Source organism: Pseudomonadota bacterium, assembly GCA_016719885.1.
Taxonomy (GTDB): Bacteria; Pseudomonadota; Gammaproteobacteria.
In genome coordinates this window covers 280,517-323,763 of the sequence record JADJYF010000010.1, presented here as the reverse complement: position 1 = coordinate 323,763, position 43,247 = coordinate 280,517, and the positions used below count along the sequence as shown (strand labels likewise).

General features: G+C 63.0%; 35 protein-coding genes, 1 tRNA gene, 1 other RNA gene and 6 pseudogenes (1 of these 43 cut by a window edge). 30 read left to right on the top strand and 13 right to left on the bottom strand.

The window, feature by feature from the left end:
- The 3 genes from IPM80_12435 to IPM80_12425 form a co-directional block, all read right to left on the bottom strand.
- On the bottom strand, positions 1-512 hold a 512-nt coding region (locus IPM80_12435), incomplete at its 3' end, for a DUF3987 domain-containing protein (GenBank protein MBK8959210.1).
- On the bottom strand, positions 491-2,104 hold the full coding sequence (locus IPM80_12430) for a DUF3987 domain-containing protein (protein MBK8959209.1): 1,614 nt from the start codon (positions 2,102-2,104) through the stop codon (positions 491-493). The genes IPM80_12430 and IPM80_12435, both read right to left, overlap by 22 nt.
- A 7-nt stretch (positions 2,105-2,111) precedes the next feature.
- Positions 2,112-2,339 (bottom strand): AlpA family transcriptional regulator, encoded by a 228-nt coding sequence (locus IPM80_12425; GenBank protein MBK8959208.1) that lies wholly within the window; start codon positions 2,337-2,339, stop codon positions 2,112-2,114.
- 937 nt (positions 2,340-3,276) lie between these two features.
- Between IPM80_12425 and IPM80_12420 the strand changes: the two are divergent.
- Positions 3,277-4,135: pseudogene (locus tag IPM80_12420) on the top strand (integrase domain-containing protein).
- Positions 4,136-4,292: 157 nt separating this feature from the next.
- On the opposite strand, the pseudogene IPM80_12415 reads toward IPM80_12420, so the two are convergent.
- A pseudogene (locus IPM80_12415) lies at positions 4,293-5,357 on the bottom strand (DUF932 domain-containing protein).
- A 215-nt stretch (positions 5,358-5,572) separates the two neighbouring features.
- On the opposite strand from IPM80_12415, the gene IPM80_12410 reads away from it, so the two are divergent.
- The gene (locus IPM80_12410) at positions 5,573-6,835 is read left to right on the top strand and encodes an IS256 family transposase (protein MBK8959207.1); all 1,263 of its coding nucleotides are present in this window, start codon (positions 5,573-5,575) and stop codon (positions 6,833-6,835) included.
- Positions 6,836-7,027: 192 nt separating this feature from the next.
- On the opposite strand, the gene IPM80_12405 is transcribed toward IPM80_12410, so the two are convergent.
- Complete coding sequence (locus IPM80_12405) at positions 7,028-7,234, bottom strand: hypothetical protein (protein MBK8959206.1); 207 nt, start codon at positions 7,232-7,234, stop codon at positions 7,028-7,030.
- Positions 7,235-7,258: 24 nt separating this feature from the next.
- A complete protein-coding gene (locus IPM80_12400) occupies positions 7,259-7,432 on the bottom strand; it encodes a hypothetical protein (protein ID MBK8959205.1) in 174 nt (57 codons plus the stop codon).
- Positions 7,433-8,006: 574 nt separating this feature from the next.
- On the opposite strand from IPM80_12400, the gene IPM80_12395 reads away from it, so the two are divergent.
- The 5 genes and pseudogenes from IPM80_12395 (at position 8,007) to IPM80_12375 (ending at position 16,905) form a co-directional block, all read left to right on the top strand.
- A complete protein-coding gene (locus IPM80_12395) occupies positions 8,007-9,860 on the top strand; it encodes a TolC family protein (protein MBK8959204.1) in 1,854 nt (617 codons plus the stop codon).
- Positions 9,857-10,333 (top strand): efflux RND transporter periplasmic adaptor subunit, encoded by a 477-nt coding sequence (locus IPM80_12390; GenBank protein MBK8959203.1) that lies wholly within the window; start codon positions 9,857-9,859, stop codon positions 10,331-10,333. The genes IPM80_12395 and IPM80_12390 overlap by 4 nt, the downstream gene beginning before the upstream one ends.
- Positions 10,261-10,743, top strand: a complete 483-nt coding sequence (locus IPM80_12385; GenBank protein ID MBK8959202.1) for an efflux RND transporter periplasmic adaptor subunit — start codon at positions 10,261-10,263, stop codon at positions 10,741-10,743. The genes IPM80_12390 and IPM80_12385 overlap by 73 nt, the downstream gene beginning before the upstream one ends.
- 90 nt (positions 10,744-10,833) lie before the next feature.
- Positions 10,834-13,995, top strand: a pseudogene (locus tag IPM80_12380) (CusA/CzcA family heavy metal efflux RND transporter).
- 782 nt (positions 13,996-14,777) lie between these two features.
- A pseudogene (locus IPM80_12375) lies at positions 14,778-16,905 on the top strand (heavy metal translocating P-type ATPase).
- A gap of 39 nt (positions 16,906-16,944) precedes the next feature.
- Here the strand turns inward: IPM80_12375 and IPM80_12370 are convergent.
- The 3 genes from IPM80_12370 to IPM80_12360 form a co-directional block, all read right to left on the bottom strand.
- Positions 16,945-17,982: a hypothetical protein gene (locus tag IPM80_12370; protein ID MBK8959201.1), complete on the bottom strand. Its 1,038-nt coding sequence runs from the start codon at positions 17,980-17,982 to the stop codon at positions 16,945-16,947.
- Positions 17,983-18,150: 168 nt separating this feature from the next.
- Complete coding sequence (locus IPM80_12365; protein ID MBK8959200.1) at positions 18,151-19,383, bottom strand: tyrosine-type recombinase/integrase; 1,233 nt, start codon at positions 19,381-19,383, stop codon at positions 18,151-18,153.
- A 164-nt stretch (positions 19,384-19,547) separates the two neighbouring features.
- Positions 19,548-19,634 (bottom strand) — tRNA-Leu (locus IPM80_12360).
- 83 nt (positions 19,635-19,717) lie between these two features.
- Here IPM80_12360 and queA point away from each other — a divergent pair.
- From queA to IPM80_12265, 19 genes and pseudogenes are all read left to right on the top strand, one after another.
- The gene (gene queA / locus IPM80_12355; protein ID MBK8959199.1) at positions 19,718-20,764 is read left to right on the top strand and encodes a tRNA preQ1(34) S-adenosylmethionine ribosyltransferase-isomerase QueA; all 1,047 of its coding nucleotides are present in this window, start codon (positions 19,718-19,720) and stop codon (positions 20,762-20,764) included.
- Positions 20,764-21,876 carry a tRNA guanosine(34) transglycosylase Tgt gene (gene tgt, locus IPM80_12350; GenBank protein MBK8959198.1) on the top strand — a complete coding sequence of 371 codons (1,113 nt, stop codon included), beginning with the start codon at positions 20,764-20,766 and terminating at the stop codon, positions 21,874-21,876. Before queA ends, tgt begins: the two co-directional genes overlap by 1 nt.
- A gap of 52 nt (positions 21,877-21,928) precedes the next feature.
- Positions 21,929-22,258: a preprotein translocase subunit YajC gene (yajC, locus tag IPM80_12345; protein MBK8959197.1), complete on the top strand. Its 330-nt coding sequence runs from the start codon at positions 21,929-21,931 to the stop codon at positions 22,256-22,258.
- A gap of 74 nt (positions 22,259-22,332) precedes the next feature.
- Complete coding sequence (gene secD, locus IPM80_12340) at positions 22,333-24,150, top strand: protein translocase subunit SecD (GenBank protein ID MBK8959196.1); 1,818 nt, start codon at positions 22,333-22,335, stop codon at positions 24,148-24,150.
- Positions 24,151-24,174: 24 nt separating this feature from the next.
- Positions 24,175-25,098, top strand: a complete 924-nt coding sequence (gene secF, locus IPM80_12335; protein ID MBK8959195.1) for a protein translocase subunit SecF — start codon at positions 24,175-24,177, stop codon at positions 25,096-25,098.
- 34 nt (positions 25,099-25,132) lie between these two features.
- Entirely contained in the window at positions 25,133-26,260 is a 1,128-nt protein-coding gene (locus IPM80_12330; GenBank protein ID MBK8959194.1) for a 4-phosphoerythronate dehydrogenase, read from the top strand.
- A 39-nt stretch (positions 26,261-26,299) separates the two neighbouring features.
- Positions 26,300-27,249 (top strand): annotated as a pseudogene (gene purT / locus IPM80_12325) (formate-dependent phosphoribosylglycinamide formyltransferase).
- A 36-nt stretch (positions 27,250-27,285) separates the two neighbouring features.
- Positions 27,286-27,672, top strand: coding sequence for a lactoylglutathione lyase (gene gloA / locus IPM80_12320; GenBank protein MBK8959193.1), 387 nt, complete (start codon positions 27,286-27,288; stop codon positions 27,670-27,672).
- 185 nt (positions 27,673-27,857) lie between these two features.
- Positions 27,858-28,481, top strand: a complete 624-nt coding sequence (locus tag IPM80_12315) for an ABC transporter substrate-binding protein (protein MBK8959192.1) — start codon at positions 27,858-27,860, stop codon at positions 28,479-28,481.
- A 37-nt stretch (positions 28,482-28,518) separates the two neighbouring features.
- Complete coding sequence (locus IPM80_12310) at positions 28,519-28,770, top strand: BolA family transcriptional regulator (GenBank protein ID MBK8959191.1); 252 nt, start codon at positions 28,519-28,521, stop codon at positions 28,768-28,770.
- Positions 28,771-28,787: 17 nt separating this feature from the next.
- Positions 28,788-30,047, top strand: a complete 1,260-nt coding sequence (gene murA / locus IPM80_12305; protein ID MBK8959190.1) for a UDP-N-acetylglucosamine 1-carboxyvinyltransferase — start codon at positions 28,788-28,790, stop codon at positions 30,045-30,047.
- A 54-nt stretch (positions 30,048-30,101) separates the two neighbouring features.
- On the top strand, positions 30,102-30,758 hold the full coding sequence (locus IPM80_12300) for an ATP phosphoribosyltransferase (protein MBK8959189.1): 657 nt from the start codon (positions 30,102-30,104) through the stop codon (positions 30,756-30,758).
- A complete protein-coding gene (gene hisD, locus IPM80_12295; protein MBK8959188.1) occupies positions 30,751-32,058 on the top strand; it encodes a histidinol dehydrogenase in 1,308 nt (435 codons plus the stop codon). Before IPM80_12300 ends, hisD begins: the two co-directional genes overlap by 8 nt.
- Positions 32,055-33,144, top strand: a pseudogene (locus tag IPM80_12290) (histidinol-phosphate transaminase). The gene hisD and the pseudogene IPM80_12290 overlap by 4 nt, the downstream one beginning before the upstream one ends.
- 256 nt (positions 33,145-33,400) lie before the next feature.
- Positions 33,401-33,997 carry a ubiquinol-cytochrome c reductase iron-sulfur subunit gene (gene petA, locus IPM80_12285; GenBank protein ID MBK8959187.1) on the top strand — a complete coding sequence of 199 codons (597 nt, stop codon included), beginning with the start codon at positions 33,401-33,403 and terminating at the stop codon, positions 33,995-33,997.
- On the top strand, positions 33,994-35,247 hold the full coding sequence (locus tag IPM80_12280) for a cytochrome bc complex cytochrome b subunit (GenBank protein ID MBK8959186.1): 1,254 nt from the start codon (positions 33,994-33,996) through the stop codon (positions 35,245-35,247). Before petA ends, IPM80_12280 begins: the two co-directional genes overlap by 4 nt.
- Entirely contained in the window at positions 35,247-35,996 is a 750-nt protein-coding gene (locus IPM80_12275; GenBank protein MBK8959185.1) for a cytochrome c1, read from the top strand. Before IPM80_12280 ends, IPM80_12275 begins: the two co-directional genes overlap by 1 nt.
- 1 nt (position 35,997) lies before the next feature.
- A complete protein-coding gene (locus IPM80_12270) occupies positions 35,998-36,621 on the top strand; it encodes a glutathione S-transferase N-terminal domain-containing protein (GenBank protein ID MBK8959184.1) in 624 nt (207 codons plus the stop codon).
- Positions 36,622-36,661: 40 nt separating this feature from the next.
- Entirely contained in the window at positions 36,662-37,066 is a 405-nt protein-coding gene (locus IPM80_12265) for a ClpXP protease specificity-enhancing factor (protein ID MBK8959183.1), read from the top strand.
- Between the two features lie 49 nt (positions 37,067-37,115).
- Here the strand turns inward: IPM80_12265 and IPM80_12260 are convergent, their stop codons facing one another.
- Genes IPM80_12260 through IPM80_12245 form a run of 4 tightly spaced genes read right to left on the bottom strand, consistent with a single transcriptional unit; the run spans position 37,116 to position 40,639 of the window.
- Positions 37,116-37,712, bottom strand: coding sequence for a BON domain-containing protein (locus tag IPM80_12260; GenBank protein MBK8959182.1), 597 nt, complete (start codon positions 37,710-37,712; stop codon positions 37,116-37,118).
- Complete coding sequence (locus IPM80_12255) at positions 37,713-38,420, bottom strand: phosphoheptose isomerase (GenBank protein MBK8959181.1); 708 nt, start codon at positions 38,418-38,420, stop codon at positions 37,713-37,715.
- Positions 38,365-38,751: a YraN family protein gene (locus IPM80_12250; GenBank protein ID MBK8959180.1), complete on the bottom strand. Its 387-nt coding sequence runs from the start codon at positions 38,749-38,751 to the stop codon at positions 38,365-38,367. Before IPM80_12250 ends, IPM80_12255 begins: the two co-directional genes overlap by 56 nt.
- A complete protein-coding gene (locus tag IPM80_12245; protein ID MBK8959179.1) occupies positions 38,738-40,639 on the bottom strand; it encodes a penicillin-binding protein activator in 1,902 nt (633 codons plus the stop codon). Before IPM80_12245 ends, IPM80_12250 begins: the two co-directional genes overlap by 14 nt.
- On the opposite strand from IPM80_12245, the gene rsmI reads away from it, so the two are divergent.
- The 4 genes from rsmI to rsmH all read left to right on the top strand — a co-directional run.
- Positions 40,617-41,522, top strand: coding sequence for a 16S rRNA (cytidine(1402)-2'-O)-methyltransferase (gene rsmI / locus IPM80_12240; protein MBK8959178.1), 906 nt, complete (start codon positions 40,617-40,619; stop codon positions 41,520-41,522). The genes IPM80_12245 and rsmI overlap by 23 nt on opposite strands.
- A gap of 41 nt (positions 41,523-41,563) precedes the next feature.
- Positions 41,564-41,960, top strand: an RNA gene (gene rnpB, locus IPM80_12235) — RNase P RNA component class A.
- A 271-nt stretch (positions 41,961-42,231) separates the two neighbouring features.
- Positions 42,232-42,747, top strand: coding sequence for a division/cell wall cluster transcriptional repressor MraZ (gene mraZ / locus IPM80_12230; GenBank protein MBK8959177.1), 516 nt, complete (start codon positions 42,232-42,234; stop codon positions 42,745-42,747).
- Between the two features lie 54 nt (positions 42,748-42,801).
- A protein-coding gene (gene rsmH, locus IPM80_12225) for a 16S rRNA (cytosine(1402)-N(4))-methyltransferase RsmH (GenBank protein ID MBK8959176.1) crosses the window boundary here: on the top strand, positions 42,802-43,247 show its 5' portion. The gene runs 406 nt beyond the window's last position; the window shows 446 of its 852 coding nt (coding positions 1-446); it begins with the start codon at positions 42,802-42,804; its stop codon lies beyond the right edge, outside the window.

The following is a 43,247-nucleotide window of genomic DNA, read 5'->3' as shown; positions in this document are numbered from 1 at the left end:
ACGCCATGTTCCATGACGTGGAACAGTGCCGCCAAGCGCACCAGATTCTCGGACGCCTTGGCAGCCACATCGCGTACCGCATGAAGCTCGCCGTCTCGCCCCAGCTGATGCTCGATGGTGTTGAAGATCTGGATCCACGCCTGGCGAGCGGCTTGTGACAAGTCGAGCACGACAGGGGTGAGGCCGCCGTGGGCGTCGGTAGCGAGCGGGGTATCAAGCAGCGTGCAAATGCGCTCTGCGAACCGCATGACCGCTGGCATGGACTCTGGGGCCGGTCGATACGTTCGAGACCCTTGAGTACTCAGCGGCCAAGCGATTAGAAAACGCGCGATGAAACCCGTTCCGCGTGGCAGCGTCCCGGCACGCTCCAGGAAACTGCGGAAGGCTTCGGGTTGGGCCATGAGGCCAAAGGTCAGTCGTCGACCGCGCAATACAAACGAAGGGCGAGTGCGTCGATCGATGGCCATCTCTCCGCCGTCCCAAAGCACATTCAACAAGGCCAGATTGCGCATGAGGTTGTCTTGTCCATGCCGTGGGCGCCGAATACGGCGCCGGCCTCGGCCGAGAGCACACCCGCACTGGGCCATCCGGTTGCCAGGGCATGGGCGAGCGCCTCCGGAGTCGCGTCGGCATAGAGCAGGCGTGGAACGGCTAGCGGCGACGGCGCTTCCTGCAGTAGCGCTTCCAAAGACGATTCTTCCTTGGTGGAATCCAGTGACCGTCGTCGTTTGAGTTTGATGGCGTCGAGGAGCCCGGACTTCTTGGCTTCGAAGGTCGCGAGCGTCGCTTCGGACTTTTTGATGTCGTGCGCGAGGTCCTGTCGTCGCTCACTCTCCCAGCGACGCAGGGCGGCGCCGAAGATGGCATCGGAGGTCGTCTTACGCTCGCCCGAGTCAGCGAGCGCGAGCAGATAGAGCGACACCGGACCGACGAGGTGATGATCGCGTCGAACATTGACCAAGCTCTGAACCGCGACCGAAAGTGTCGAGAGGGCCGAGGAGGCCACCAGTGCCATCGGCGCCTGGACGAAGGATTGGGCCTGTCTGACTGCGTCGCCCAAAACACCAGGCAAGGCGTGGTCGGGATAAGGCGTGGCGTCGATGGGTGCTCCGAGTGGTTCAGGCTCTGTCCAGTCGGTCTCTCCTTCCGCAAGCACATCGACTGTGAGTAACGATTCGTTCGCGGGGACCAAGGCAGTATCGAGCGCCGTTCTTACGGCATCCGGGCCCTCCTTGCGGTGGAGATCGTTGAAGTCGGTTTCGCCGGACAAGCGCCCGGCGCCAAAGGACGGAATAGCTACCGCTGCCCCACTTTCCCGGGCGGCGTTCGTGGCGAGTGCGAGCCCAGGGTTGCCGGGCGTCTCAAAATCATCGTCGGCACACACGATGAGGGAAGCCTCGGGATAGGTCTGCCGGATGGTTCTTGCCACTGCCGCAAGATTGCCGGCATTAAACGCCGCGGCGGCCGGGTAACCGGTCGCCTCGTGAATAGTCGCGGCCGTGGCGTAGCCCTCAGCGACGCACACGACCGCCTGGCCCTCGCTGATGGTACCGAACAGGTAACACATGCCGGCGACCCGTCCCCCTCTCAAAAAGCGCTTACTGCCGTCACCCGCTATGAATTGCAGGCTATGCAGTGTTCCGTCAACCGCGCGCAGCGGCACGACCAGCGCGCCCTTGTATTCGCGCAGGTCGTGGCCCGAGACCTTCTTCTGCGCCAGGTACGGATGGGAGGGAGTCGCCGCACGAGCGGCGTACCAGATCCGGGCCGCGCGTCGTCGCGCGTCGGCCTGAGTCTGGGCCGCCTCCTCGGCGCGTTTGATACGCGTGGCCGCATCCCGTCGCGCCAAGTCATCTCGCTCGGCGCGTGTCAGTGGCCGCCCGATGTTTAGTCGCCACGGTTGCCAACCGTGGCCGTCGCGCCAGTTCTCGAACCCGCCGGCAGGGAAGCCATCGAGATGGAGCACGTAGGACGCGTCGTCTTTGCCATGCTTGCCGGCGACATCGCAGCGATGAAATTCTCCGTCAGCAATGATCGTTTCAGGTGGAATGACGTTCCGCGCCTCGAGCGCCGCGCGGAACTGCTCAAAGATTTCTGCGCTCATCTGTCGCTTACCGGGCCGGCCGGCCAGCACGGCTACGCGAGATCTTCACGCGCTCCGCGATCCAGTCGCTGACATCGGATTCAAGCCAGCCTACCGACCGTGGGCCCAGTGCAATGGACTGCGGGAACTCGCCGTCCTTGATGTATTGGTACAGGGTACTGCGAGATAGGCCGGTGCGTTGTTGGACCTGTGGGCGGCGCAGGATGGTCGGCTCTCTGTGGTTGTTCTGCTGCATGTTCGGCATCTCCTGGATTGAATCTGGTGTCGCAAAGACCGGCGCTGTCATCGCGAGCCACGCAACGGTCTTCTGTGGAGATACGGAATCGAGGCGAAAAGTGTCGGACTTCGTGGCGCTAGCGCGGCGCAATCTGATCTCGATAGGATCTGAGTGGACTCGAAATCAAAGAGCTGCAAGCACTACAATTTGCAGCCAACAGAGAAAGCGCGCGCCGGCCTTGCCTCCGAGCGCGTTCTTGCGGCAGAATTTTCGATACGAATTTCACGCTGGCTGAGTCAGCCCGATTGATGCCCGTTAACGCATCGCCCAGCTCGTTTACGCGAGCGCTCAAACCGGCCTCATCTCCTGCAAGCCGGCGGCCGCAAGGTTGGAGATCTTCGTCAGCCTCTTCTCGCAATCGTCAAGCGCGCGTCTGCGCCAGTCTGTTCTTCAGCGCTCTGCGCCAATCGTCAGCAGCCATTCGCTGCGCCAACAGCGTCGTCACTACGCGGCGCCAGCCAGTAGTGACGACGCGCACTCTGCCCCAGCGCATCCGCGCATTTCGGGATCTGTCGCAGGTGACAACCCCACGTGACGGCCTCCCCGGCACGTCGTTATCTCAGACCACGCAATGCGGTCTGACCTCTCCCGCTCTGTGCGGCTCCTCAGCAATCGCGTCAACCGGCGCACCCCAGAGCCTCGGGTCAATGGCTCACCTCGATGGAGAGACTTCCACAGGAAGCGCCATCGACGCCAATGCCGCGTGCCGCGGCGGCAACCAGAAAACTCGGCACGAAACGGAGTGGTGTCCTGTGTCCCTCGTAGTTCCCGCGGCGCGCTCAGGCGTTCGGGACGACAGAAACACTTACCAGAAATTAGATACACCAAAGACAACGACGCAGACAACGCCGAGGGGCAACAGACGGAAACCGGACAAGGAGGCCGCCAGACGCGAGTGCGAGACCTTAACTACGAACTGAAGCAGATCTGTCGGCGCAATCGCGACGGCAGTTATGCGACACAGTGATCGCGAGCGCTGCTGCTCGCCCTGGTCGCCACCCAGCTCCATGAGTTGGGCTACCGGCATCTGGCAGCAGCAAGCCTCAAGCCCAAGCATGTGGATGCGCTGGTCGAGCGCTGGAAGGCAGAGGGCCTCACGATTGGCACTATCAAGAATCGCATGGCAGAGCTCCGATGGTGGGCCGAGAAGATCGGCAAACAGCATGTGCTCGCCCGCGACAACGATCATTACGGGATCGGAAGACGCCAATACGTCACCAACGTCAGCAAGGCCCGCGAACTGGTCGCGACCGAACTCGCCAAAGTCACCGATACTACACTCAGATGTCCCTGCGCCTGCAAGCGGCATTTGTCTGCGGCGCGCGGAGTCCATCAAGATCTGTCCGGTGTGGGCCGATCGCGGTAACAACCTCGCACTAAAGGACACTGGACGAAAGGTGGGCGCTCGCGAGATCCCAATTCGTAACGACGAACAACGCCAGGTTATCGATGCAGCCAAGGCACTCGCCGGCAGGGGCAGTTTGATCCCCGGCGGGGCACCTACATCGAGCAACTCGGCGCTTCGAGCATCAATGCGCGACCGCTGGAATAATCGCGCCCACGGTCACCGCCACCAGTACGCACAAACCCGATACCGCGAATTCACCGGCTGGTCGGCCCCGGCAGCCGGTGGGCCGCGCTCCAAAGAATTGACGCCGGCGCAGCGCGGGTCCGATCATCCAGGCGCGTCTGATCATCAGCGCAGAGCTGGGCCATGTTCGCGAGCAATCACTGCGCTTTACCTCGGACGATAGTCCGCCACCGATCATCCGCCGCGACCAAGTCGTCAGCACTGCTGACAGTCAAAAAAATGCCCGGGCAACCGTGAGGTTGTACCGGGGGAAGGAGGCAGTCAGTTATCAGGGGCAGTGGTCTTCAAGGCCAACCTTTCGACGCGCTGTCTAACGACTTTCAGGCGGCTTGCGCCAATTCCTTCCAGTCCTTGGCGGGTGAATCGATCAGCCGGCCATCCAACGCCTCGAACTCGGTTGCACGGTCATAGTCCTCGACCTCCTGCGAGTAGTACGTCACCGCGTTAACGAGACCGTAGGCGGAGATCTCCTTCGACGAGAGGTGTCGCAACACGCCGGACCGCTCGGTTTCATTGGGCGTGTATTGGCGGTTGGCCAGCACTTCGACCGTCTTCACCGGATTGCCAGTCAACGGAATCTCTCGGGTCTTCTGGAACTTTGAGGGCGACCTGCCTGAACGTCGCCTCGGAGATCGCCTTCCACCACATCTCGGACCTTCAGGAAGAACGCTCGGTCGTCGGCTGCCAGGGTGTCATCCCGGTAGACGTTGACCGATTCATCTTCCGACTGCAGCGCTCGCCCGACATGGGTTTTGCGCAAGGAACGGTCTGGCGCGATGAGCCCATTGCGACATACCAACCGGAAGATGAGCGGCTGCACCGACAAGGTGCCGCAGCCCACCTCCGAGTTGGAAATGACCACACCTGCCTGCACGATGTCGCCGGGGGCGACTTCGTACTCAACGCGGGGCGTCACGACTTTCAGATACATCTTCGTCTCGGTCAGCTCGACCGATTCAAAGCGTGCACCTTCGAGGCGATGCAGGATGGGCAATACATTCTCGGCCGGATCGAAGTTATCGAGCCGCGGATATCTGTCGGACAACACGGCACGCACGGTGCCATCCAAAGTGCGGATCATCCGGCGGTCGCCGTCGGTCCGCAGCCAGGTATTGACGTTGCTGTCCAGCAAGGCCGGTTGCTCAGAGCGCATGCGCTCGAAGTAGGCGAACGGGATCTTGAGCTTATCGGCGAGCTGGTGCCGCGCGAGGCTATTGACGCCGTATTCGACTTCGCCCGGTCGGGCTTCCACTAACATCTTGAGGTCGCCGCCCACATCGGCACGGCATTGCAGCAGAGAGGAAGGCGGCGACGAGATCCTGCTTGCGACCAAGCTGGCGCTCGAGTTCTTCGGCCAGGTTTACGAGTGAACGTCCGCTTTTCATATTGATTACTCCAATGGATAAGCGGAGACGGCATGCCCGAACACGGGGATGCACATCCTTCCTAGGGTTACAGAAGTAAGAGCGAGAAACGCGGCCCAGATTGATGACGCAGATTGCTCTGCGCCGACGCTGGCAATGCATGTCGGCGCCGGCCGAAAAGGGTCTGTCAGATTTTTTGTGTGCGAGGCATATCATGACAATCGTAAGGAGTCAGTATGCCAAGCAAACGCAAAAAGACAGAGGTTTCCGGCAGCGGTCGTGAGTTCGTCATTCCACCGGAGCAGTTAGACCAGATCGTCAAGGGACCGATGACCCAGAGCGAGGTGGAGACGGCGTGCCGGGCGCTCAAGAAGGCAGTCATCGAACGCGCCATGGGTGCCGAGATGAGCCAGCACCTGGGCTACGAGCCAGGCGAAGCGAGACCCCCCGGCCAATCCAACCATCGCAACGGCACGAGCGGGAAGACCGTTCTGACCGACGAAGGTGCGGTGCGTATCGAAGTGCCGCGCGACCGCGAAGGCAGCTTCGAACCGCAGATTGTGCCCAAACACGAACGTCGTTTCACCGGCTTCGACCAGAAGATCGTGGCGATGTACGCGCGCGGCATGACGGTGCGCGAGATCCAGGGCTACCTGGTGGAGATGTACGGCACCGAGGTCTCGCCGGAGTTCATCAGCAAAGTCACCGACGAGGTGATGGCGGAGGTGACGGCCTGGCAGAGCCGACCACTGGAGCCCCTGTATCCAGTCATCTTCTTCGATGCCTTACGGGCGAATATCCGCGACGATGCCGTGGTGCGCAACAAGGCCGTTTACCTCGCTTTAGGCGTGCTGCCGGACGGCACCCGCGATGTTCTGGGGATCTGGAATGAGCAGACCGAGGGTGCCAAGTTCTGGTTGAAGGTGTTCAACGATCTGAAAACGCGCGGCGTCAACGACGTTCTGATTGCGGTCGTCGATGGCCTCAAAGGCCTGGCTGAGGCCATCGAAGTGGCCTACCCGCAGACCACCGTTCAGACCTGCATCGTCCATTTGATCCGCAACAGCCTCGATTACGCGAGTTGGAAAGATCGTAAGGCGGTGGCGGCAGCCTTGCGGCCGGTCTATACCGCGACCAGCGCTGAGGCCGCCGCCGAAGAGCTTGAAGCATTTTCGGCAGGGCCGTGGGGCACGAAGTACCCGACCATCGCCCGATCGTGGCGGCGGGCCTGGGAGCACGTCATCCCGTTCTTCGCGTTTCCGCCGGAGGTGCGGCGCGTGATCTACACGACCAACGCCATCGAAAGTCTGCATATGCAGCTACGGAAGATCATCAAAACGTGTGGTCACTTTCCGAGCGACGAGGCGGCGACCAAGCTGTTGTGGCTGGCGCTACGAAACATCCTGAAGGACAAAGTAAGATCGGCCAAGGAATGGCGAGCGGCGATGAATCAGTTCGCCATCATGTACGGCGACCGGTTCACCGGCACACAAATGTGAAACCCGCCTCGCACACAGAATTTCTGACACCCCCGCCGAAAAGTGAGCCAGTTACTACCACGAGTTCCGAAATATCAGCGCTGATCCCAACGCTCACCTAGCCCGACTTGTCTTGCAGATCATAGACACCATGCGGACTCATCGGACCCAACTCGCCCATGAAGTCGTCGACGTCTACTTTCTCCGGTTTGCCTATCGGTCGATATTCGCGACCACCGTATTTTTAGGCCCAACCAGCTCTTTCTTCTTCGTATCCACTGAGATGGCTGGATTGTCACCTTTGAACTGCTTCTTGATCTGCGCGTTGATGTGATCAAACTGCGCATCCCGATCGGCGTGCTGCGCCCCTTCCAGCGTCTTGCGGTTCGCTTGAAGGCGGTAATCCAGATACTTCAGCAGCCGACCCTCCGTCCGATAGCTGACCTAGTGACCGTTACGCACCAACTCCTCCGCAAGCACACGAAGACACTCGCATGTCCAGCGCAACGCCGACTCCGCATCGCCTTGCGTGCTCGGCTCGACCAGGGACTCCAACGCGCCTAACAGCGCCGGATCTTCTTCTATCTTCCTTCGCCGCCAGCCACCGGGCTGGCGCACGCGACACTTATCTTCTAATGAACCCTAACCAGCGGGTCGTCCACGCTCATCATCGGCACAAGTCCTAATGCCGCAGTGGGGTTGAAGTTTAGACGTGCTTGGCCGATACTGCTCCCATGCTACAGCGCGCACTTATCGTGATGCTTATCCTCATGCTCCCTTTGCAGGGCACCCTGGCGATGCTGGGCGAGATGACGAATCACGACTCCGGCGCTGGAATCGACGGCACTTCCATTTCCACGCATGGACATATCGACACAGTGCACGGTAGTGATGCCGGCGCAAACGACATTGATGAATTCCATTGTTGTCATCTGACCGTCTCTTGGCACCGGCGCCGCAGCCGGTTTTGTCTGGCAACAGCAGCGTGTGTCTCTTCTCTTCGGCGCACGATGACGTGCGCGACTTTCTGGCTCCCGAAACCATCGAACGACCTGACTGGCACGTTACGCATCACGCGTAACGTGTAGATCGCAGGACCGGCCGTCCACGGCCGGAACCACAATCGTCGCTGACGGTTGTGACTGCCTCAATCTTCACGGCGGATCCCCCTCAACCAACAGGGAACCACCTGATGATCAGGTCATCCATATTGTGTTTGCTGACACTTATTGCGTCCTTGCCGGGACGCGCCGCCGATACGGTACCGGCGCCGGAAAGCACCTCCGAGCGCAAAGTTGCGTTGACGTTCGAGGCCGCGCTCACGCTCGCCGACGGCGTCAATCCAGAATTGGCGGTGGCTAGCCGTCAGATCGAGATTGCCGCCGGTACCGAGTTGCAGGCGCAAGCGCGACCAAACCCCGATTTGAGTTTTACTGGCGATTGGCTGGGCCAGCCTCAGCGAGAATCGACACTTGCGCTGTCTCAGGAAATCGAACTGGGCGGCAAGCGCAAGGCGCGCATGAGCTACGCCGCACTTGGCCGTGAGGTGGCAACCGTCGCTGCCGCTGCGGAACGTGCCAATGTGCGAGCGACCGTCAGACAGACCTTTTTCAGCGCGCTCGCCGCGCAGGAACAGACTCGCCTGGGCGCGGCCTCCGTAGCGCTAGCGACACGTGCGGCAAATGCCGCGGGCCGGCAGATCAAGGCCGGACGCCTGGCACCGGTAGCACTCAGTCGCGCACAAATAGCGGTGTCGAATGCGGAGCTCGATCTTATCGAGGCCGAGACACAGCTCGCCACGGCGCGCAAACGCCTTTATGCATTGTGGGGCGAAACCGACGACTTGGCGCCGCTTGCGGGTGTGCTCGAGTCCCTTCCGACCCTGCCTGAGCAGGCGGAGCTTTTTCAGGCTGTCGAGCAGGCGCCGCAAATGCTGCAGGCGCGTCGCGATATCGAACGTGGCGAGGCCGGCATCGGCGTTGAGCGCAGCCGCCGCATCGGTAACCTGACCATCGGCGGTGGCGCACGGCGCCTCGCCGAAGATGGTAGCAATGCAGCTGTTGTCACGCTTTCGATGCCGTTGCCGATCTTCGATCGTAACCAAGGCAATCTCGCTGCAGCGATTGCTACGCGCGACCAGGCGGTGGACCGTGAACGTGCATTGCGCACGCGCTTGCAGCGCGATATTGGCGAAGCCTATGCCCAATATCGAGGACGTCGACTTGCAGTCGCCGCCATCCACGACAACATTCTTCCGGCCGCTCAGCTTGCACTGGATGCGACTAGCAAAGCATTCGAATTAGGGCGCTTCGGCATCATCGACGTTCTCGACGCACAGAAAATACTGTTCACCGCCCGCACGCAGTATGCCCGGGCGCTCGCCGATGCCCATAGTGCCTATGCCGACATCGAACGCGCGTGGGCGGCATCACTGCCATCGCAGTCGAAAAACATGATGGAGAGAGCAATGAACTCTAAGCAGACGATCGCGGTAGTGGCACTCATCGTGGGCACCTTGGCAGCGGGCTGGGTTGTCCTCAGTGCGCCGGATTCGCCAGCCACGGATGAGCAGGGACACGGGGCTTCGGAGCTTGGATCTGAAGAACCAGAGCAAGCCGAAGACAGTGTCGCCCCCCGCCATGGGGGGCGCGTGTTCACAACCGGCTCCTTCACAGTCGAACTGGCGATTGCCGAGGACGGCATACCACCCGAGTTCCGCGCATACCTGTACGATGAGGGCAAGCCGCTGTCGCCAACCGGCGTCGAATTGGTAGTTGAATTGAGGCGGCTCGGTCGTGATCCGCAGCGCATCACCTTCGATGTCGTCGGTGACTACTTGCGTGGCAACGCAGAAATCGTCGAACCGCACTCCTTCGACGTCACCATCAATGTCTTGCACACGATGGCAAACGCTACACGTACACCTACGCCCAGGCCGAAGGACGCGTCAGCATATCGACAGATCTGCTCGAACGCAGTGGCATTCGACTCGCCAAAGCAGGTCCGGGGAGTATCGCCATCACCAGTGAGTTGCTCGGGGAAGTGACTCTGAACGAGGAGCGATTGGCGCACGTTGTGCCACCCATCGCGGGGATCGCGCGAACCGTCGTTGCACGTACCGGCGACCGCGTCGCCGCCGCCGGCCAGCTACTGGCGATTCTCTCAAGCCAGACGCTGGCGCAGCAACGCAGTGCTTTACTGAGTGCCCGTAAACGTCGCGATCTGGCTCGCACCGTTGTGGCGCGCGAGCAGCAACTGTGGGACGCGCAGATCTCTGCAGAGCAGGATCTGATCCAGGCACGCAACGGCGTACAGGAGGCTGATATCGAAGTTGCGGGACTCGAACAGCAATTGTCGGCGTTGGGTATATCGAGCGCTGACACCGGAGATCTGGCGAGCTTCGAACTGCGTGCGCCATTTAGTGGGACGATCATCGAGAGAGGCATATCTCGCAGGGCGAAGCCGTCGGCGGGGATGCCACAGCCTTCGTCATCGCCGACCTCTCGACCGTGTGGATAGCGGCGACCGTCTCGTCCCGCGATTTGGCGAGCGTGCGCGCCGGACTGATAGCGAGCGTACGGGCTGGCGACAAGGGCGAACCAGTTACCGGTACCGTCGAGTACGTCAGTCCCATCATCAGCGAAGATAACCGCACCGCTGCCGCCCGCATCGTCCTCGACAACGAGGATGGTCGCTGGCGACCCGGGCTGCCCGTCCAGATAACCATCGTCAGCGAGCGTCTCAATGTGCCGTTGGCCGTGGAACGCGAAGCTCTGCAGACATTCCGCGATTGGACAGTAGTTTTCGGCCGCTATGGCGATGCTTTCGAAGCGCGCCCGGTAACGCTCGGTCGTGGCGATGCAACGACAGTGGAGATCCTGGACGGGCTACTCCTGGCGAGAGCTACGCGGCGACCAACGGCTTTCTGATCAAGGCCGACATCGAAAAATCCGAGCCAGCCATGACCACTGAAGTGTCGTTCGAATATCGTCACGCGCTTGGTGGAGGAGCATTCCTACATGTTTGAAAGTCTATTACGCTTTTCGATCGACCAACGCTGGCTGGTCATGCTGGCCTGCCTCGGCATGGCAGCGTTGGGTGTGCTGAGCTACCAGAATCTCCCGATAGATGCGGTACCGGACATCACCAACGTGCAGGTCCAGATCAATACCGAGGCCACTGGCTATTCACCGCTCGAATCTGAACAAAGGGTGACGTTCCCGATCGAAACCGTCATGGCCGGGCTGCCACGGCTCAAAGAGACACGCTCACTGTCGCGCTACGGGTTGTCGCAGGTGACCGTGATCTTCGAGGATGGCACGGATATCTACTTCGCCCGTCAACTCGTCAACGAACGGATTCGCGAGGCACAGGCACGGCTGCCAGACGGACTCCAGCCCAATCTCGGGCCGATAGCGACAGGTCTTGGCGAGATCTACATGTGGACCGTCGAATCTGAACCCGACGCGCGCAAGGCAGATGGCACCGCCTATACACCGATGGACCTGCGCGAAATCCAGGACTGGATAATCAAACCGCAACTGCGCAACGTTCCTGGTGTCACTGAAATCAACACCATCGGTGGCTACGTCAAGGAATATGAGATCGCACCGGCAGCGGAGAAGCTCGTCGCTTACGGGCTGTCGATGAATGACCTGATCGAAGCCCTCGAGCGCAATAACGCCAATGTCGGCGCCGGTTATATCGAGAAGCGCGGTGAACAATACCTGATCCGCGCACCCGGTCAGGTCGCAACGATTGCCGACCTTGAGAGCATTGTCTTGTCGGAGAGCGATGGCATTCCGGTATACGTGCGCGACGTTGCCACCGTCGGCCTCGGCAAAGGCCTGCGTACCGGCGCCGCGACTGAGAATGGTGCTGAAGTCGTGCTCGGCACGGTGTTCATGCTGATCGGCGAGAACAGCCGCACGGTCTCGCGGGCAGTCGATGCGCGCTTGAAGGAAGTCAATCAGAGCTTGCCGCAGGGAGTGCGTGCCAAGACGGTCTACGATCGCACCATTCTCGTCGATAAAGCCATTGCCACAGTGCGCAAGAACCTTATCGAAGGCGCCCTGCTGGTCATCGTGGTTCTGTTCATTTTTCTCGGCAACATTCGCGCAGCATTGATCACCGCAGCCGTGATCCCGCTCGCCATGCTGTTCACGTTCGCCGGCATGGTTTCAAACAAGGTCAGCGCGAATCTGATGAGTCTTGGTGCACTCGACTTCGGCATCATCATCGACGGCGCGGTCGTCATCGTCGAGAACTGTATCCGGCGCCTCGCCCACGCGCGTACTCTCTCGGCGCGACCCTTGACCCAGACCGAGCGTCTAGCGGAAGTCTTCGCGGCTGCACGCGAAGCTCGTCGGCCGCTGATCTTCCGGGCAATTGATCATCATGGTCGTTTACTTGCCTATATTTGCGCTCAGCGGCGTCGAAGGAAAAATGTTCCACCCGATGGCATTTACCGTCGTCGCTGCGCTGCTTGGTGCAATGATCCTTTCGGTCACTTTCGTACCTGCGGCGGTCGCGCTGTTTGTGCGCGGCGACGTCGTCGAGAAGGATAACATCGTGATGCGCCCGCTATCGCGACCTATCGACCGCTACTCGCGTACTCATTACGCAATAAAGTCCCGACGTTCACAGCCGCCGGCTGTGTCGTCGCGCTGAGTGCGCTGGTGACAACGCGCCTGGGCAGCGAATTCGTCCCCAACTTGAACGAAGGTGATATTGCGTTACGCATTGCGCATACCGGGAACCAGCCTGACGCAGGCACTGGCCATGCAGACCGAACTTGAAACTGCGATCAAGTCATTCCCGGAAGTGCAACGCGTATTTGCCAAATTGGGCACCGCTGAAATAGCGACCGATCCGATGCCGCCCAATGTCGCCGACAACTTCGTGATGCTGAAACCACGCGCGGAATGGCCTGACCCGAGTCGCACGCGCGAGGATCTGCTGGCTGCACTGCAGGAACGCGTGCTGCGCATACCGGGCAACAACTACGAGTTCACACAGCCGATCCAGATGCGTTTCAACGAACTGATCTCCGGTGTGCGCAGCGATGTCGCGATCAAGGTATTCGGTGACGACATGGACGTGATGAATGCGACAGCTGGCGAGATCGCTGAAGTGATTGAGCAGATCCCGGGCGCGGCCGATGTCAAAGTTGAACAGACTACCGGACTGCCAATGCTGACCGTCAATATCGACCGCGCGCGCGTCTCGCGCCTGGGCTTGAATATCGCCGACGTGCAGGATGCGGTCGCGATTGCGCTCGGTGGTCGCGAAGCCGGCGTAATGTTCGATGGTGATCGGCGATTCCCCATCGTGGTCCGTCTGGCGGCCGACGTGCGCACGGATCTCGATGCGGTCCGTCGTTTGCCGATACGACTGACCCGCGGTGGGGAGACCGGCATGCCGCCCGCGTTCATACGGCTGGATGATGTCGCGTCGCTGGATATCGCGCCCGGGCCCAATCAGATCAGCCGCGAGAACGGCAAACGGCGCGTCGTCGTGACGGCGAACGTGCGCGGTCGTGACATCGGCTCTTTCGTCGGTGCTGCAACCAGCAGTATTGCCGATGGGGTGGCAATCCCACGGGCTATTGGATTACCTGGGGAGGCACGTTCGAGCAGCTGCAGTCAGCGAGCGCGCGACTGCGCATCGTCGTGCCGGTCGCCTTGCTGCTAGTCTTCACACTGCTGTTCGCGATGTTCAATAACGTCAAGGACGGGCTGCTGGTTTTCACCGGGATACCATTCGCGCTGACCGGTGGCGTAATCGCACTCTGGCTGCGCGATATTCCGCTGTCGATCTCGGCAGCCGTTGGTTTCATCGCATTGTCCGGCGTCGCGGTGCTGAACGGACTGGTCATGCTGGCCTTTATCCGCTCGTTGCTGGAAGACGGACGCAGCGTCGATGAGGCCGTGAGCTAAGGCGCCTTGGCCCGCCTGCGGCCCGTGCTGATGACCGCGCTGGTCGCCTCTCTCGGTTTCGTACCGATGGCGATTGCGACCGGTACCGGCGCCGAGGTACAGCGGCCACTGGCAACAGTCGTTATCGGTGGGATCCTGTCCTCCACCTTGCTCACGCTACTGGTGCTACCGGCGCTGTATCGGGCGTTCACACGCCCTGGCGTCGAGCGCGGCAGACAGCCGGAAGTTGCCCCGTTGGGCTGAAGCCAACAAATTGAAATTGTACTTGTTTTACCCGGCCCACTTGCGCAGTGATGGGGATGAATGTTAGGCACCAGCTGTTGCGGCTCTAGTAGGCGAGATCTGCGCATTGCACTACTCGGGCGCCCAACAGGGTGCGATGACTGGTGAGGAGGGCTCTAAACATGCCCGATTTCGCGATTTTCACTATCAATGATCGATCTCGTACTACAGACAGACGACTAAATCAGAGATTCCTTAGCTTAAAAGCGGAGCGTACATCATGAACTCAAATAGCAGTGTAATTGTCCACGGAACACGTCGCGTTGGGGATCTTGGATTGCAAGCCCGTGGTTCCCGGGTGGCTTATGTTGGCCTCTTGATTGCGACACTCCTTTCTCCTTCCGCTCACGCAGTCGTCGTTTCCGAGCCTTCGTCGCTGAGTTCGAATATTCGAGTCGTCGTTGAGGGGTCGAATTCGGCCATCGGGATCCTCACGGATGTTGAAGCGCATTCAGTTAAAGGCGGAACCGCGATTTCTGGTTCCATCCAAGTGGACAATCGCAGTGGTAGAGGTGCAGTAAAGATGACACCCCAGTCATTGAGAATTGAATTCTTGGACTCCCGAGGACAGGTCAGGAGCTGTGCGCAATATTTCGCTCGGACCGCATGAGGTGCATAGGCACGGGGCGCAGATGCCCCAATTTGACGCTGAACTAGATATTGAACCGTTGGAAGGCGATAGTTTGCGAATATCGATTGAAGAGCCGCGCGCGAATTGAAATATTCGCTTTTGTCGGAGTGACATGATGAATGATTCGACGACGACTGTTCTTCGAATAGATGCGCTGGATTGCCCGACGGAATCGAAGCTCTTGCGCAAAGAATTCGAGGGAATGCCTGGAATACTTACCCTCGAATTCGATTTGCTGGAACGCCGTCTATCGTTAAAGCATTCCTTGTCCGGGGATGAGGCCATCATACAAACCATCCGAAAATTGGGCATGGAGCCGGTCATCTTGGCACAAGACGACGGACGTCAGGCGGCAGCGAGCACCGTTACGAGTGTCTCCTCGTGACGCAGCGTCGTTCTTCCTCTGGCGATTGCTGGGGTATTCGCCTTGATAGCAGAGGGGTTTGCGTATGTCTTACAGAACGAGACTTCACCTTGGGTGGTGGCGAGTGCGGCCATCGCCATTGCGGTGGGGGGACGGGGTACGGTTCGGAAGGGCTGGATTGCGCTTCGCACCTGGACGCTGAATATAAATTTATTGATGTCAATCGCGGTGCTCGGCGCTATTGCGATTGGCGAGTGGCCAGAGGCGGCGATGGTGGTCTGGCTCTTCGGCATCGCTGAGGCGCTGGAAGCGATGAGCCTGGACCGCGCGCGAGACGCCATTCCGGGGCCTTATGACGCTGGTGCCGGAGACCGCAAGCGTGCGTCAGGATGACGGTTCCTGGCGTGATGTGTCGGCGGACGCGGTCGCCTTGGGAGCACGGGTCCGGTTCAAACCGGGCGAGCGGGTCGCACTTGATGGAACAATCGTCGCTGGTCATTCGACCGTGAATCAGGCGCCTATCACCGGAGAAAGTCTGCCGGTCGAAAAGCAGATCGGTGACCTGGTCTTCGCAGGATCACTCAACGAGCGCGGTGTCATCGAAGTTGAAGTGACTTCCCGTAAGGGTGACACCACGCTGGACCGAATCGCCAAAGCTGTTCAATCCGGCTATGCGCAACGCGCGCCCACCCAGCGGTTCGTCGATCAGTTCGCCCGGTATTACACGCCCGCCGTCCTCGTGGTGGCGATCGCTGTCGCGGTCGGCTTGCCGCTCGGGCTTGGGCACCCATGGCGAGCCTCAATCTACACGGCGCTCGTGCTGCTAGTCATCGCTTGCCCCTGCGCTCTGGTGATCTCCACGCCCGTGACCGTGGTGAGCGGACTCGCGGCGGCGGCGAGGCGTGGCATCCTGGTAAAAGGCGGCCTCTATCTGGAGCTCGGCCACCGACTCAAATTCTTGGCGATGGACAAGACGGGAACGCTGACACACGGTACGCCAACCCTGACGGACATCGTTCCGATCCGCAGTGGAATGTCGACCGATGAGGCGCTAGAGATATCCGCCAATCTGAACGCACTGTCGGAACATCCTGTCGCTAGTGCCATTGTCAAAAGCTACCGCGGTAAATTCAGCAAGGAAGTCACGGAGTTCGAGGCTCTGGCGGGACGCGGGGTAAAGGGCCGAATAGGCGATACGATGTGGTATCTGGGTAATCACCGTCTGGCGGAGCAATTAAGGGTTTGCTCGCCGGCATTGGAAGAAGTTCTTGACGGGTTCGAACGCCAAGCTAAGACGGCCGTCGTGTTAGCCACAGAGCGCGAAGCGGTCGCCGTTCTCGCCGTGAGCGACACGGTGCGTGATTCAAGTCGAGAAGCGGTTGATTTGCTGAAAGCCATGGGCGTAAAGGCGATCATGCTGACGGGCGACAACAGCAAGACCGCGCAAGCCGTGGCGGCCCTCGTAGGTATTGACGAGGTAAACGGCGATTTGCTGCCAGAAGAAAAGCTAGACGCTGTTTCGGCATTGGCCAAAACAGGCTCCGTTGGCATGGTTGGGGATGGGATCAATGACGCACCGGCCTTGGCGCGGGCCGATATCGGTTTCGCAATGGGAGCGGCAGGCACCGATACTGCGATCGAAACCGCCGATGTTGCACTCATGACTGATGACTTACGAAAGATACCTGAATTCATTCGTCTGTCAAAACGGACGCACCGGATAATGTGGCAAAACGTCACGTTCGCGATTGTCGTCAAGGCGGTGTTTTTTGCCCTGACGCTCAGCGGCTATACGAGTCTGTGGCTGGCCGTTTTCGCCGACATGGGGGCGAGCTTAATCGTCGTTGGAAACGGCCTGCGGATATTGAGAAACTAGTCCTTCCGAAATCGGATCAAGCAGTACATCGCTAACTGCCTACTGCCACCCTCCAAACGCATAGCTGATTCCGGTGGATACGCTCCAATCAGCGGTGAGTTGGCCGCCGTTTACATTGCGATAAAGTGGCAACTGAGCAAATGCGTACAGCGATAGATCCTTGGCGGCCATGAATCGCAGGCCAGGACTAATGAATACATACTCGCCGCCAGTGTTCTGATTGAAGAGCTCTGACTCTTCGGCCGACTGATCACGACCGACGACACGGACGTTGAACTGAAGAATAGCTTCGACGCCCGGTAACATCGAATAAGACGCGCCAAGGTTAATCAGCGACTCTGTTCCGAAATCATAGCCGTCGTGCCCTGAAGGGAGGCGAACGGTGCCGTTCGCGAAGGCAGAGATTTGCTGAAAACGCTGTAGATAATACGCACTGAAAATCGGGTCCCACGAGCCGCTTCCGGGCTGGATGGATCGTTCGGCCACGGCGCTGACGGCTTCGCCATCCTCGAAAACCTTGCCATGTTTGGTCGTGGACCCGGTTGGCGTTTTCACGCCGAGCCCTATGACAACTGTCGGACGGCCAGGATTTTGCGGCGCCAGCAGTGAATAGCGTGCCGATACGGTCATATCACCGATTCCGGAAAACTCGAACTTTCCGAACGCAGCACCTCCTTCCTCAAACGCAAAGTGCTTGTGACTTCTGGCCAGGAACGGCAGGTACAGTTCCATGGTCACACGGTCGGAGACTCCCGCGGACGTGCGCAAGCCGAGGCGATGCCCAACAGTCTCAATTTCACGATGTACTGTTTCGACGTCGCCATCGGGAAGCCGGGCATGTTGCAGGCCGTCACTGCGATGTCCGCCGGAATATGGTGCGTCAAGGTCAATGTATTCGTATGAAAAATCGAGACGAATCTGGCCGGCTCGTTCGTGCGCTGCTTCCGGGGTGGTGGTAAGTGTGCAAAACGAGGAGCCACAGGCAGCGAAAGCGCCGAAGGGTACTGAAGCGCTTAAAAACAGAAAAGCGACGGTCACGTGCGCCGACCATGGCGGTGATGAACATTTAATTTTCATGGATTGATTGATCCGCGAGCTATAGGGATGTTTCTACTGCATCCCCGTAACGGAGGCATCGCCGGAGCATAACGCAACGTCGTGGGTAATTTGCTGCGACAAATTGCCGCACTTCGATATCAGTAAGCCGGAACCTACTCTCGGGGCATCACGGTCTCCCCGGCAATTTCAAGAACGGCGTCCTTGAGACGCGAGCTTGTCCAGATAGTCGGCCCAAGCCTGCATCATTTTCTTGCGCTCCGGCAGGTGTTCTGCGCGGTTGTACGCGGCGCGGATGCTGTCGCGTTCGGCATGGGCAAGCTGGCGTTCAATGGCGTCCCGGTGCCAGCCCTGTTCGTTCAATAGGGTCGACGCCATCGAGCGGAAGCCGTGGCCGGTCATTTCGGTTTTCGTGTAGCCCAGACGGCGCAGGGCGGCATTGACGGTGTTCTCGCTCATGGGTCGGGCGCGACTGCGGATGCTTGGAAACACAAATCGGCCGTTGCCGGTGTGTGAATTCAGCTCACGTAAGATGGCGAGGGCTTGCTTAGAGAGCGGCACGAAGTGTGCCTCGCGCATCTTCATGCGTTCACCGGGAATGCGCCAGGTCGCCTGGTCCAGATCGAACTCCTTCCACTCAGCAGCACGCAGTTCGCCAGGTCGTACGAATACGAGGGGCGCAAAGCGCAGGGCCGCGCGCGTGATGGGTTCACCCTGATAGTCCTGAATCGCTCGCATGAGTCCGCCGACAGCCTTCGGTTCGGTGATGGCCGCGTGGTGAACTGGATTGGCGGGAGGCAAGGCGCCGGCGAGGTCGGTTGTCGGGTTCGCCGAGATGCGGCCTGTTGAGATCGCATATCGGAAAATCTGACCGAGCATCTGGCGAACACGGCGCGCGATTTCGTTTGCGCCCCGGCCTTCGACGGCCTGCAGCACCTTCAGCAGGGCGGGGGCGTTCAGATCGCTGATGGGCTTCGAGCCGATGCGCGGAAACAGATCTGCTTCCAGCCGCACGAGCTTGGCGTCGGCTGTGACCTTCGCCCACGAGCTGCTCTGCTTGGCATGCCATTCGCGTGCGATGACTTCGAAGGTGTTCTGGCCGGCGGCCGCGCCGGCAGCTTTCTCTGCCCTGCGGGTTTCTGCTGGGTCAATCTTGCAGGCGAGGAGCTTTCTGGCGTGGTCGCGTTTTTCGCGGGCGCCGTCTATCCACAGGCCAGTCTTCTTGTCCTGGCGGCCGGCGAGCGGCACATCGGGGTAGATGCCGAGACTGAGCAGCTTTTCCTTGCCGCTGAATCGATACTTCAAGCGCCACCATTTTCCGCCTGTTGGTGTCACCAGAAGGAACAGTCCACCGCTGTCGAACAGCTTCAACGGCTTTGCGTCTGCCTTGGCATTCTTGATGGCAATGTCGGTCAGCGGCATGTGGGGGTAACCACGCTGGGGTCGTCCTTGTTACCCCGATTTCTACCCCCAGTTACCCCCGACTGTCAACGGTGGGCTCTGGATCTACTTGGAAGAGAAATCTTCGATTTTCCCGAGTAATTCCGCCGTTTTTGGAATTTCCTGGAAGTCTCTGGAAGCTCTCTTGGTACCGGGAGGGGGAATCGAACCCCCACATCCTCACGGATACCAGATTTTGAGTCTGGCGCGTCTACCAGTTCCGCCATCCCGGCAAGGTGTGCGAAGGGCGCAGAGTATAGTGAAACCTCGCGCGTCGGTCGACCGTGGAGAAGCTTGCTCTGTTAGACTCGCGCCCGTGCAGCTTTCCGACTTCGACTACTCCCTGCCCGAGACCCAGATTGCGCAATACCCGACCGCGCGGCGTCGTGATGCGCGGCTGTTGGTGTTGGGCGAGGCCGTGGGTGAGTGGGCGGATGGCGGCATCGTCGACCTGCCGGGCCTGTTTCGCGCGGGCGACGTGATGGTGTTGAACGATACGCGGGTCATTCCGGCGCGGTTGTTCGGGCGTAAGGCCACCGGCGGCGCGGTCGAGATCATGGTCGAGCGGGTGATGTCGCCGCAGCAGGCGATGGCGCAGTTGCGCGCCAGCAAGCCCACGCGGCCGGGCACGCGCATCGCGCTCGAGCCGTCGGGCGCCATCGAGGTGTGGGGGCGGGAAGGGGACTTGTTCCTGATCCAGGGCGCCGACGGCGCCACGTTGCCGGACCTGCTCGCCGCCAGCGGTCACATTCCGCTGCCGCCTTACATCACGCGCGCCGATGAATCGAGCGACGCCGAGCGCTACCAGACGGTGTTCGCCGCGCAGCCGGGCGCGGTGGCGGCGCCGACCGCGGGCCTGCACCTCGACGAAGCGATGCTGGCGGAGATCGCGGCGCGCGGCGTCGCGACCGCCAAGGTCACCCTGCACGTCGGGGCCGGCACCTTTCAGCCGATCCGGGGCGACAGCATCGACGGTCACGTGATGCATGCCGAGCGCATCGAGGTGAGCGAATCCGCCTGTGCCACCATCGCCGCGGCCAAGGCCGCCGGCGGGCGCGTGATTGCCATCGGCACCACCGTGGCCCGCGCCCTGGAGAGCGCGGCCGAGCGCTCGGGCAGCCTGGCGCCGTTTCGCGGCGACACGCGGCTCTTTATTAAAGAGGATTTCGATTTCCGCGTGGTCGATGCCCTGCTGACCAATTTCCACCTGCCGCGCTCGACATTGCTGATGCTGGTGTCGAGCTTCGCGGGACATGAGCGCATCATGGCCGCCTACCAGCATGCCGTGACCGCCGGCTACCGGTTTTTCAGTTATGGCGACGCCATGTGGCTGACCCGCCGTCACACCCCCGAGCAGCCTTGATGAGCCTCACCTTCGAACTCCAAGCCAGTGACGGCGCGGCGCGCGCCGGCCGCCTCACCTTCAACCACGGCGTGGTCGAGACTCCCATCTTCATGCCGGTCGGCACCTATGGCACGGTCAAGGCCATGAGTCCCGAGGAGCTCGAAGCACTCGGCGCCCAGATCGTGCTCGGCAACACCTATCACCTGATGCTGCGGCCCGGCACCGAGGTCATCGGCGCCCACGGTGGCCTGCACGGCTTTATGCATTGGGATAAACCCATCCTCACCGATTCCGGCGGTTTCCAGGTGTGGAGCCTGGGAGAACTGCGCAAGATCAGGGAAGAGGGCGTGACCTTCCGCTCGCCCATCAATGGCGACAAGATCCTGCTGACCCCCGAGATCTCCATTGAGGTGCAGCGGGCCCTGGGCTCGGACATCGTCATGGTGTTCGACGAATGCACGCCTTACCCGGCCACCGTCACCCAGGCCGCCGAGTCCATGCGCTTGAGCCTGCGCTGGGCGGCGCGCAGCAAGGCCGCCCATGTCGGGCCGGGAGCCTTGTTCGGCATCGTGCAGGGCGGGGTCTACCCGGTATTGCGCGACGAATCGGCGGCCGGCCTCATCGACATCGGCTTCGACGGTTACGCCATCGGTGGCCTGTCGGTGGGCGAGCCCAAGGACGACATGCTGGCCATCACCGCCCATACCGCGGCCCTGCTGCCGGCCGCCAAGCCGCGCTACCTGATGGGCGTCGGCACGCCGCAGGACCTCGTTGCCGCGGTCGGCGCCGGGGTCGACATGTTCGATTGCGTGATGCCGACCCGCAACGCCCGCAATGGCCACCTGTTCACCAGCCAAGGCGTGGTGCGCATCCGCAACGCCCGCCACCGTGCCAGCACCGAGCCGCTGGACCCGGCCTGCCAGTGCTATACCTGCCGCAACTACTCGCGGGCCTACCTGCACCACCTCGACAAGTCCAACGAGATCCTGGGCGCGCGCCTCAACACCACCCACAATCTGGCCTACTATCTCGCCCTCATGCGTGACGCGCGGGCCGCCATCCAGGCCGGGCGCTACGCCGAGTTCTCCCGCGCCTGCTTCGCCAACTACGAGGCCGACGCGGGCGCCTGACAACCCCACTTAAGGCTGTGCCATAATGCGCGGCCATTTTTCGAGATAATTCATGGACTACCTGATACCGAACGCATGGGCGCAAGCCGCGGGCACGGCGCCCCAGGGGGGACTGGCCGGCTTCCTGCCGCTGGCGATTTTGTTCCTGGTTTTCTACATGTTCCTGATCCGGCCGCAGATGAAGCGCCAGAAGGAACACGCCAAGCTGGTGCGCGAACTGACCAAGGGCGACGAGGCCGTCACCACCGGCGGTCTGCTCGGCAAGGTCACCGAGGTCGGCGCGAATTTCGTCAAGCTCGAAATCGCCAAGGACACCGAGGTCAAAGTGCAGAAGCACGCCATTGCCCAGGTCATGCCCAAGGGCACCTTGAAGGAAATGTAAGGTGCCGCGCGTTGCGCGCCGGCATGTCGCCGGCGCTGCGCCACGACACTCATAAGTAGATTCGGATCCCATCGATGAACGAATACCCGCTGTGGCGCTACCTGTTGGTCCTGGTCGTCGTGACCGTCGGCGTGCTGTACGCACTGCCCAACATCTATGGCGACGACCCGGCGTTGCAGGTCTCGGCACGGCGTTCGGAGACGGTCGACGAAGCGCTTGCCACGCGCGTGGTCGATGCGCTGAAGGCCGCCAACATCGAAGTCAAACGCAGCGAAACCCAGCACAAGCGCGTGCTGCTGCGCTTCAACGACGTCGATGCCCGCACCAAGGCCCGCGACGTGGTCGAAAAGACCGTCGGCGAGCATTACATCGTGGCGCTCAACATGGCGCCCGCCACGCCTGACTGGCTGCGCAAGATCGGCGCCAAGCCCATGTACATGGGCCTCGATTTGCGCGGCGGCGTGCACTTCCTGATGCAGGTCGACATGGACGCCGTGCGCACCCAGACCGACGAGCGCTTCGTGTCGGAACTGCGCACCGCGTTCCGCGACGAGAAGGTTCGTTACCGTTCGATTGCGCGCGAACCGAGCGGTGGCATACGCGTCACCTTCCAGAACGAAGAAATGAAGCAGAAAGCGGGCGCCGTCCTGTCCAAGGACTTCCGCGATCTCGAGCGCGCCGAGCAGAGCGATCCGAACGAGATGCTGCTGACCGTCAGCCCCAAGCTCACCGACGAAGTGCGCAAGACCGCCATCAAGCAGAACCTCACCACCCTGCGCAACCGCGTGAACGAGTTCGGCGTCGCCGAGCCGGTCATCCAGCAGCAGGGCGAGGGCCGCATCGTGGTGCAGCTGCCGGGTGTCGAAGACACCGCCGAGGCCAAGAAGATCCTGGGCGCGACCGCGACCCTCGAGTTCCGCCTGGTGGACTTCAACAACGACGCGCGCAAGGCCGTCGACAGCGGCCACGTGCCGATCAATTCCAAGATCTATTACGACAAGGAAGGTCAGCCCATACTGCTCGACAAGAAAGTCATGCTGACCGGTGAGTACATCATCGACGCGGCCAGCGGCATCGAGCAGAGCAGCGGCGGCCCGGCGGTGTTCATCACCCTCGACGGCAAGGGCTCGCGCCTGTTCAGCCGCGCCACCCGCGACCAGATCGGCAAGCCGATGGCGGTGGTCTACATCGAACAGCGCAAGGGCCGCCCGGTGGAGCAGGTCATCAACGTCGCCACCATTCGCGACGAGCTTTCCAAGCGCTTCCAGATCAGCGGACTCGATTCGACCGACGAAGCGCATACCCTGGCGCTCCTGCTGCGCGCCGGCGCGCTGGCGGCGCCGATCGAAATCATCGAGGAACGCACCGTCGGCCCGAGCCTGGGGCAAGACAACATCGACAAGGGCATGATGTCCGCCGTCATGGGCCTCATCGCCGTGGTGGTGTTCACCGCCATCTACTACCGGGCCTTCGGCCTCATCGCCGGCGTGGCGCTGTCGATGAACGTGGTGCTGCTGGTGGCCTTGCTGTCGATGCTGCAGGCGACCCTCACCTTGCCAGGTATTGCAGGTATCGTGCTCACCGTCGGCATGGCCATCGACGCCAACGTGCTCATCAACGAGCGCATTCGTGAGGAACTGCGCAACGGCAACTCGCCGCAGGCCAGTATCCATGCCGGCTACGAGAAAGCCTTTGCCACCATTGCCGACGCCAACGTCACGCACATGATCGCGGCGCTGGTGCTGTTCCTGTTCGGCACCGGCCCGGTCAAGGGTTTCGCGGTCACGCTGACCTTGGGCATCCTGACCTCGGCCTTCACCGCCATCACCGGCACGCGCGCCATCGTCAACCTGGTCTACGGCCGCCGCCGTCTCAAAGGCCTGTCGGTTTAACGCCGTCGAACTTAGGAAGCAGTCATGGCAGGCGAACACAAAGAATTCAATTTCGACTTCATGGGCCACGTGCGCCCGGCGGTGGCGGTGACCACCTTGCTGGTGCTCATCTCGGTCGGCGCGAGTCTGTTCAAGGGCTTCAACTTCGGCGTCGATTTCACCGGCGGCACGCTGGTGGAGCTCGGCTACAAGAGCGAGCCGAACTTGAACGAGATCCGCGAGGCCCTGCACGCCTCGGAATTCAAGAACGCCATGGTGCAGCGCTTCGGCACGCCGACCGATGTGCTGGTGCGCCTGCCGCCGACGGGCGATCAGAAGGCATCGGCCGTCAGCCACCGCGTGATCGAACTGCTGCCCGGCGCGGAGCTGCGCCGTATCGAGTTCGTCGGTCCGCAGGTCGGCGACGAACTGGCGGAATCCGGCGTCCTGGCGCTGTTGTTCGCACTGGGCGGCATCTTCATCTACGTGATGCTGCGCTTCACCTGGAAGTTCTCGGTCGGCGCCATCGTCGCCACCATGCACGACGTCGTCATCACCATCGGCTATTTCGCGGTCACCGGCCGTGAATTCGATTTGACGGTGCTGGCGGCGGTGCTCGCGGTGTTGGGTTATTCCTTGAATGACACCGTGGTGGTGTTCGACCGCGTGCGCGAGAACCTGCGCAAGATGCGCAAGGGCACGGTCAAGGAAATCGTCAACGCGGCGCTCAACCAGACCTTGTCGCGCACCCTCATGACCTCCGGCGAAACCATGCTGGCGGTGCTGGCGCTGTTGTTCTTCGGCGGCGAATTGCTGCACGGGTTTTCCATCGCGCTCGTGATCGGCATCCTGGTCGGCACCTATTCGTCCATCTATGTCGCGACCGCGACCGTGGTGTGGCTGGGCATCAACCGCCAGGAAATGATGCCGGTGGTCAAGGAAGGCGCGGGCGCCGACGAGCGGCCCTGAGCCCGGCGGGCGGCCCGCGCGCTGCCCGCACACCGTGCTGAAGATCCTCGCCGACCGCGAAATCAATACCGTCGCCGAGCACTTTGCCGCGCTCGGCGAGCTGCGCCTGTTCGAGGGCCGCGCGCTGGATGCGCGCACGCTGGCCGATGCCGAGGTGCTGCTGGTGCGCTCGGTGTCCAGGGTCGACGCCGCCCTGCTGCGCGGCAGCCGCGTGCGTTTCGTCGGCACCGCCACCGCTGGTGTCGATCACATCGATGTCGCCGCCCTGCACGCGGCCGGCATCGCCTTCAGCGACGCCGCCGGCTGCAACGCGCGGCCGGTCGCCGAGCATGTCGTGACCTTGCTTTATCTCCATGCCGCGCGCCTCGGCTGCGCGCCGCGCGCGCTCAAGGTCGGCATCATCGGCTGCGGACACGTCGGGCGTAGCCTCATCGCGCTGCTCGATGCGCTCGGCATCGCGCATGTCGATTTCGACCCGCCGCGCGCCGCGCGCGAGCCGGCCTTCGTGAGCGCCGACTTCGGCGCGGTGCTTGATTGCCCGGTCGTCACCCTGCACGTGCCGCGCGTCGCCGACGGGCCGTGGCCGACCGTCAACTTGCTCGATGGTGACGCCATCGCCGCGCTGCGCGCCGGCACCTTGCTCATCAATGCCGCGCGCGGCGGCATCGTCGACGAGGCCGCACTGTGCGCGCGCCTCACGGGCGCCGCGCCGCTGTACGCCGCCATCGATTGCTGGCACGGCGAGCCGCGTATCGATCATCGCATGCTGGCGGCGAGCTGGCTGGCCACGCCGCATCTTGCCGGGCATTCGTTCGAAGCGCGCCTGCTTGCGACCCGTGCGCTGTGGCAGGCGGTGCGCGCGTGGCGCGGCCTGCCGCTCGCGGCCGCGCCGGTCAGCCTGCCGGCAGTGACGGTGGAACGCGCGCTGCCCGCGGCCGGCGGCGTCGCCGCGCTGCTTGCCAGCGTCTATCCCATCGCTGCCCACGATGTGCGCATGCGCGCGGCCTTGGCGCTGGACGTGAACCATGGCGGTGCGAATTTCGACGAGATCCGGCGACGTTACGCGCTGCGCCGGGAGATAGCCGCCTACGCCGTTGCATGCGCCGGGCTCGCCCCCGATACTGTCGCCGAACTGACGGCTCTCGGTTTTCACTGCGTTTGAGCCGTGTCCCTTTTACTTCACCAGCCCCACGTGTTGCCCATGACCCTTGCTGCTATCGGTACGCCGCTGTCGTCCCATGCCACCCGTTTGTTGTTGCTCGGCGCCGGCGAACTCGGCCGCGAAGTGGCGCTGGAGGCCATGCGCCTGGGACTGGAAGTCATCGCCGTCGATCGCTACGCCAATGCGCCGGCCATGCAGGTCGCGCATCGCAGCCATGTCATCGACATGCTCGATGCCCGCGCGCTGGACGATGTCATTCGTCGCGAACAGCCGCATTTCATCGTGCCGGAAGTGGAAGCCATCGCCACCGACCAGCTGCTCGAGCTCGAGAAAGCCGGCTTCAACGTGGTGCCGACCGCCAATGCCACGCGTCTGACCATGGACCGCGAAGGCATACGTCGCCTCGCCGCCGAACAGCTCGGCGTGCCGACCTCGCGCTACCAGTTCGCCGGCTCCGAGGCCGAGTGCGTGGCGGCGGTGGCGGCGGTCGGCACACCGTGCATCGTCAAGCCGGTGATGAGCTCCTCGGGCAAGGGCCAGGTGACGGTGCGTGAACCGTCGGATGCCGGCGCCGCCTGGCGGACCGCCATGGCCGGCGCGCGCGCCGCGCGCGAGCGCGTGATCGTGGAAGGCTTCGTCGATTTCGATTACGAGATCACGCTCTTGACCGTGCGCCATGCCGGCGGCACCAATTTCTGCGCGCCGATAGGGCATCTGCAGCCATCCTGGGCGTGGCCCTGCCGGCCATGGAGCCCTACGGGCCGTCGGCGAGCTGCGCTGTCCTCGGCAGCGGCAACGGCTCGGACATCCGTTACAGCGGCTGGGACAAGGCCATGGCCGTGCCCGGCACGGACCTGCGCATCTTCGGCAAGCCCTCGGTGGCGGGTAAGCGGCGCCTGGCGGTGGCGCTGGCGCGCGGCCAGGACATCGACGAGGCGCGGGCCAAGGCGCGTGCCGCCGCCGCCTGTCTCGGCATCGAAATTCGTTGAGCCGGCGGCCACGCCGCCAAACAAGGGGAGAACACCATGAGAATGCTGCACACCATGCTCCGCGTCACCAAGCTCGACGCGTCGCTGGCCTTCTATACCGAGGTGCTGGGCATGAAGCTGCTGCGCCGCCACGACTTTCCGGAAGGCCGTTTCACGCTGGCCTTCGTCGGCTACGGCGACGAGGACAGCAACACGGTGCTGGAACTGACCCACAACTGGGACACCGACAGCTATGAACTCGGCACCGCCTACGGCCACATCGCGCTCGGCGTGGCGGATGTCTATGCCGCCTGCGAGGAGATCAAGAAGCGCGGCGGTCGCGTGGTGCGCGAGGCCGGCCCCATGAAGGGCGGCACGCGCGTCATCGCGTTTGTCGAAGACCCCGACGGCTACAAGGTCGAACTGGTCGAAGACCGCCACTGAGCGTCGCGGCCGGCGCGCCGCCCGCGCCGTTTCGCGGGTGGCTTTGTGCTACATTAGCGCTCCCCACGGGCGCCCCCGCTCGCCGCGACGGCGAGCCTCGCAAGCGGGGCACCCATAGTCGAAAATCCGGCGCGACGCGTCCACGCGGCGAGCACTCAATCTGCTGGTGACAGAGGACCTAAGGCATGAAGCGTTTCCTTCGAGTTTCGATGGCGTCTTTCCTTTTGCTGGCGAGCGCCCTGGCGTTCGCGGCCAGCGATGCGCCGCTCGATATCGTGCGTACCACCACCGACAGCGTGCTGGCGCGCGTGCAGGCCGACAAGGACGCGCTGCGTGCCGATCCCGGCAAGATGTACGACCTGGTCTCGGAGCTGATCTTTCCGCACTTCGATTTCGCCATCATGGCGCAGTGGGTGCTGGGCGACAGCTGGGCCGGCGCCGACGAGGCGACCCGCACCGCCTTCGTCGATCAGTTCCGCAAGCTGCTGGTGCGCACCTATGCGACCGCGCTGCTGGAATTCTCGGACCAGACCATCGGCTATCCCGATGTCGAGCCGCCGGCGGCCGCCAACACCGCGACCGTCAAGCAGGAGATCTCGCAGCCCGGCAGCGCGTCGATTCCGATCGTCTATCGCCTGCACAACAAGACCGGTGACTGGAAGGTGTTCGACGTCTCGGTCGACGGCGTGAGCCTGATCAAGACCTACCGCGCGTCGTTCGCGGCGGCCATCAAGAACGACGGCCTGCCGGCGCTGATCCAGAACCTGGAAGCGAAGAACCAGCAGTTCGCCGCCGCCAAGACCCAATAATCTCCCCATCGCTGACAGCAGCAAGGCGCAGGCAGGCATGACTCCCAACGAAATCCGCCAGATGATCGAAACCGGCATGCCCGGCGCCGAAGTCCATGTCGACGGCGACGGCCAGCACTTCGTCGCGCGGGTGGTGAGTGACGCCTTCGCCGGCCTGCCGATGCTCAAGCAGCACCGCCTGGTCTACGCCACGTTGGGCGACAGCATGGGCGGCGCCATTCATGCGCTGTCCATTCAGACCTACACCAAGGACGCCTGGGACAAGGCGCGCAAGTTCCAGACGCTCTGACGGGCGTCAAGGTCGCGATGGACAAACTGATCATTCAAGGTGGCATCCCGCTCGAGGGCGAGATTCGTATTTCCGGCGCCAAGAACGCGGCGCTGCCGATCCTGGCCGCGACGCTGCTGGCCGAAGGGCCGATGGTGGTGGGCAACGTGCCGCATCTGCACGACATCACCACCACCATGGAGCTTTTGGGGCGCATGGGCTGCTCGCTGACCGTCGATGAGCGCATGCACATCGAGGTCGACACCAGCACCATCAAGGAATTCTTCGCGCCCTACGAGCTGGTGCGCACCATGCGCGCCTCGATCCTGGTGCTGGGGCCGCTGTTGGCGCGCTTCGGCTCGGCCGACGTGTCGTTGCCGGGCGGCTGCGCGATCGGTTCGCGGCCGGTCAACCTGCACCTGCAGGGCCTCGCGCAGATGGGCGCGGAGCTGTCGGTCGAAGGGGGTTACATCCGCGCCAAGGCCAAGCGCCTGAAGGGCGTCGACATGGTGCTGGACCTCGTCACCGTGACCGGCACCGAGAACCTCATGATGGCCGCCGCACTGGCCAAGGGCGTGACCGTCATCCGCAATGCCGCGCGCGAGCCGGAAGTGGTGGATCTCGCCGATTGCCTGATCGCCATGGGCGCCAAAATCGAAGGCGCCGGCACCGACACCATCCGCATCGAGGGCGTCGAATCCCTGGGCGGCACCCACTACGACATCCTGCCGGATCGCATCGAGACCGGTACTTATCTCGTGGCCGCCGCCATGACCGGCGGGCGCGTGAAGCTCAAGAACACCCGGCCGCACCTGCTCGAAGCCGTGATCGCCAAGCTCAACGAAGCCGGCGCGCACATGACCATGGGCGAGGACTGGATAGAGCTCGACATGAATGGCGACGACCTGAAGGCCGTCAACATCCACACCTCGCCCTATCCCGGCTTCCCGACCGACATGCAGGCGCAGTTCACCGCCATGAACTGCATCGCGAGCGGCACCGGCACCATCACCGAATCGGTGTTCGAGAACCGTTTCATGCACGTGCTGGAACTGCAGCGCATGGGCGCGCAGGTCAAGCTCGAAGGCAATACGGCCATCACCACCGGTGTCCGGCAGTTGACCAGCGCGCCCTTGATGGCGACCGATCTGCGCGCCTCGGCGAGCCTGGTGCTGGCCGGCCTGGTGGCCAAGGGCGCGACCGAGGTCGACCGCATCTATCACATCGATCGCGGTTACGAGACCATCGAAGAAAAGCTTTCCAACCTGGGCGCGCAGATCAAACGCGTGCCGAGCTGAGGCCGCGGCGCAAGCCGGCGCCCGCGTCCTCTTCCTGCTGAGTCCTTTGCGAACATGGGCAATACATTCAATTCCAATCCGGACGAGGTGATGCTCGCGGTCTCCAAGGGCCGGATCTTCGAACAGGCCATGCCGCTCTTGGCGCGCATCGGCATCACGCCCACCGACGACCCGGACAAGTCGCGCAAGCTGGTGCTGGATACCACCGCGCCCGGCGTGCGCCTGCTGGTGATCCGCGCTACCGACGTGCCGACCTACGTGGAATACGGCGCGGCCGATCTCGGCATCGCCGGCAAGGACGTGCTCATGGAGTACGAAGGCAGCGATTATTACGAGCCGCTCGATCTCAAGATCGCCCAGTGCCGCCTGGCGGTGGCCGGCCCGCCGCAGGCGACGCTGGTGGATGGCCGCACGCGGGTCGCCACCAAGTATTCCAAGGTGGCGCGCGAATACTATGCGCGGCTCGGCGTGCAGGCCGAGGTCATCAAGCTCTACGGCTCGATGGAACTCGCACCGCTGGTCGGACTCGCGGACCGTATCGTCGACCTCGTCGATACCGGCAACACCCTCAAGGCCAACGGCCTGGTCGAGTTCGAAACCATCTGCGAGATAAGCTCGCGCCTGATCGTCAACAAGGCCGCCATGAAGACCAAGCACAAGCGCGTCAGCGCCATCATCGCGGCCTTGCGTGCGGTGGTGAACGATGGCTGAGTCCTGCCCGATGCGCCGGCTCGACGCCGCCACGCCCGGCTTCGACGCCGAACTCGAGGCCTTGCTGGCGTGGGACGACGACACCCGCCCCGAGGTGGTGGAGACCGTGCGCGGCATCGTCAGCGACGTGCGGCGTCGCGGCGATGACGCGCTCGTCGAGTACACCAACCGCTTCGACCGGCGCGCGGTCACGCATGCGCGTGAACTGGAACTCAAGGATTTCGCTGCCCGTGGCGCCGGCATCGCGCCCGAACTCGCCGAGGCCTTGCGCGTCGCCGCGGCGCGCGTGCGCAGCTACCACGAGCACCAGAAGGCCGAGTCCTGGGAATACCGCGAAGCCGACGGCACGGTGCTCGGCCAGCAGCTGCGTGCGCTCGACCGGGTCGGCATCTACGTGCCCGGCGGCAAGGCCGCCTATCCGTCCTCGGTGTTGATGAATGCCATTCCGGCCAAGGTCGCGGGCGTCCAGGAAGTGGTGATGGTGGTGCCGGCGCCGGACGATGCGCTGGAACCGGTGGTGCTGGCGGCGGCCGCGATCGCGGGCGTCGATCGCCTGTTCACCATCGGCGGCGCGCAGGCCATCGCGGCGCTCGCCCACGGCACCGCCACCGTGCCGGCGGTCGACAAAATAGTCGGGCCCGGCAATATCTATGTCGCGACCGCCAAGTCCATGGTGTTCGGACGCGTCGGCATCGACATGATCGCCGGGCCGTCCGAGATCCTCGTCGTGTGCGATGGCGCGACCTCGCCCGACTGGATTGCGATGGATCTCTTTTCCCAGGCCGAGCACGACGAGCAGGCGCAGTCGATACTCCTGTGTCCGGATGCGGCCTATCTCGACGCGGTGGCGGCGAGCGTGGCGCGGCTGCTGGAAGGCATGCCGCGTGCCGACATCATCCGCCAGGCCCTGGGCGCGCGCGGCGCGCTGATCAAGGTCGCCGACATCGCGCAAGCCGTGGCGCTCGTCAATCGCATCGCGCCCGAGCACCTCGAGCTGTCGATTGCCGAGCCGCGCCGCTGGTTGCCGGAGATCCGCCACGCCGGCGCGATCTTCCTCGGCCGCTATACCGCCGAGGCCCTCGGCGATTATTGCGCCGGGCCCAATCACGTGCTGCCCACCGCCGGCAGCGCACGCTTCTCCTCGCCCTTGGGCGTTTACGATTTCCAGAAGCGTTCCTCGGTCATCGAAGTCTCGGCGGCCGGTGCCGCCCAGCTCGGCAAGGTGGCCAGCACCCTGGCGCGCGGCGAGGGCTTGGTGGCCCATGCGCGTTCGGCGGAATACCGAGTACCTGGATCATGAGCATCGACTCCCGCATCGCGCGTTTCGTATCACCCTGGGTGCGGGAACTGACGCCCTACCACGTGGCCGACGCGAGCGGCCTCATCAAGCTCGACGCCATGGAGAATCCATTTCCCTTGCCCGCCACGCTGCGCGAGCAATGGAATGACGCCATCGCGCGCACTGAACTCAATCGCTATCCCGATCCCCATTCCAGCGCCCTCAAGGCCACCTGGCGCGCGAGCCTGGACCTGGCCGACAGCGTCGGCATGATCCTCGGCAACGGCTCCGACGAACTCATCCACCTCTTATGCCTGGCGGTGGCCGGCATGCCCGGCGCGACGGTACTGAGCCCCGAGCCGAGCTTCGCGGTATATCGCATCGCCGCCCAGTCCCTGGGCCTGGACTTCGTCGGCGTGCCGCTCAACGCCGAGGATTTTCTCCCTCGACGTCGAGGCCGTGCTCGAGGCCATCACGCGCACGCAGCCGGCGCTGGTGTTTCTCGCCAGCCCCAACAATCCCACCGCCAATCGCATCGACATCGACGGGCTGGACGCGATCTGCGCGGCGGCGCCGGGCCTGGTGGTGCTGGACGAAGCCTATTACCGCTTCGCCAACGGTACGCGCGTCAAGGAAGTGGCCGACCATGACAACCTGGTGGTGATGCATACCTTGTCCAAGATCGGCCTCGCCGGCCTGCGGCTCGGCGCGCTGTTCGGGCCGGCGCCGTGGATAGAGGTGCTCGAACGCCTGCGCATGCCGTACAACATCAACACCCTGACCCAGGTCGGCGCGCAGTTCGCGCTCGAACACCTGGCGGACTTCGAGCGCCAGATCGCGCTCATCAACGAGGCGCGCGCTGACCTCTACGCCGCCTTGTCCGACGTCAACGGCATACGGGTGTGGCCGAGCGCCACCAACTTCATCCTGTTCCGCACCCCGGCCGGCCGTGCGACCGCGGTGTTCGAATCGCTGCGCACCCAGGGCGTGTTGATCAAGAATGTATCCGGCGCCCATCAACTGCTCGCGGACTGCCTCAGGGTGACCGTCGGCACCGCGCGCGAGAACGCGATTTTCATTGCCGCGCTGACCAAGGCACTGGCCTGAATATCGCTCGCCCGAGTCGGCTCGCGGGCCTGCCCCGCGCGCCTGCCCACAACGATTTTGGTGTTATACTCGCCAGCCATCAGACGTGAGCCTCGACGTCGTGCGCGCCGCCGCCAACCGCGTGGCAAAAGCATGTTGCTCGAGTGGCTGACGATCGGGGGCGAGGGGACGTCACCGGTATCTGTGTCGAAGCATGCGCGGGTTCATCCACGCGCCCACATCGGCATGACCATCACATTGCAGGAGACCTTGTAGCATGAGCGAGACTGCTGTCGATCTGGATCGACGCCGCTTTCTCACCGGCACCGCCGTCGTCATAGGCGGCATCGGTGCGGCAACCGCAGCGGTACCATTCATCGCGTCGTTCCAACCCAGCGCGCGGGCCAAGGCCATCGGCGCGCCGGTTGAAGCCGACATCAGCATCATCGAGCCTAGCCAGCAGGTGACCTTCAAGTGGCGTGGCAAGCCCGTGTGGGTGCTGCGTCGTACGCCCGAGCAGGTCGAGGCGCTGAAGGCCTCCGATGGACCTGTTCTCGGCGATCCGGAATCGCAGAAATCCGAGCAACCGGAATTCGCGGCCAATCCCTGGCGCTCGTCCAAGCCCGAGTTCCTGGTGTTGGTTGGCGTGTGCACGCATCTCGGTTGCTCGCCGTCGTTCCGCCCGCTGCCCGACGCCGACACCGGCGCGGACTGGAAAGGCGGCTACTTCTGCCCCTGCCATGGTTCGAAGTTCGACCTCGCGGGACGCGTCTTCGCCGGCGTGCCGGCGCCGACCAACATGACGGTGCCTCCGTACAAGTACCTCAGCGACACCCGCATCCTGATCGGCGAAAGCGATGGAGGCTCGGCATGAGTTTTATTACCAAGGGCCTCACGGGCCTGCGCGACTGGGTCGATGACCGTTTCCCGCTCATGTCGTTGTGGAACGACCACATGGGCGCCTACTACGCGCCCAAGAACTTCAATTTCTGGTACTACTTCGGCGTGCTGTCGCTGGTGGTGCTGGTCATCCAGATCGTGACCGGCATCTGGCTGGTGATGAACTACAAGCCGGACGCGACGCTGGCCTTTGCCTCCGTCGAGTACATCATGCGCGATGTCGAGTGGGGCTGGTTGATTCGCTACATGCATTCGACCGGCGCTTCGTTCTTCTTCATCGTGGTCTACATGCACATGTTCCGCGGCCTCTTGTACGGCTCGTATAAACAGCCGCGCGAGCTGATCTGGATCCTGGGCATGTTCATCTACCTGTCGCTGATGGCGGAAGCCTTTTTCGGCTACCTCCTGCCGTGGGGCCAGATGTCATTCTGGGGCGCGCAGGTCATCACGTCGTTGTTCGGCGCCATTCCGGTGGTCGGCGAGCAACTGGCCGAGTTGATCCGCGGCGACTACGTGATTTCCGACACCACTTTGAACCGCTTCTTCTCCTTCCATGTCATCGCGCTGCCGTTCGCGATTGCGGGCCTCGTGGTGCTGCACATCATCGCGCTGCACGAAGTCGGCTCGAACAACCCTGACGGCGTCGAGATCAAGAAGCTCAAGGACAAGGACGGCAAGCCGCTGGACGGCATCCCCTTCCATCCTTACTACACGGTCAAGGATTCGGTCGGCGTCGTGGTGTTCCTCATGTTCTTCGCCAGCGTGGTGTTCTTCGCGCCGGAGATGGGCGGCTACTTCCTTGAAGCCAACAACTTCATCCCGGCCGACCCGCTGAAGACGCCGCTGCACATCGCGCCGGTGTGGTACTTCACGCCGTTCTATTCGATCCTGCGTGCCAACACCTATCCGTTCTTCGGGGTGGACGCCAAGCTGTGGGGTGTGATCTTCATGGGCCTCGGCACCATGGTGTTCTTCCTGCTGCCGTGGTTGGACCGCAGCCCGGTCAAGTCGATTCGCTACCGCGGCGGGATCTACAAGTCGGCGCTCGCAATCTTCGTGGTGGCGTTCGTGGTGCTCGGCTATCTCGGCATCCTGCCGCCGACGCCGGGGCGTACGCTGACCGCGCAGATCTTCACGGTCGTCTATTTCCTGTTCTTCGCGCTGATGCCGCTCTACACGAAATGGGACAAGACCAAGCCGGTACCGGAAAGGGTGACGCACTGATGAAAACCTTCATCTTCGCCTTGTGCTTGATGGGCTGGGCCGGCCTGGTGTCGGCCAGCGAGGGCGGTCCGGCCTTGCTGGAAGCCCATGTCAATCTGGACAGCAAACCGAACCTGCAGCGTGGCGCGCGGACCTTCGTGAACTACTGCCTGAGCTGCCATTCGGCGAGCTTCATGCGCTACAGCCGCCTGGTCGACGACCTCGGCCTGCCAAAGGAAGTGGTCGAAAAGAACCTGATGTTCACGACCGACAAGATCGGCGACGTCATGCAGGTGGCCATGAAGCCGGCCGATGGCGAACAGTGGTTCGGCGTGCCGCCGCCGGATCTGTCGGTCATCGCCCGCGCCCGTGGCGCCGACTGGCTGTATTCGTTCCTGATGGGATTTTACAAGGATGACAAGCGCCCGACCGGCGTCAACAACCTGTATTTCCCGACCACGGCGATGCCGGCGGTGCTGTCGCGCCTGCAGGGCGTACAGGTGTTGAAGCCCGCCGCCGAGGGCGAAGCGGCCCACGGTGAAGGCCATGCCGGCCACGCTGGTCCGACCTTGGAACTGGCCATGCCCGGCACGCAGTCGCCCGAGGAGTACGCGGCCACGGTGCGCGACCTGGTCAGCTTCATGGTCTACCTCGGCGAGCCGGCCAAGCTCGTGCGCTACAAGATTGGCTTCTGGGTGCTGGCGTTCCTGTTCGTATTGTTCATCTCGACCTATCTCCTGAAGAAGGAATACTGGAAGGATGTTCATTGATATGACCGCACTGGCAAATCGGCGGTCGGTCATGACGCTTTATGCAGACGCCGCCGATCCGCTGGGGCACAGTGTGCGCCTCGTGCTGATGGAGAAGGACATCAATGTCGAGATCCATTTCATCGACGAGGACAGCAAGCCCGAGGATCTCAACGACCTCAATCCCTACCACAACTTGCTGACGCTGATCGATCGTGATCTGGTGCTCTACGACGCCCAGATCATGCTCGAGTACCTGGACGAACGTTATCCGCACCCGCCCTTGATGCCGGTCGACCCGGTATCAAGGGCCAACAATCGCCAATTGCGCTATCGCATCGTGCGCGATCTGTATTCATTGGCCAGCGATCTGGAGGGCGACAACGAGATCGCCGCGGCCAACGCGCGCAAGACCATGCGCGACAACCTGATGGCCATCTCGCCGTTGTTTGGCCAGTTCCCGTATTTCATGTCGCCCGAATTTTCATTGGTCGATTTATGCATGGCGCCGCTGTTGTGGCGTCTGCCGCGCTATGGTGTGAAGCTCACGCCGCAGGCCAAGCCCCTGTTGAAATACGCGGACAAGCTCTTCGACCGGCGCGCCTTCCAGATCAGCCTGTCGCCGGTCGAGCAGGAAATCCGCTGACATCTGCCCGACACTCACGACCGTGAGCAATCAGCCTGCCATGACTTCTACGCGTCCCTACCTGATCCGGGCACTGTACGAATGGATAGTCGACAACCAGTGCACGCCGCACCTGCTGGTTGAAGTCAGGGACGATCACACGCGCGTACCGCGCCAGTTCGTCGACAAGGGCGTGATCGTGTTGAATGTCTCGCCTACCGCGGTCAAGCACCTGCTGCTCGGTAACGAGCGCATCAGCTTCAGTGCGCGCTTCGGTGGCACGCCGCACGACATCGACGTGCCGGTCGCGGCGGTGCAGGCCATCTACGCCCGCGAGAACGGGCAGGGGATTTTTCTCGGGGATGCGGTCGACGAAGCCACGCCGACGGCCGTGCCAGTCGATGGCGAAGGGCCGCCGCCGACCCGACCCGGCGGCAAGCCGCCGCACCTGACCGTCGTCAAGTAACGACCTTGCCTGCGCGCCGGTGCGCGCGCGGCCGGTCTGTCTCGCTTCCTTACTGGTACTCGAACAGTTTGACCACCCGCTGCACACCGGCGGTCTGGCTGGCGAGTTGCGCGGCGAGATCTCCTTCGTCCTGTTTCACCAAGCCCATCAGGTAGACCGTGCCGGCTTCGGTCACGACCTTGATCTTGATGGCGTTCAGTTCCTTGGCGCCGACGATCTTGGCTTTGACGCTGGTGGTCAGCCAGCTGTCGGTGGTGCGCGAACTGACCGGGCTCGGCGCGGCAATCGTCACTTCGTTGTGCGCGGTGCGCACTTTCTCGATGCCCTTGACGAGATCGAACACGCGCGTGCGCATGTCTTCGGTGGGCGCTTCGCCGGACACCAGGACAATCTGGTTGTAGCTGGTGACATTGATATGGGTCTGCTGGGCGAGCTCCTTGTCTCCGCGCAACAGGTTGCCGGCCTTCAGTTCGATGCTTTCATCTTCGACAAGTGAGCCGGCGGTGCGCGGATCGTTCACCACCGACGCGCCACCCGCCGCGCCGCCCAGCACCACGCCGATGCAACCGCTGAGTGAAGCGGCCACCAGCGCCGCCGTGGCGAGGCGTGCGAGAGCAGCAGCGTTCAATAATCTCGTGGCTTTCATTCAAGACTCCTGGCCAAGCAGATGGCAGTCAACCAAATCACAAAGGCAATGGATCACGGCAAGCGTCGACTCCTGCACGCGGGCAGTGGAGAAACTCGGTATGCGGATCTCGATGTCGCCGTCGTCCAGACTGGCGGCGGCCTGTCCGCCATCCTTGCCGCTGACCAGGATCACGCGCATTTCGCGATCATGGGCCGCGTCGATGGCGTTGAGGATGTTGTGTGAATTGCCACTGGTGGAGAACGCCAGCAGGATGTCGCCGGGATGGCCCAGCGCACGGATCTGTCGGGCAAAGATGTCGGCGAACTGGTAGTCGTTGGCGATCGAGGTGACGGTCGAGGCATCGGTCGTCAATGCAAACGCGGCGAGACCCGGGCGTTCCCGTTCGAAGCGGTTCAACATCTCTGACGAGAAGTGCTGGGCGTCGCCGGCGGAGCCGCCGTTACCGCAGGTCAGCACCTTGCCGTTGTTCATGATCGCATCGGCGATGGCGGCGGCGGCGGCGGCGATCAGCGCCGGCAGTTCATCGCGGCAACGCTGTTTGACGGCGATGCTTTCATCGAAAGTCGACTTGATGCGTTCAATCGGATCCACGGTGCGGCTGTTCCTGCTAGAGCTGGTCTCAAGGTGAAGAAGGCACGGCGCGCAGGCATTATGCAGAAAACGCCCCCGCAATCCAGTCGCATTGCGGGTGGCTGGCGTCACCATACATAGCCATGACATCGAAACGACAGGCATGGTTCGCAAATTGCGGGTGGCGCATCAGAAAATCCTCGGCGGCGCGAATCAGGCGCCGCTGTTTGCGCGCATCGATGCTCTCTACGGCGCTGCCGTGGCTTGCGCCACGTCGGTAGCGTACCTCGACGAACACCAGCGAGTCGTCGGCCAGCATGACGAGGTCGATTTCGCCGCCGCGGCAGCTGTGATTGCGCGCCACGCAGGTGAGGCCTTGCGCCACCAGTTGCGTTTCCGCGTGACGTTCCCAGCGCTCGCCGCGACGCGGGCGCGGCGTGGTCGCGCGGGCTTCAGTTGACGCCAACCGTACCGGTCTCACCGATCGCCCGGGGCACGCCGTCGACGAACTTTATCCACGACATGTTGCGATGGAGGACACCGTCGCCGTCCATCCACAGGTCGCCGGTCACGCCCGGCACGCGCATGGTTGGACGCGCGCGCATGCGCGACAGGAAGGGCAGGATGCGATAGGCATCGATGCCGAAGCCGTAGAGCCGCGTATAGGTTTGCGCGGGGCCCGGCCAGCTGCGACGCACGAGCTGGTAGGAGTCGGCATCGACCGTGCCGAACAGCCACGGCATGTCGCCGAACACCAGTCCATTCAGATCGACATCGTTGGTGCGGGTGTTGCCGTTGAAGACCGTCGAGGTCGCGTACACCGGGATGGAATCGGCGCCGAAGTAGCGTAGCTGCGGCAGCAGCTGGCGCGCGTTGTTGGGGAAGGCCGCCAGCAGGATCGCACTTACGTCGGCGCGAATGCGCGCTTCGGAATGCAGCGGCATGCCGAGCTTGCGGCGCAGCGCCGCGGCACGCGCCTCGCTCATGTCGATATTGAGCGCGCGGCGGACGGCGCTCGGATAGGCGTCCGCCGAGTCGGAATAGGAGATCTGCGCCAGCACCGAGCCGCCGAGATCCTGCCAGGCCTTGTTGTAGGCGCCGCTCAGCCGCGCGCCCCACGCGGAGTTCGGGGCGATGATCAGCGCGCGGCCGCCTTCGCTGTAAGCGCGGCGCGCGACCTGGCTGGCTTCGTCCTCGGGCGTGAGCCCGAACTGGTAGAAACCCGGGCGCGCACCGACCGCGCCCGGCTTGTTCTCGACCACGTTCAAGGCCAACACGCCGACCGGCATTTCAGGCAGGGTCTTGAGGCGCTCGACCAGGTTCTTTTGCAACGGACCGACGATGAATTCGGCGCCGTCGCTGACCGCGCGCTGATAGTCCTTGAGGATGTCGTCACCCGAGTTCGCGTAGACGCTGACGGCGGGCCGCGCGGTGGTGTTGGTGTCGTTGAACCAGGCAGTCATGAAGCCGTCTCGCACGGCGCGCGCCGCGCCCCCGAGCGTTTCATCGAAAGGCAGGACCAGGGCCACGCGCGTGGGGCGCGCGCCAGCCGCGGTGGCGCGTTCCAGCAGACCATCGAGCAGCGGCGTCGCAACGTGGCCGGCGTGGCGCTGTTGCCACTCGGCGAGTTTCTGGCGCATGCCCTCGGCGTCGAAGGCCGATTGCTGGTTGATGGCGGCCAGGGCATACCAGCCGTTGGCGACGGGCTCCGCGGCCGTAGCCGCCAACTGCTCCGTGAGCCTGGCCGCCGGCAGTTGGCTGACGGCGGCCCAGGTGGCCTGGGTCAGAGCGGCCTGTTGCGCGGGCGGATAAGGATATTGAAGCGACTGGATGCCGGCCGCGGCGGCGGTCGGGAAATCAGCCAGGCTGGCCGCGGCGGCCGCGATCACGCGGCTCTGCACGCCACGCGCGTAGGGCGACAAGCTCGCGCTTTGAACTTTGCTGGCGAGCGCCAGCGCCACGTCGGCATGACCGCCCTCGAGTTGCGCCCGCGCCTGCGCGAGCATTGCCAAGGGGGCGGACGATTCGCCACCCGCCGACAGGGCTGTCAGCGCGGTCGCGGCTTGGGCCGCGTCGCCGGCATCCTGGTAGGCAAGGCTGGCCAGCGCGTTGGCGTGCGCCGCCTCGGCGCCGGAAAGCTGGGGCGCCTGCACGGCGAAGGCCGCGGCCGCGCCGGCATAGTCGCCACGATTCAACAAGCGTTCGGCGGCGGCCAGCGGATCGGGCGCGGGTGCCGGTGTTTGTTCCTGCACATTGCCTTGCGAGGTACACGCGCATGTAATGAGCGCGGCCACACCGACCAGTACAAAGCGCAGGGGAAGCAGGGTGGAAATGAGCGCGGAGCGGATCACCAAGGCAGTATCTTTGCCCGCCGTGGACGTGTCAATTGAACGGCCCGGCGTCTATGTCGTGGCGACACCGATAGGCAATCTCGGCGATTTTTCGGCGCGCGCCGCCGCGACGCTGGCCGCTGTCGATGTGATCTTCTGCGAGGACACGCGCCACAGTCGCCGTCTGCTCGATCACTTCGGCATCAACACGCCGGTGAGCGCCTTGCACGACCACAACGAAGTGCACATGAGCGAGCAATTGCTCACGCGCCTGGCCGCAGCCGGACAAGCCTGCGCCCTGATCTCCGATGCCGGCACCCCGCTGATCTCCGACCCCGGCTATGCCTTCGTGCGCAGCGCCGTGGCCGCCGGCCTGCCGGTGCACACCGTGCCCGGCCCCTGCGCCATCGCCGCCGCGCTCAGCATCGCCGGTCTGCCTACCGCGCGCTTCAGCTTCGAAGGTTTTCTGCCCAGCCAGGCCGCGGCGCGACAGACGCGTCTCGAGTCCCTCTCCGGCGACCCGCGCACCCTGGTGTTCTACGAGGCGCCGCATCGCATCGTCGCCAGTGTGCTGGCCATGGCCGACGCCTTCGGCGACCAACGAGAAGCGGTGGTGGCCCGCGAATTGACCAAGCGCTTCGAAACCCTCTACCGCGGCGCCCTGGCCGACATCGGGGCGCGCATGGCGAGCGACGCCGACGCCTCGCGTGGAGAATTCGTGGTGATGGTGGCGGGCAACGCAGTCGAGCAGGGTGCGGACGACGCCGAACTCGAGCGCCTGCTGAAAATCACGCTGGCCGAGACCGACCGCCGTGCGGCGGTGCGCATCGTCACAGCCCTGTCGGGGCGGCCGCGCAACCAGGTCTACCAGGCTTCGCTGCGCGTTTCGGCGGCCGACGACGCCTGAGCGATTGAATTCGTCGGCTCGAACTCCCACACTGCGCCCAGCAAGTCGGCCGGGTGATCGCTGTCGTTGGCATCGGCCCTCATCGGCCGCTGCGGGGCGATAGAGGAAAGTCCGGGCTCCGCAGGACGGGATGCCAGGTAACGCCTGGGGGGCGTGAGCCCACGGAAAGTGCCACAGAAAATATACCGCCACGCGGCAACGCGGGGTAAGGGTGAAATGGTGCGGTAAGAGCGCACCGCGCCGGCGAAAACCGGTGGCAGGGTAAACCCCATCCGGAGCAAGACCAAATAGGGGAACGTGCCGCGCAAGCGGTGAAGTGTGGTCCGCACCAGTTCCCGGGTAGGTCGCTTGAGGCGTATGGCGACATGCGTCCCAGATGAATGATCACCGTGCTGCTTCGCAGCAACACAGAACCCGGCTTACAGGCCGACTTGCTCTTCTCCTCCTGCCCGTCAGGCTCGCCCCGATCGTGATATTTCAGGTGAGCTTGGAAACTTATCTGGATGATTTACCGAAGCGTTTTCCCACAGGCTTTCGAGCCCTGTCGGCACTTTTGGCGCCTCGACCTAAGTTACTGTAAGTAAAGAGAGAATCGCCCATCCGGCGGGGCCGTTTTGCTTGACAGTTTTCCGCCGCCCTCCTTATAGTGCCGCCTGGTGGTAAATAGTGGGGAAAAGTGGATCTGCCGTGAACACCATGCCGGGATTGCATGGGCGTGCCCGCCCTGTCCCGCGATGGTCCGCAGCAAGTCCCCGTCGTCTCGATGTTCCGTGGGCAAAGCACAATCAGCGTCGATGCGAAGGGGCGTTTAGCCGTCCCCACGCGCGTGCGTGAACTGCTGTCCACCCTGCCGAGTCAAGAGCTTGTCATCACTTTGAATCCCTGGGATCTCGCCCTGTGGGTATATCCCGTCGCGGAATGGCTCTTGATCGAAACCAAGCTCGCGGGCCTGTCGGATTTCGACCGTCAGAGCCGTCGCACCAAGCAGATCATGCGCGGTTACGCCACCGAGTGCGCGTGCGACGCCCAGGGACGCGTGCTGTTGCCGCCGCAGCTGCGCGAAATCGCTCGTATCGACAAGCAGGTGGCGCTGCTCGGTCAAGGCAACAAGCTCGAGATCTGGGACGCCGCGACCTGGGCCGCCGAGCGCGACAAGTGGCTGCGCGACGTCGCCGATGGCAGCGATGCCGCGACCTCCGCCGGCCTGGAATCTCTGTCGCTGTGAGTGACTGCATCATCCGCCCACATCCCGGTGTTGCTGCATGAAGTGCTCGAGTTCATGCACGTTCAGCCCGACGGCACCTATATCGATGCGACGTTCGGGCGCGGTGGTCACAGCCGTGCCCTGCTCGAACGCCTCGGCCCGCACGGCCGGCTCATCGTTTTCGATCGCGATCCCGAGGCCATCGCCTGCGCGCGCGAACTCGCTGCCGGGGACGCACGCGTGAGCGTCGTGCACGCCGCGTTCTCTTCGCTGGCCGAGTGTGGCGCGCGCGACGTCGACGGCGTGCTGTTCGACCTCGGCATTTCTTCTCCGCAGGTCGACGACGCCAGCCGCGGCTTCAGCTTTCGCCAGGATGGTCCGCTCGACATGCGCATGGATCCGCGCACTTCACCGAGCGCCGCCGAATGGCTGGCGAACGCCAGTGAAAGCGAGATTGCCGATGTTCTGTTTCGTTACGGTGATGAACGCCGTTCGCGCCTGATCGCCAAGCGCGTGGTGGA

Coding starts and splice junctions, on each gene's coding strand:
- IPM80_12430 (MBK8959209.1), bottom strand. CDS start 2,104: ATGAGCGCAGAAATCTTTGAGCAGTTCCGCGCGGCGCTCGAGGCGCGG.
- IPM80_12425 (MBK8959208.1), bottom strand. CDS start 2,339: ATGCAGCAGAACAACCACAGAGAGCCGACCATCCTGCGCCGCCCACAG.
- IPM80_12410 (MBK8959207.1), top strand. CDS start 5,573: ATGCCAAGCAAACGCAAAAAGACAGAGGTTTCCGGCAGCGGTCGTGAG.
- IPM80_12395 (MBK8959204.1), top strand. CDS start 8,007: ATGATCAGGTCATCCATATTGTGTTTGCTGACACTTATTGCGTCCTTG.
- IPM80_12370 (MBK8959201.1), bottom strand. CDS start 17,982: ATGAAAATTAAATGTTCATCACCGCCATGGTCGGCGCACGTGACCGTC.
- IPM80_12365 (MBK8959200.1), bottom strand. CDS start 19,383: ATGCCGCTGACCGACATTGCCATCAAGAATGCCAAGGCAGACGCAAAG.
- tgt (MBK8959198.1), top strand. CDS start 20,764: ATGAGCCTCACCTTCGAACTCCAAGCCAGTGACGGCGCGGCGCGCGCC.
- yajC (MBK8959197.1), top strand. CDS start 21,929: ATGGACTACCTGATACCGAACGCATGGGCGCAAGCCGCGGGCACGGCG.
- secD (MBK8959196.1), top strand. CDS start 22,333: ATGAACGAATACCCGCTGTGGCGCTACCTGTTGGTCCTGGTCGTCGTG.
- secF (MBK8959195.1), top strand. CDS start 24,175: ATGGCAGGCGAACACAAAGAATTCAATTTCGACTTCATGGGCCACGTG.
- gloA (MBK8959193.1), top strand. CDS start 27,286: ATGAGAATGCTGCACACCATGCTCCGCGTCACCAAGCTCGACGCGTCG.
- IPM80_12315 (MBK8959192.1), top strand. CDS start 27,858: ATGAAGCGTTTCCTTCGAGTTTCGATGGCGTCTTTCCTTTTGCTGGCG.
- IPM80_12310 (MBK8959191.1), top strand. CDS start 28,519: ATGACTCCCAACGAAATCCGCCAGATGATCGAAACCGGCATGCCCGGC.
- murA (MBK8959190.1), top strand. CDS start 28,788: ATGGACAAACTGATCATTCAAGGTGGCATCCCGCTCGAGGGCGAGATT.
- IPM80_12300 (MBK8959189.1), top strand. CDS start 30,102: ATGGGCAATACATTCAATTCCAATCCGGACGAGGTGATGCTCGCGGTC.
- hisD (MBK8959188.1), top strand. CDS start 30,751: ATGGCTGAGTCCTGCCCGATGCGCCGGCTCGACGCCGCCACGCCCGGC.
- petA (MBK8959187.1), top strand. CDS start 33,401: ATGAGCGAGACTGCTGTCGATCTGGATCGACGCCGCTTTCTCACCGGC.
- IPM80_12280 (MBK8959186.1), top strand. CDS start 33,994: ATGAGTTTTATTACCAAGGGCCTCACGGGCCTGCGCGACTGGGTCGAT.
- IPM80_12275 (MBK8959185.1), top strand. CDS start 35,247: ATGAAAACCTTCATCTTCGCCTTGTGCTTGATGGGCTGGGCCGGCCTG.
- IPM80_12270 (MBK8959184.1), top strand. CDS start 35,998: ATGACCGCACTGGCAAATCGGCGGTCGGTCATGACGCTTTATGCAGAC.
- IPM80_12265 (MBK8959183.1), top strand. CDS start 36,662: ATGACTTCTACGCGTCCCTACCTGATCCGGGCACTGTACGAATGGATA.
- IPM80_12260 (MBK8959182.1), bottom strand. CDS start 37,712: ATGAAAGCCACGAGATTATTGAACGCTGCTGCTCTCGCACGCCTCGCC.
- IPM80_12255 (MBK8959181.1), bottom strand. CDS start 38,420: ATGGTGACGCCAGCCACCCGCAATGCGACTGGATTGCGGGGGCGTTTT.
- rsmI (MBK8959178.1), top strand. CDS start 40,617: ATGAGCGCGGAGCGGATCACCAAGGCAGTATCTTTGCCCGCCGTGGAC.
- mraZ (MBK8959177.1), top strand. CDS start 42,232: ATGGGCGTGCCCGCCCTGTCCCGCGATGGTCCGCAGCAAGTCCCCGTC.